This window comes from Salmonella bongori NCTC 12419 (assembly GCF_000252995.1).
Lineage (GTDB): Bacteria > Pseudomonadota > Gammaproteobacteria > Enterobacterales > Enterobacteriaceae > Salmonella > Salmonella bongori.
Window position 1 is genome coordinate 3859636 of sequence record NC_015761.1, and the last position, 57671, is coordinate 3917306.

51 protein-coding genes, 2 tRNA genes and 3 rRNA genes (2 of these 56 only partly in view) are annotated in these 57671 nt (G+C 52.1%); 33 read left to right on the top strand and 23 right to left on the bottom strand.

Annotated elements, in window-relative coordinates; genetic code table 11:
• The 7 genes from ubiE to tatD all read left to right on the top strand — a co-directional run.
• On the top strand, nucleotides 1–244 hold the 3' end of the coding sequence (gene ubiE, locus SBG_RS18250; protein WP_000229011.1) for a bifunctional demethylmenaquinone methyltransferase/2-methoxy-6-polyprenyl-1,4-benzoquinol methylase UbiE. Its footprint begins 512 nt before the window's first position; only the last 244 of its 756 coding nucleotides appear in the window; its start codon lies off the left edge, out of view; its stop codon occupies nucleotides 242–244.
• Between the two features lie 9 nt (nucleotides 245–253).
• Nucleotides 254–859 (top strand): ubiquinone biosynthesis protein UbiJ, encoded by a 606-nt coding sequence (gene ubiJ, locus SBG_RS18255; RefSeq protein WP_001116101.1) that lies wholly within the window; start codon nucleotides 254–256, stop codon nucleotides 857–859.
• Complete coding sequence (gene ubiB / locus SBG_RS18260; protein WP_000187564.1) at nucleotides 856–2496, top strand: ubiquinone biosynthesis regulatory protein kinase UbiB; 1641 nt, start codon at nucleotides 856–858, stop codon at nucleotides 2494–2496. The genes ubiJ and ubiB overlap by 4 nt, the downstream gene beginning before the upstream one ends.
• A 204-nt stretch (nucleotides 2497–2700) precedes the next feature.
• The gene (gene tatA / locus SBG_RS18265; RefSeq protein ID WP_000508972.1) at nucleotides 2701–2955 is read left to right on the top strand and encodes a Sec-independent protein translocase subunit TatA; all 255 of its coding nucleotides are present in this window, start codon (nucleotides 2701–2703) and stop codon (nucleotides 2953–2955) included.
• 3 nt (nucleotides 2956–2958) lie between these two features.
• Nucleotides 2959–3507 carry a Sec-independent protein translocase protein TatB gene (gene tatB / locus SBG_RS18270; protein WP_000459609.1) on the top strand — a complete coding sequence of 183 codons (549 nt, stop codon included), beginning with the start codon at nucleotides 2959–2961 and terminating at the stop codon, nucleotides 3505–3507.
• A 2-nt stretch (nucleotides 3508–3509) separates the two neighbouring features.
• Nucleotides 3510–4289 (top strand): Sec-independent protein translocase subunit TatC, encoded by a 780-nt coding sequence (gene tatC, locus SBG_RS18275; protein WP_000257559.1) that lies wholly within the window; start codon nucleotides 3510–3512, stop codon nucleotides 4287–4289.
• Between the two features lie 41 nt (nucleotides 4290–4330).
• Complete coding sequence (tatD, locus tag SBG_RS18280; RefSeq protein ID WP_000459629.1) at nucleotides 4331–5113, top strand: 3'-5' ssDNA/RNA exonuclease TatD; 783 nt, start codon at nucleotides 4331–4333, stop codon at nucleotides 5111–5113.
• A gap of 7 nt (nucleotides 5114–5120) precedes the next feature.
• On the opposite strand, the gene rfaH is transcribed toward tatD, so the two are convergent.
• Nucleotides 5121–5609, bottom strand: a complete 489-nt coding sequence (gene rfaH / locus SBG_RS18285) for a transcription/translation regulatory transformer protein RfaH (RefSeq protein WP_001149537.1) — start codon at nucleotides 5607–5609, stop codon at nucleotides 5121–5123.
• 182 nt (nucleotides 5610–5791) lie between these two features.
• Here rfaH and ubiD point away from each other — a divergent pair, with 182 nt between their 5' ends.
• Together ubiD and fre are read left to right on the top strand one after the other, a co-directional pair.
• Nucleotides 5792–7270, top strand: a complete 1479-nt coding sequence (gene ubiD, locus SBG_RS18290; protein WP_000339769.1) for a 4-hydroxy-3-polyprenylbenzoate decarboxylase — start codon at nucleotides 5792–5794, stop codon at nucleotides 7268–7270.
• Nucleotides 7271–7355: 85 nt separating this feature from the next.
• Nucleotides 7356–8057, top strand: a complete 702-nt coding sequence (gene fre, locus SBG_RS18295; protein WP_000209835.1) for an NAD(P)H-flavin reductase — start codon at nucleotides 7356–7358, stop codon at nucleotides 8055–8057.
• Between the two features lie 176 nt (nucleotides 8058–8233).
• Here fre and fadA read toward each other — a convergent pair whose 3' ends face one another.
• Nucleotides 8234–9397: an acetyl-CoA C-acyltransferase FadA gene (gene fadA, locus SBG_RS18300; protein ID WP_000438718.1), complete on the bottom strand. Its 1164-nt coding sequence runs from the start codon at nucleotides 9395–9397 to the stop codon at nucleotides 8234–8236.
• A gap of 9 nt (nucleotides 9398–9406) precedes the next feature.
• A complete protein-coding gene (fadB, locus tag SBG_RS18305) occupies nucleotides 9407–11596 on the bottom strand; it encodes a fatty acid oxidation complex subunit alpha FadB (protein WP_000965988.1) in 2190 nt (729 codons plus the stop codon).
• A gap of 189 nt (nucleotides 11597–11785) precedes the next feature.
• On the opposite strand from fadB, the gene pepQ reads away from it, so the two are divergent.
• The 9 genes from pepQ (at nucleotide 11786) to rrf (ending at nucleotide 21422) form a co-directional block, all read left to right on the top strand.
• Nucleotides 11786–13117: a Xaa-Pro dipeptidase gene (gene pepQ, locus SBG_RS18310; RefSeq protein WP_000444531.1), complete on the top strand. Its 1332-nt coding sequence runs from the start codon at nucleotides 11786–11788 to the stop codon at nucleotides 13115–13117.
• Nucleotides 13117–13731, top strand: a complete 615-nt coding sequence (locus SBG_RS18315; protein ID WP_000378892.1) for an IMPACT family protein — start codon at nucleotides 13117–13119, stop codon at nucleotides 13729–13731. Before pepQ ends, SBG_RS18315 begins: the two co-directional genes overlap by 1 nt.
• A 38-nt stretch (nucleotides 13732–13769) precedes the next feature.
• Complete coding sequence (gene trkH / locus SBG_RS18320) at nucleotides 13770–15221, top strand: Trk system potassium transporter TrkH (RefSeq protein WP_000545687.1); 1452 nt, start codon at nucleotides 13770–13772, stop codon at nucleotides 15219–15221.
• 11 nt (nucleotides 15222–15232) lie between these two features.
• Complete coding sequence (gene hemG / locus SBG_RS18325; protein WP_000853978.1) at nucleotides 15233–15778, top strand: menaquinone-dependent protoporphyrinogen IX dehydrogenase; 546 nt, start codon at nucleotides 15233–15235, stop codon at nucleotides 15776–15778.
• Between the two features lie 375 nt (nucleotides 15779–16153).
• Nucleotides 16154–17695: ribosomal RNA gene (locus tag SBG_RS18330) — 16S ribosomal RNA — on the top strand.
• A 69-nt stretch (nucleotides 17696–17764) separates the two neighbouring features.
• Nucleotides 17765–17841, top strand: a tRNA-Ile gene (locus tag SBG_RS18335).
• 111 nt (nucleotides 17842–17952) lie between these two features.
• Nucleotides 17953–18028 (top strand) — tRNA-Ala (locus SBG_RS18340).
• Between the two features lie 171 nt (nucleotides 18029–18199).
• Nucleotides 18200–21104 (top strand): 23S ribosomal RNA (locus tag SBG_RS18345).
• 202 nt (nucleotides 21105–21306) lie between these two features.
• Nucleotides 21307–21422, top strand: a 5S ribosomal RNA gene (rrf, locus tag SBG_RS18350).
• The 16S, 23S and 5S rRNA genes sit together here with 2 tRNA genes alongside, the layout of an rRNA operon.
• A gap of 69 nt (nucleotides 21423–21491) precedes the next feature.
• Here rrf and mobB read toward each other — a convergent pair.
• Both mobB and mobA read right to left on the bottom strand, forming a co-directional pair.
• Nucleotides 21492–21998 carry a molybdopterin-guanine dinucleotide biosynthesis protein MobB gene (mobB, locus tag SBG_RS18355; RefSeq protein WP_077909629.1) on the bottom strand — a complete coding sequence of 169 codons (507 nt, stop codon included), beginning with the start codon at nucleotides 21996–21998 and terminating at the stop codon, nucleotides 21492–21494.
• Nucleotides 21998–22579 carry a molybdenum cofactor guanylyltransferase MobA gene (gene mobA, locus SBG_RS18360; RefSeq protein WP_001067609.1) on the bottom strand — a complete coding sequence of 194 codons (582 nt, stop codon included), beginning with the start codon at nucleotides 22577–22579 and terminating at the stop codon, nucleotides 21998–22000. Before mobA ends, mobB begins: the two co-directional genes overlap by 1 nt.
• Before the next feature lie 69 nt (nucleotides 22580–22648).
• Between mobA and SBG_RS18365 the strand changes: the two genes are divergently transcribed.
• The 3 genes from SBG_RS18365 to dsbA all read left to right on the top strand — a co-directional run bounded on the left by SBG_RS18365 (nucleotide 22649) and on the right by dsbA (nucleotide 24621).
• Nucleotides 22649–22918, top strand: coding sequence for a YihD family protein (locus SBG_RS18365; RefSeq protein WP_000649857.1), 270 nt, complete (start codon nucleotides 22649–22651; stop codon nucleotides 22916–22918).
• Between the two features lie 76 nt (nucleotides 22919–22994).
• The gene (locus SBG_RS18370) at nucleotides 22995–23981 is read left to right on the top strand and encodes a serine/threonine protein kinase (RefSeq protein ID WP_000999269.1); all 987 of its coding nucleotides are present in this window, start codon (nucleotides 22995–22997) and stop codon (nucleotides 23979–23981) included.
• Nucleotides 23982–23997: 16 nt separating this feature from the next.
• Complete coding sequence (dsbA, locus tag SBG_RS18375) at nucleotides 23998–24621, top strand: thiol:disulfide interchange protein DsbA (protein ID WP_000725357.1); 624 nt, start codon at nucleotides 23998–24000, stop codon at nucleotides 24619–24621.
• A gap of 12 nt (nucleotides 24622–24633) precedes the next feature.
• Here the strand turns inward: dsbA and SBG_RS18380 are convergent, their stop codons facing one another.
• Nucleotides 24634–25542, bottom strand: a complete 909-nt coding sequence (locus SBG_RS18380; protein WP_000197496.1) for an acyltransferase — start codon at nucleotides 25540–25542, stop codon at nucleotides 24634–24636.
• A 388-nt stretch (nucleotides 25543–25930) separates the two neighbouring features.
• Here SBG_RS18380 and polA point away from each other — a divergent pair, with 388 nt between their 5' ends.
• Both polA and SBG_RS23585 read left to right on the top strand, forming a co-directional pair.
• Nucleotides 25931–28717, top strand: coding sequence for a DNA polymerase I (gene polA / locus SBG_RS18385; protein WP_000249957.1), 2787 nt, complete (start codon nucleotides 25931–25933; stop codon nucleotides 28715–28717).
• A 166-nt stretch (nucleotides 28718–28883) separates the two neighbouring features.
• Entirely contained in the window at nucleotides 28884–28931 is a 48-nt protein-coding gene (locus tag SBG_RS23585; RefSeq protein WP_071892919.1) for a spot 42 RNA, inhibition of DNA synthesis, read from the top strand.
• Nucleotides 28932–29148: 217 nt separating this feature from the next.
• Here the strand turns inward: SBG_RS23585 and yihA are convergent, their stop codons facing one another.
• Nucleotides 29149–29781, bottom strand: a complete 633-nt coding sequence (yihA, locus tag SBG_RS18390) for a ribosome biogenesis GTP-binding protein YihA/YsxC (RefSeq protein WP_000183334.1) — start codon at nucleotides 29779–29781, stop codon at nucleotides 29149–29151.
• Between the two features lie 230 nt (nucleotides 29782–30011).
• Here yihA and SBG_RS18395 point away from each other — a divergent pair, with 230 nt between their 5' ends.
• The 3 genes from SBG_RS18395 (at nucleotide 30012) to hemN (ending at nucleotide 32441) form a co-directional block, all read left to right on the top strand.
• Nucleotides 30012–30245, top strand: a complete 234-nt coding sequence (locus SBG_RS18395) for a hypothetical protein (RefSeq protein WP_077909630.1) — start codon at nucleotides 30012–30014, stop codon at nucleotides 30243–30245.
• A gap of 118 nt (nucleotides 30246–30363) precedes the next feature.
• Complete coding sequence (gene yihI / locus SBG_RS18400) at nucleotides 30364–30879, top strand: Der GTPase-activating protein YihI (RefSeq protein ID WP_000743286.1); 516 nt, start codon at nucleotides 30364–30366, stop codon at nucleotides 30877–30879.
• Nucleotides 30880–31067: 188 nt separating this feature from the next.
• Nucleotides 31068–32441: an oxygen-independent coproporphyrinogen III oxidase gene (gene hemN, locus SBG_RS18405; protein ID WP_000003514.1), complete on the top strand. Its 1374-nt coding sequence runs from the start codon at nucleotides 31068–31070 to the stop codon at nucleotides 32439–32441.
• Between the two features lie 88 nt (nucleotides 32442–32529).
• On the opposite strand, the gene SBG_RS22235 is transcribed toward hemN, so the two are convergent.
• From SBG_RS22235 to glnA, 4 genes are all read right to left on the bottom strand, one after another.
• Complete coding sequence (locus tag SBG_RS22235) at nucleotides 32530–32640, bottom strand: YshB family small membrane protein (RefSeq protein WP_000893995.1); 111 nt, start codon at nucleotides 32638–32640, stop codon at nucleotides 32530–32532.
• Between the two features lie 112 nt (nucleotides 32641–32752).
• Nucleotides 32753–34162 carry a nitrogen regulation protein NR(I) gene (gene glnG / locus SBG_RS18410; protein ID WP_001188772.1) on the bottom strand — a complete coding sequence of 470 codons (1410 nt, stop codon included), beginning with the start codon at nucleotides 34160–34162 and terminating at the stop codon, nucleotides 32753–32755.
• Between the two features lie 8 nt (nucleotides 34163–34170).
• Nucleotides 34171–35220, bottom strand: coding sequence for a nitrogen regulation protein NR(II) (gene glnL / locus SBG_RS18415; protein WP_000146198.1), 1050 nt, complete (start codon nucleotides 35218–35220; stop codon nucleotides 34171–34173).
• Nucleotides 35221–35494: 274 nt separating this feature from the next.
• The gene (gene glnA / locus SBG_RS18420) at nucleotides 35495–36904 is read right to left on the bottom strand and encodes a glutamate--ammonia ligase (protein ID WP_001271701.1); all 1410 of its coding nucleotides are present in this window, start codon (nucleotides 36902–36904) and stop codon (nucleotides 35495–35497) included.
• A 375-nt stretch (nucleotides 36905–37279) separates the two neighbouring features.
• Between glnA and typA the strand changes: the two genes are divergently transcribed.
• Nucleotides 37280–39103, top strand: coding sequence for a ribosome-dependent GTPase TypA (gene typA, locus SBG_RS18425; RefSeq protein WP_000572068.1), 1824 nt, complete (start codon nucleotides 37280–37282; stop codon nucleotides 39101–39103).
• Nucleotides 39104–39182: 79 nt separating this feature from the next.
• On the opposite strand, the gene ompL is transcribed toward typA, so the two are convergent.
• From ompL to yihU, 8 genes are all read right to left on the bottom strand, one after another.
• Nucleotides 39183–39875, bottom strand: coding sequence for a porin OmpL (ompL, locus tag SBG_RS18430; RefSeq protein WP_000838820.1), 693 nt, complete (start codon nucleotides 39873–39875; stop codon nucleotides 39183–39185).
• 67 nt (nucleotides 39876–39942) lie between these two features.
• The gene (locus SBG_RS18435) at nucleotides 39943–41364 is read right to left on the bottom strand and encodes an MFS transporter (RefSeq protein ID WP_000064880.1); all 1422 of its coding nucleotides are present in this window, start codon (nucleotides 41362–41364) and stop codon (nucleotides 39943–39945) included.
• Between the two features lie 45 nt (nucleotides 41365–41409).
• On the bottom strand, nucleotides 41410–42792 hold the full coding sequence (locus SBG_RS18440) for an MFS transporter (RefSeq protein WP_000084254.1): 1383 nt from the start codon (nucleotides 42790–42792) through the stop codon (nucleotides 41410–41412).
• A gap of 45 nt (nucleotides 42793–42837) precedes the next feature.
• Nucleotides 42838–44874, bottom strand: a complete 2037-nt coding sequence (locus SBG_RS18445) for an alpha-glucosidase (protein ID WP_001086850.1) — start codon at nucleotides 44872–44874, stop codon at nucleotides 42838–42840.
• Nucleotides 44875–44917: 43 nt separating this feature from the next.
• On the bottom strand, nucleotides 44918–45775 hold the full coding sequence (locus SBG_RS18450; RefSeq protein ID WP_015703083.1) for an aldose-1-epimerase: 858 nt from the start codon (nucleotides 45773–45775) through the stop codon (nucleotides 44918–44920).
• Between the two features lie 3 nt (nucleotides 45776–45778).
• The gene (yihS, locus tag SBG_RS18455) at nucleotides 45779–47020 is read right to left on the bottom strand and encodes a sulfoquinovose isomerase (protein ID WP_000870929.1); all 1242 of its coding nucleotides are present in this window, start codon (nucleotides 47018–47020) and stop codon (nucleotides 45779–45781) included.
• 15 nt (nucleotides 47021–47035) lie between these two features.
• A complete protein-coding gene (gene yihT / locus SBG_RS18460) occupies nucleotides 47036–47914 on the bottom strand; it encodes a sulfofructosephosphate aldolase (protein WP_001067406.1) in 879 nt (292 codons plus the stop codon).
• 22 nt (nucleotides 47915–47936) lie between these two features.
• Nucleotides 47937–48833 carry a sulfolactaldehyde 3-reductase gene (gene yihU / locus SBG_RS18465; protein ID WP_000268256.1) on the bottom strand — a complete coding sequence of 299 codons (897 nt, stop codon included), beginning with the start codon at nucleotides 48831–48833 and terminating at the stop codon, nucleotides 47937–47939.
• Nucleotides 48834–48999: 166 nt separating this feature from the next.
• Here yihU and SBG_RS18470 point away from each other — a divergent pair, with 166 nt between their 5' ends.
• The 6 genes from SBG_RS18470 (at nucleotide 49000) to fabY (ending at nucleotide 53797) form a co-directional block, all read left to right on the top strand.
• On the top strand, nucleotides 49000–49896 hold the full coding sequence (locus SBG_RS18470; RefSeq protein WP_015703084.1) for a sugar kinase: 897 nt from the start codon (nucleotides 49000–49002) through the stop codon (nucleotides 49894–49896).
• Between the two features lie 33 nt (nucleotides 49897–49929).
• Nucleotides 49930–50733, top strand: a complete 804-nt coding sequence (locus SBG_RS18475; RefSeq protein ID WP_000059686.1) for a DeoR/GlpR family DNA-binding transcription regulator — start codon at nucleotides 49930–49932, stop codon at nucleotides 50731–50733.
• A 178-nt stretch (nucleotides 50734–50911) separates the two neighbouring features.
• On the top strand, nucleotides 50912–51511 hold the full coding sequence (gene yihX, locus SBG_RS18480) for a glucose-1-phosphatase (RefSeq protein WP_000965694.1): 600 nt from the start codon (nucleotides 50912–50914) through the stop codon (nucleotides 51509–51511).
• A complete protein-coding gene (locus SBG_RS18485) occupies nucleotides 51505–52377 on the top strand; it encodes a virulence factor BrkB family protein (protein WP_000913130.1) in 873 nt (290 codons plus the stop codon). The genes yihX and SBG_RS18485 overlap by 7 nt, the downstream gene beginning before the upstream one ends.
• Nucleotides 52374–52811 (top strand): D-aminoacyl-tRNA deacylase, encoded by a 438-nt coding sequence (dtd, locus tag SBG_RS18490; RefSeq protein ID WP_000560989.1) that lies wholly within the window; start codon nucleotides 52374–52376, stop codon nucleotides 52809–52811. Before SBG_RS18485 ends, dtd begins: the two co-directional genes overlap by 4 nt.
• A 44-nt stretch (nucleotides 52812–52855) precedes the next feature.
• On the top strand, nucleotides 52856–53797 hold the full coding sequence (gene fabY / locus SBG_RS18495) for a fatty acid biosynthesis protein FabY (RefSeq protein ID WP_024135158.1): 942 nt from the start codon (nucleotides 52856–52858) through the stop codon (nucleotides 53795–53797).
• Between the two features lie 164 nt (nucleotides 53798–53961).
• Here fabY and fdhE read toward each other — a convergent pair whose 3' ends face one another.
• The 4 genes in view from fdhE to fdnG are tightly spaced (at most 12 nt apart) and all read right to left on the bottom strand, a layout consistent with a single transcriptional unit that may run on beyond the window.
• The gene (gene fdhE / locus SBG_RS18500) at nucleotides 53962–54891 is read right to left on the bottom strand and encodes a formate dehydrogenase accessory protein FdhE (protein ID WP_000027692.1); all 930 of its coding nucleotides are present in this window, start codon (nucleotides 54889–54891) and stop codon (nucleotides 53962–53964) included.
• A complete protein-coding gene (gene fdoI, locus SBG_RS18505; protein WP_000829030.1) occupies nucleotides 54888–55523 on the bottom strand; it encodes a formate dehydrogenase cytochrome b556 subunit in 636 nt (211 codons plus the stop codon). The genes fdhE and fdoI overlap by 4 nt, the downstream gene beginning before the upstream one ends.
• Nucleotides 55520–56422, bottom strand: a complete 903-nt coding sequence (gene fdxH, locus SBG_RS18510) for a formate dehydrogenase subunit beta (protein WP_000331357.1) — start codon at nucleotides 56420–56422, stop codon at nucleotides 55520–55522. Before fdxH ends, fdoI begins: the two co-directional genes overlap by 4 nt.
• 12 nt (nucleotides 56423–56434) lie before the next feature.
• Nucleotides 56435–57671, bottom strand: the 3' end of a protein-coding gene (fdnG, locus tag SBG_RS18515) for a formate dehydrogenase-N subunit alpha (protein ID WP_077909600.1). 1814 nt of this gene lie beyond the right edge of the window; only the last 1237 of its 3051 coding nucleotides appear in the window; the start codon falls outside the window, past its right edge; its stop codon occupies nucleotides 56435–56437.

The window sequence follows — 57671 nt, forward strand, 5'->3', positions numbered from 1 at the left end:
TTCCAAACCTATTATTGAGCCGCTGAGTAAAGCGTATGACGCCTACTCTTTCCATATTTTACCACGTATTGGTTCAATGGTCGCTAACGATGCGGATAGTTACCGTTATCTCGCCGAATCCATTCGTATGCATCCCGATCAGGATACTTTAAAGGCCATGATGCAGGATGCCGGTTTTGAGAGTGTAGATTATTACAATCTGACGGCGGGTGTTGTGGCATTGCACCGCGGTTATAAATTCTAGGAGGGCGAAATGCCTTTTAAACCCTTAGTGACCGCGGGAATTGAACATCTCCTCAATACTTTTTTATACCGTTCTCCGGCGCTGAAATCAGCCAGAACGCGATTACAGGGAAAAGTACTGTGTGTGGAGCTAAAGGGATTTTCAACGCCATTAGTCCTGGTATTTAGCGAGCGCCAGGTTGATGTGCTGGGGGCATGGGAAGGCGAAGCGGACTGTACGGTAATCACACAAGCTGGCGTTCTGCCAAAACTACGCGATCGTCAGCAGTTGGCTGCGCTTATTCGCAGTGGCGAACTGGAAGTGCAGGGCGATATTCAGGTCGTACAAAATTTTGTGGCGCTTGCCGATCTCGCAGAATTCGATCCAGCCGAGCTATTGGCGCCATACACCGGTGATATTGCAGCGGAAAGTATTGGTAAGGTGGTACGGGGTGGAGCTAATTTCCTGCGCTACAGATTTCAACGCCAGCAACGTTATGCCGCTGAAGCGATCACTGAGGAGTGGCGCATGGCGCCTGGCCCGCTGGAAGTCGCCTGGTTTGCAGAAGAAACGGCTGCCATTGAGCGCGCCGTAGGTGATCTAACTGTACGGCTGGAAAAACTGGAGGCCCAATGACGCCAGGTGAAGTACGGCGCCTATATTTCATCATTCGCACGTTTTTAAGTTACGGCCTTGATGAACTCATTCCCAGAATGCGTCTTACGTTGCCGCTCCGGTTATGGCGCTATTCATTGTTCTGGATGCCGAACCGGCATAAAGATAAATTGTTGGGTGAGCGGTTAAGGCTGGCGTTGCAAGAACTGGGGCCCGTGTGGATCAAATTTGGTCAGATGCTCTCTACGCGCCGTGACCTGTTCCCGCCGCAAATCGCCGATCAGCTTGCTTTGCTACAGGATAAAGTCGCGCCGTTCGATGGTCGACTGGCGAAAGCCCAGATCGAAGAAGCGATGGGGGGATTGCCTGTCGAAGCCTGGTTTGACGACTTTGACATTCAGCCTTTAGCGTCGGCGTCAATCGCCCAGGTCCATACCGCGCGATTGAAATCGAACGGTAAAGAGGTGGTCATAAAGGTTATTCGCCCGGATATTTTGCCGGTGATTCAGGCTGATCTGAAATTGATTTACCGTCTTGCCCGCTGGGTGCCGCGCTTGTTGCCGGATGGGCGTCGTCTGCGACCGACTGAAGTCGTGCGCGAGTATGAGAAAACGCTAATCGATGAGTTGAATCTGCTGCGGGAGTCGGCCAACGCTATTCAACTGCGCCGCAATTTTGAAAATAGCCCCATGCTGTATATTCCGGAAGTATATTCCGATTACTGTAGCCAGAACATGATGGTAATGGAACGGATATACGGTATACCGGTTTCAGATGTCGCAGCGCTGGAAAAAAACGGCACCAACATGAAACTGTTGGCTGAACGCGGGGTAAAGGTTTTCTTCACCCAGGTTTTCCGTGACAGCTTTTTCCATGCAGATATGCATCCTGGAAACATTTTTGTTAGCTATGAACACCCTGAAAATCCGCAATATATTGGCATTGACTGCGGTATTGTCGGGTCGTTAAACAAAGAAGATAAGCGTTACCTGGCGGAGAACTTTATCGCTTTCTTTAATCGCGATTACCGTAAAGTGGCGGAGCTTCATGTGGATTCAGGTTGGGTTCCACCAGATACCAACGTTGAAGAGTTTGAGTTTGCCATCCGTACCGTCTGCGAACCTATTTTTGAAAAGCCACTCGCGGAAATCTCGTTTGGCCATGTGTTGTTAAACCTTTTCAATACGGCGCGAAGATTTAATATGGAAGTCCAGCCGCAACTGGTGTTGTTGCAGAAGACATTATTGTATGTTGAAGGGGTTGGACGACAACTTTATCCTCAACTTGATTTGTGGAAAACGGCGAAGCCGTTTCTTGAGTCCTGGATCAAAGATCAGGTGGGTATTCCGGCTCTCACCCGAGCTCTTAAAGAAAAAGCGCCGTTTTGGGTCGAAAAAATACCAGAAATACCTGAACTGGTGTACGACAGTTTGCGCCAGGGCAAATATTTACAGCACAGTGTTGATAAGATTGCGCGCGAGTTACAGTTAAATCATGTGCGCCAAAGCCAGTCTCGTTATTTCCTGGGTATTGGCGCAACGCTGTTGCTGAGCGGGTCATTCTTACTCGTCAACCGCCCTGAATGGGGATTGATGCCTGGCTGGCTTATGGCCGGCGGCGTGGTTGTCTGGCTGATTGGCTGGCGCAAAACGCGTTGAGACTTTTATCGCTCAACACTGGTGGTGCCACGCAGGTACACATTATCGCTCAATGCAGCGCTCAGGCCGTAAGCCAGTGTCATCCTGGTCGTATGTAAAAGTATGTGAATAGGACGGGTGAAAGCGGCTAACAAAGAGGCAGCGCGCAGGATAATGTGTATAATGCGGCCCTAATAATTCATCATCTATCACAGAGGAACATGTATGGGTGGTATCAGTATTTGGCAGTTATTGATCGTTGCCGTTATCGTCGTACTGCTGTTTGGCACCAAAAAACTCGGTTCCATCGGTTCCGATCTTGGCGCGTCTATCAAAGGCTTTAAAAAGGCCATGAGTGATGATGATGCCAAACAGGATAAAACCAGTCAGGATGCTGATTTTACTGCTAAATCTATCGCGGATAAGCAAGGCGAAGCGAAAAAGGAAGACGCTAAAAGCCAAGATAAAGAGCAGGTATAATCCGTGTTTGATATCGGTTTTAGCGAACTGCTGTTAGTGTTCGTTATTGGCCTCATTGTGTTGGGGCCACAACGATTGCCAGTAGCGGTAAAAACGGTAGCGGGCTGGATTCGCGCGTTGCGATCCCTTGCGACAACGGTCCAGAATGAACTGACTCAGGAACTCAAACTTCAGGAGTTTCAGGACAGCCTGAAAAAGGTTGAAAAGGCGAGTCTGGAAAATCTGACTCCCGAACTGAAAGCCTCTATGGATGAACTGCGTCAGGCCGCGGAGTCGATGAAACGTTCCTACAGCGTTAACGATCCTGAACAAGCGAGCGATGAAGCACATACCATCCATAATCCGGTGGTAAAAGGGAACGAGACGCAGCATGAAGGCGTCACCCCTGCCGCCGCTGAAACACAGGCGAGCGCGCCGGAGCAAAAACCGGAGTCCGTTAAGGCTAACGCGCCTGAACCGACGGAAATCGCTTCTGTAGCTGCGATAGACTCTGAGAAGAAATCCGCCGCGCCTGTTGCCGCATCTTCCCCCTCGTCGAGTGATAAACCGTAAACATGGCTGTAGAAGATACTCAACCGCTTATCACGCATCTGATCGAGTTGCGTAAGCGCCTGCTAAACTGCATTGTCGCAGTGCTCCTGATTTTTCTGGCGTTGGTTTATTTTGCCAATGATATTTACCATTTAGTGGCCGCACCGCTGATTAAACAGATGCCGCAAGGGGCGACAATGATTGCGACGGATGTGGCGTCGCCATTTTTTACGCCCATCAAGCTTACCTTTATGGTGTCCTTGATCTTATCCGCGCCTGTCATATTGTACCAGGTGTGGGCTTTCATCGCCCCGGCGCTGTATAAGCACGAGCGTCGTCTGGTCGTACCGCTGCTGGTATCCAGCTCGCTGTTGTTCTACATTGGTATGGCCTTCGCCTATTTTGTCGTATTCCCTTTAGCCTTTGGTTTCCTGACGCATACGGCGCCGGAAGGGGTACAGGTTTCGACGGATATTTCCAGCTATCTTAGCTTTGTCATGGCGCTATTTATGGCCTTTGGCGTCGCGTTTGAAGTTCCGGTAGCGATTGTGCTGCTATGCTGGATGGGTATCACCACGCCGGAGGATTTGCGTAAAAAACGCCCCTATATCCTGGTTGGTGCGTTCATTGTGGGAATGCTGCTTACGCCGCCGGATGTTTTCTCACAAACGTTGCTGGCGATACCGATGTACTGCTTATTTGAAGTTGGCGTCTTCTGCTCACGTTTTTATGTTGGTAAGCGACGGACGCGTGACGAAGATAACGAGGCTGAGACTGAAAAGGCCGAGCACACTGAAGAATAAACACAACCGCCCGTCAGGGCGGTTGTCATATGAGGGCAAGCATGTTTGATATTGGTGTTAATTTAACCAGTCGCCAGTTTGCAAACGATCGTGATGATGTGGTCGCCCGTGCGTTTGCGGCGGGAGTCAAAGGGATGCTGCTGACTGGAACAAACATTCATGAAAGCCAGCAGGCACTGGAACTGGCGCAGTGCTATCCTCACTGTTGGTCGACAGCAGGCGTCCATCCCCATGACAGCAGTCAGTGGTCCGCCGTGTCTGAAGATGCCATTATTGCGCTGGCGAATCAGCCGGAGGTCGTCGCTATCGGCGAATGCGGGTTGGATTTCAATCGTAATTTCTCCACCCCGCAGGAGCAGGAACGTGCCTTTCAGGCGCAGCTACAAATTGCCGCCGAATTGCAGATGCCGATCTTTATGCACTGCCGGGACGCGCATGAACGATTTCTGACGCTGCTTGACCCCTGGCTCGATAGCCTTCCTGGCGCAGTACTACACTGTTTTACCGGTACTCGCCAGCAAATGCAGGCTTGTGTGGACAGAGGGATTTATATCGGTATTACCGGGTGGGTCTGCGACGAACGACGCGGGCTTGAACTACGTGAACTCTTACCATTTATTCCAGCGGAAAAGCTACTGATAGAAACCGACGCGCCGTATCTGTTGCCTCGTGATCTTACGCCTAAACCGACGTCACGACGCAACGAGCCGGCTTATCTGCCTCACATCCTGGAGCGCATTGCGCGATGGCGTGGGGAGGATCCGCAGTGGTTAGCGGCGATGACGGATGCCAACGCCAGAACTTTATTTGAAGTGGTCTTCTGAACGATCGCTAAATCTTACGAAACCCCGTATTTTTTACGCTTTGCTTCACTTCTTTATTCAACAAATTAAGCAGTAACATTGAACGCGTTTCGCCATCCGGTTCGGTAAAAATAGCTTTCAGCCCTTCAAATGCGCCTTCCGTAATGATGACGCTATCGCCGGGATAGGGAGTGTCGGGATCGACAATCCCTTCGGGTTTATAGATCGAAAGCTGGTGAATAACGCTGGAAGGTACAATCGCGGGTTGCGCGCCAAAGCGCACAAAGTGGCTGACACCACGCGTGGCGTTGACGGTGGTGGTGTGGATCACTTCCGGGTCAAATTCCACAAACAGATAGTTAGGAAAGAGAGGTTCGCTGACCGCGGTACGTTTTCCGCGCACCATCTTTTCCAGGATAATCATAGGCGTCAGGCAATTCACCGCCTGTCTTTCGAGGTGTTCCTGAGCGCGCTGAAGTTGCCCGCGTTTGCAGTACAGTAAATACCAGGCTTGCATAATAACTCTTATCCGCTTGTCCGGGGCGCAAGCATAGCAAAAGCGATGCGCGAAGTTAATTATACACTTCATCCTTCAAGCCGCCGCATCGGTGTTGGCTGCCCGAGTTCACGCTAATTTAACAAAAATACAGCATCCAGATGATGAACGCCGTATAATGAGGCGCTTACAAAGAGGCTACGATGGACGCCATGAAATATCACGATTTACGCGACTTCCTGACGCTACTTGAGCAGCAGGGAGAACTCAAACGCATTACCCTGCCGGTGGATCCTCATCTGGAAATCACAGAGATTGCTGATCGCACGCTGCGTGCTGGCGGGCCTGCGCTGCTGTTTGAAAATCCTAAAGGTTATTCAATGCCAGTGTTGTGCAACCTTTTTGGCACGCCAAAACGCGTGGCAATGGGTATGGGGCAGGATGATGTTTCTGCGCTGCGGGAAGTCGGTAAATTATTAGCGTTTCTGAAAGAACCAGAGCCGCCGAAAGGCTTTCGTGACCTGTTTGACAAGTTGCCGCAGTTTAAACAAGTGCTGAATATGCCGACGAAGCGGTTACGCGGCGCACCTTGCCAGCAGAAGATCTCCTCTGGCGATGATGTTGATTTAACGCGTCTCCCTGTCATGACCTGCTGGCCGGACGATGCCGCGCCGCTGATTACCTGGGGACTAACGGTAACACGCGGACCGCATAAAGAACGACAAAATCTGGGTATTTATCGTCAGCAATTGATAGGTAAAAATAAACTGATTATGCGCTGGTTGTCCCATCGCGGCGGCGCGCTGGATTTCCAGGAGTGGTTAGCTGCGCATCCGGGCGAACGTTTCCCGGTTTCTGTCGCGCTCGGTGCCGATCCTGCGACAATTCTTGGCGCTGTGACGCCGGTTCCCGATACTCTATCGGAATATGCGTTTGCGGGGTTACTGCGCGGCACGAAGACCGAAGTGGTTAAATGCCTTTCTAACGATCTGGAAGTTCCTGCCAGCGCCGAGATTATCCTTGAAGGTTACATTGAGCCGGGAGAGATGGCGCCAGAAGGACCGTATGGCGATCATACAGGCTATTATAATGAGGTGGATAACTTCCCGGTCTTTACCGTCACGCACATTACGCAGCGTGAAGATGCTATTTATCACTCCACCTATACCGGTCGTCCTCCCGATGAGCCTGCAGTACTGGGGGTGGCGCTAAATGAAGTTTTTGTGCCTATTCTGCAAAAGCAGTTTCCGGAAATCGTTGATTTTTATCTACCGCCGGAAGGATGCTCTTATCGGCTGGCGGTTGTGACGATGAAAAAGCAGTACGCCGGTCATGCGAAACGCGTCATGATGGGGGTCTGGTCGTTTTTACGCCAGTTTATGTACACGAAGTTTGTTATCGTTTGTGACGATGACGTTAACGCGCGCGACTGGAATGATGTGATTTGGGCGATTACCACTCGTATGGACCCTGCTCGGGATACGGTGCTGGTTGATAACACGCCGATTGATTACCTGGATTTTGCCTCGCCGGTTTCCGGGCTGGGTTCAAAAATGGGGCTGGACGCCACAAATAAATGGCCGGGCGAAACCCAACGCGAGTGGGGGCGTCCTATTGTTAAAGATCCTGAAGTGACCGCGCGTATTGATGCGATTTGGGATGAGCTGGCTATCTTTAAATAACTGAAAGCGGACGCCGACATTTCAGGCTGTGGCGACGCGGCCTGCAAAAGGTCGGTATTGACCCGACACCCGACAGAGGGAGCGCATGACAACCTTAAGCTGTAAAGTGACCTCGGTAGAAGCTATCACCGATACCGTATATCGGGTTCGTTTAGTGCCGGACGCGGCGTTTTCATTCCGCGCTGGTCAGTATTTGATGGTCGTAATGGATGAGCGTGACAAACGTCCGTTTTCGATGGCCTCAACGCCGGATGAGAAAGGGTTTATTGAATTACATATTGGTGCTTCCGAGCTCAATTTGTATGCCATGGCAGTAATGGATCGCATTCTGAAAGATCGGCAAATTATGGTCGATATTCCGCACGGCGATGCCTGGCTGCGTGATGACGAAGATCGTCCGCTGATTCTGATCGCGGGTGGTACTGGCTTTTCTTATGCGCGCTCCATTCTCTTGACGGCACTGGCGCGTAACCCGGCTCGCGATGTTACCATTTACTGGGGTGGCCGCGAAGAAAAGCACCTTTATGATCTCTCTGAACTGGAAGCGCTCTCTGTTAACCATCCGAATTTGCGTATTGAACCTGTTGTCGAGCAGCCAGAAGAAGGCTGGCGTGGACGTACAGGAACGGTGCTGACGGCGGTGTTACAGGATCATGGGACGTTGGCAGAGCATGATATCTACATTGCTGGTCGCTTTGAAATGGCGAAGATTGCGCGGGATCTGTTCTGTCATGAACGTCAGGCGCGGGAAGACCGTCTGTTTGGCGACGCGTTCGCATTTATTTAAGCCATAAAAAACCCGCCCCTGACAGGCGGGAAGAACGGCAACTAAACGGTTTTTCGCCAATAACATTCTGATGGCGAATGACTTTATAGGCCGGACAAGCGAAGCGCCTCCGGCATTCCGTATTGCGGCGGTCAATGCCGGATGGCGGCGAGAACGCGTTTTCCGGCTTACGATATTTACACTCTCTCAAACACCGTCGCGATCCCCTGACCCAGCCCGATACACATCGTTGCCAGCCCAAATTGTGCGTCTTTACGCTCCATCAGATTGATAAGCGTGGTGCTGATACGTGCGCCGGAGCAGCCCAGCGGGTGACCGAGTGCGATCGCGCCGCCATTGAGATTGATCTTCTCGTCTATTTGCTCCATCAGACCCAGATCTTTGATGCACGGCAGGATCTGCGCGGCAAACGCTTCATTCATCTCAAAAACGTTAATATCGTTGACGGTCAGTCCCGCTTTTTCCAATGCCAGTTTCGACGCGGGGACCGGACCATAACCCATAATCGACGGATCGCAGCCGACCACCGCCATTGAGCGGATGCGGGCACGGGGCGTCAGACCCAGCTCCCGGGCGCGGCTTTCGCTCATTACCAGCATTGCGGCAGCGCCATCGGAAAGCGCGGAAGAGGTACCGGCGGTGACGGTGCCGCTGACCGGATCAAATGCCGGGCGCAGCGTTGCCAGCGCTTCAACCGTGGTTTCCGGGCGAATCACCTCATCGTAATTAAACTGCTTCAGTACGCCATCGGCATCATGACCGCCGGTCGGGATGATTTCGTTTTTAAATGCGCCGGATTGGGTGGCAGCCCAGGCGCGGGCGTGTGAACGGGCGGCGAAAGCATCCTGCATTTCACGGCTGATGCCGTGCATTCGGGACAGCATTTCCGCCGTTAGCCCCATCATTCCCGCCGCTTTGGCCACGTTACGGCTTAAGCCCGGATGAAAATCAACGCCGTGGCTCATCGGCACGTGGCCCATATGTTCCACCCCACCGACCAGGCAAGCCTGCGCGTCACCGGTCATAATCATGCGGGCGGCATCGTGTAGCGCCTGCATTGATGAACCGCACAGACGGTTGACGGTGACTGCGGGTACAGAATGCGGGATTTCTGCCAGCAACGCCGCGTTACGCGCAATGTTGAAGCCTTGCTCCAGCGTCTGCTGCACGCAGCCCCAATAAATATCATCCAGTGCGCTAGCGTCCAGAGCGGGGTTGCGCGCCAGCAGGCTACGCATTAAATGGGCGGAGAGATCTTCCGCCCGCACGTTGCGAAACGCGCCGCCTTTTGAACGGCCCATCGGGGTGCGAATTGCATCGACAATGACAACCTGTTCCATTGTGACTCCTTAAGCCGTTTTCAGACCGCCAACCGGACGGGCTGGCTCAACCTGGGGGTAGTAGGGTTCGTTATGGCGCGCTTTGTGATGCAATCCTTCCGGCACGTCATACAGCGGGCCGAGGTGCTGATACTGCTGTGCCATATCGAGATATTTAGCGCTGCCAAGCGTATCCAGCCAGCGGAAGGCACCGCCGTGGAACGGAGGGAAACCCAGACCATAAACCAGCGCCATATCGGCCTCTGCCGGACTGGCGATAACGCCTTCTTCCAGACAACGTACCACTTCGTTGACCATCGGGATCATCATGCGGGCGATAATCTCTTCGTCGCTGAAGTCACGCTTCGACTGGCTAACCTCAGCCAGCAGGCTATCTACAGTGGCGTCTTCTTCTTTCTTCGGCTTGCCTTTGCTGTCTTCTTTATAACGCCAGAAGCCAAGGCCGTTTTTCTGACCGTAGCGGTTAGCATCGAACAGCGCGTCAATCGCGTCGCGATACTCTTTCTGCATCCGTTGCGGGAAGCCTGCCGCCATTACCGCCTGCGCGTGATGCGCGGTATCAATGCCGACAACATCCAGCAAATAGGCCGGGCCCATCGGCCAGCCGAACTGTTTTTCCATCACTTTATCGACCTTGCGGAAATCCGCGCCGTCGCGCAGCAGTTGACTGAAACCGGCAAAATAGGGGAATAGCACGCGGTTAACAAAGAAACCGGGACAGTCATTGACCACGATCGGCGTCTTACCCATTTTGCTCGCCCAGGCCACCACTTTGGCGATAGTCTCATCCGAGCTTTTTTCGCCACGAATGATTTCAACCAGCGGCATCCGGTGCACCGGGTTAAAGAAGTGCATCCCGCAGAAGTTTTCCGGACGCTTCAATGCGCCAGCCAACTCGCTAATGGGAATGGTTGAGGTGTTAGAGGCCAGGACGGTATCCGGGCGCACTTTGTCTTCGGTTTCCGCCAGCACCGCTTTTTTCACTTTTGGATTTTCGACCACTGCTTCGACCACGACATCCACGCGATCGAAACCGGCATAATCGAGAGTCGGGTGGATAGTCGAAATGACGCCCGCCAGCTTCAGACCGTCGATCTTGCCGCGCTCCAGTTGTTTGTTCAGCAGCTTGGCGGCTTCCGTCATGCCGAGGGTCAACGATTTGTCGTTGATATCCTTCATAATGACCGGTACGCCTTTCCATGCAGATTGGTAAGCGATGCCGCCGCCCATGATGCCCGCGCCGAGGACTGCGGCCTGCTTCGGCGTCTCAACGTCTTTGGTCAGCTTTTTAGCTTTGCCTTTCACGTACTGATCGTTAAGGAAGATTCCAACCAGCGCGCGGGCTTCGTTGGTATGCGCCAGCGGAACAAAGCTTTTATTTTCCAGGTTCAGCGCTTCTTCACGGCCAAAACGCGCAGCCGCTTCAATGGTTTTCACTGCGGTTATTGGCGCCGGATAATGTTTTCCGGCCGTTTGTGCGACCATGCCTTTGGCGATGGTGAAGCTCATCGCCGCTTCAATTTTGCTTAAGTGTAGTGGTTCCAGCTTCGGTTGGCGTTTGGCTTTCCAGTCCAGATCGCCGGCAATTGCCTGGCGTAGTACCGCCATCGCGCCGTCAATCAGCTTCTCCTGTTTGACCACGCCATCAACCAGCCCCATTTTTAATGCCTGTTCGGCACCCACATCTTTACCTGCGGCAATGATTTCCAGCGCGCTGTCGGCACCCAGCATACGTGGCATACGCACGGAGCCGCCAAAGCCCGGCATGATACCCAGTTTGGTTTCCGGTAGACCGATGCGCAGATCCGGCGTTGCCAGACGATAGTCGGTGGCCAGTACGCATTCGCAGCCGCCGCCCAACGCATAGCCGTTGACGGCTGAGAGGGTGGGTACCGGCAGGTCTTCCAGGCGATTGAAGACGCTATTGGCAAAATACAGCCACTGGCTTAATTGCTCTTCAGGCACAAGGAACAGAGAGAGAAATTCGGTGATATCCGCACCGACAATAAAGGCTGCTTTGTTGGAACGCAGCAGCAGCCCTTTTAAATCGTGTTGCTTTTCCAGCACGTCAAGCGCCTGGCCGAGGCTGGCAACGGTCGCCGTGTCGAGTTTATTAACCGAGCCTGGGGCATCGAACACCAGTTCGGCGATGCCATCTTCCAGCCAGTCGAGGTACAGGGTGTCGCCTTTGTAAAGCATGTCAGTCTCCTGAATCCGCAAGGTGATCTGGTCGTACCAGATGAGACGAAGTGTGTGTTTTGTGTTAAAAAAATGCAAATGAATGATTAAAGAAATGCCGATGTGATCACGCTCGGCAGAGATCACGCTCTCCCGAAGCGATGTGCTAAGATGCGGCAACTTAAGGTCAAAAAAACAGAAGGGTAAAAAATGGAATCACTGGCCGCGCTTTATAAAAATCATATCGTTACCTTACAAGAACGGACGCGTGATGTTCTGGCGCGCTTTAAGCTGGATGCATTACTTATTCATTCCGGCGAGCTCTTCAATGTCTTTCTCGACGATCACCCCTATCCGTTTAAGGTCAACCCGCAGTTTAAAGCGTGGGTGCCGGTGACTCAGGTGCCCAATTGCTGGTTGCTGGTCGATGGCGTAAACAAACCCAAATTGTGGTTTTATCTGCCGGTCGATTACTGGCATAACGTTGAACCGCTGCCAACGTCCTTCTGGACGGAAGAAGTCGAGGTCGTCGCCCTGCCGAAAGCGGATGGCATTGGCAGTCAATTACCTGCCGCGCGGGGCAATATTGGCTATATCGGTCCGGTACCGGAGCGTGCGCTACAGCTGGATATCGTGGCCAGTAACATCAACCCGAAAGGGGTGATCGACTATCTACACTATTATCGCGCGTATAAAACCGATTATGAGCTGGCCTGTATGCGCGAAGCGCAGAAAATGGCGGTAAGTGGTCATCGTGCGGCGGAAGAAGCCTTCCGTTCTGGTATGAGCGAGTTTGACATTAACCTGGCGTACCTCACCGCCACGGGTCATCGCGATACCGATGTGCCGTACAGCAACATCGTGGCGCTGAACGAACACGCCGCCGTATTGCATTACACCAAACTGGATCATCAGGCACCGTCAGAAATGCGCAGCTTCCTGCTGGACGCCGGTGCGGAATATAATGGCTACGCGGCGGACTTGACGCGGACCTGGTCGGCGAAAAGCGACAATGACTATGCTCAGCTGGTTAAAGACGTCAATGATGAACAACTGGCGCTTATTGCGACCATGAAAGCGGGCGTCAGCTATGTTGATTATCATATTCAGTTCCATCAGCGCATCGCGAAGCTGTTGCGTAAACATCAAATCATCACTGATATGAGTGAAGAGGCGATGGTGGAAAACGATCTCACCGGGCCGTTTATGCCGCACGGTATTGGTCATCCGCTGGGGCTGCAGGTGCATGATGTCGCAGGCTTTATGCAGGATGATACTGGCACGCATCTCGCCGCGCCGTCTAAATATCCTTATCTGCGCTGCACTCGCGTGCTTCAGCCGCGTATGGTGTTGACCATTGAACCGGGGATCTACTTTATTGAATCTCTGCTGGCGCCGTGGCGCGAAGGCCAGTTCAGTAAGCACTTCAACTGGCAGAAAATTGAGGCCATGAAACCGTTTGGCGGTATTCGTATTGAAGATAACGTGGTTATTCACGAAAACGGCGTGGAAAACATGACGCGGGATTTGAAACTGGCTTAATGGACAGTTGGTTAATCCCGGCCGCACCGGTCACGGTTGTTGAAGAGATCAAGAAAAGCCGCTTTATTACGCTACTGGCGCATACCGATGGCGTAGACGCGGCAAAAGCTTTTGTAGACTCTATCCGGGCGGCACATCCGGATGCCCGTCACCACTGCGTGGCGTGGGTAGCAGGCGCACCGGATGACTCTCAACAGCTTGGTTTCTCAGATGACGGTGAACCGGCGGGTACGGCAGGCAAGCCGATGCTCGCGCAATTAATGGGAAGCGGCGTCGGAGAAATTACCGCCGTAGTAGTGCGCTACTATGGCGGTATCCTGCTGGGCACGGGCGGACTGGTAAAAGCGTATGGCGGCGGTGTGAACCAGGCCTTGCGGCAGTTAACCACCCAACGCAAGACGCCATTAACCGAATATACTTTGCAGTGTGAGTACGGTCAGTTAGCTGGAATCGAAGCATTATTAGGGCAGTTTGCCGGAAAGATCGTCACCAGCGATTATCAGGCATCTGTGCGGCTCAGGGTGGCGCTTCCTTTTGCTCATGTGGACGAATTTTCTGCAAAACTGGCGGATTTTAGCCGTGGTTCATTGCAATTGTTAGCAATTGAAGAATAATCCCCACCTCATTTTGAAGAATAAAGGAAGCGGCAGAGATGCATTTTCGCGCCATAACCCGAATTGTTGGACTACTGGTTATCTTATTTTCGGGAACAATGATACTCCCGGGACTGGTAGCGCTAATTTATCGTGATGGCGCGGGACGGGCATTCACGCAGACCTTCTTTGTCGCGCTGGCGATCGGCTCCATTTTGTGGTGGCCGAACCGCCGGGAAAAGGGTGAACTGAAATCCCGCGAAGGATTTCTGATCGTGGTGCTGTTCTGGACCGTGCTGGGCAGCGTCGGGGCGCTGCCGTTTATCTTCTCGGAAAGCCCTAATCTCACTATTACTGATGCGTTTTTTGAATCGTTTTCCGGGTTAACTACCACTGGCGCCACCACGCTGGTGGGACTGGATTCCTTGCCGCACGCCATTCTCTTTTATCGCCAGATGTTGCAGTGGTTTGGCGGTATGGGAATCATTGTGCTGGCGGTGGCGATTCTCCCTATCCTCGGCGTGGGGGGGATGCAGCTCTATCGGGCGGAAATGCCGGGGCCGCTGAAAGATAATAAAATGCGGCCGCGTATTGCGGAGACGGCGAAAACCCTGTGGCTTATCTATGTCTTGCTGACGGTGGCCTGTGCATTGGCGCTGTGGTTTGCCGGGATGCCCGCCTTTGACGCTATCGGACACAGTTTTGCCACTATCGCCATCGGCGGCTTTTCAACGCACGACGCCAGCATAGGCTATTTTGACAGTCCGACAATTAATACTATTATCGCCATTTTCCTGCTGATTTCTGGTTGTAACTATGGCCTACACTTCTCTTTATTAAGTGGGCGCAGCCTGAAAGTCTACTGGCGCGATCCGGAATTCCGCATGTTCATCGGCGTACAGTTGACGCTGGTGGTGATTTGCACGCTGGTATTGTGGTTTCATAACGTCTACGACTCGGCGCTAACGACGCTTAACCAGGCATTTTTTCAGGTGGTATCAATGGCGACCACTGCAGGGTTTACTACGGACAGTATTGCGCGCTGGCCGCTGTTTTTGCCGGTCTTGTTGCTATGCTCCGCGTTTATTGGCGGTTGTGCCGGATCGACCGGCGGGGGCTTAAAGGTTATTCGTATTCTGTTGTTGTTTAAACAGGGGAACCGGGAGCTCAAACGTCTGGTGCATCCTAATGCTGTTTACAGCATTAAGCTGGGGAATCGGGCGCTGCCAGAACGCATTCTGGAAGCGGTGTGGGGGTTTTTCTCCGCCTACGCACTGGTATTTATTGTCAGTATGTTAGCTATTATTGCGACAGGTGTAGATGATTTCTCGGCTTTCGCGTCGGTAGTCGCTACGCTTAATAACCTGGGACCGGGGCTGGGGGTTGTCGCTGACAACTTCGCCAGTATGAATCCGGTTGCGAAATGGATACTCATTGCCAACATGCTATTTGGTCGTCTGGAAGTATTCACTTTGTTAGTACTTTTTACCCCGACCTTCTGGCGTGAATAATGGAGTAACACGTGAAAACATTGATTCTTTTCTCTACCCGGGACGGACAAACGCGCGAAATAGCTTCTTATCTGGCTTCTGAACTCAAAGAAATGGGGATATGGGCCGATGTCGTTAATCTACATCGCGCCGAAGAGCCGGACTGGGATAAGTATGATCGTGTCGTGATTGGCGCGTCTATTCGTTATGGTCATTATCACAGCGCCTTTCAGGAGTTCGTTAAGAAATACGCCACGCGGCTGAACGGAATGCCGAGTGCCTTTTATTCCGTTAATCTGGTAGCGCGTAAGCCGGAAAAACGTACGCCGCAGACCAACAGCTACGCGCGCAAGTTTTTAATGAGCTCTCCGTGGCGGCCTGATCACTGCGCTGTTATTGCAGGCGCGCTTCGCTATCCTTGCTACCGCTGGTACGACCGTCTGATGATCAAACTTATTATGAAAATGTCAGGCGGCGAAACGGATACCAGTAAAGAGGTGGTGTACACCGACTGGGATCAAGTGGCGAAGTTTGCCCGGGAAATAGCGCATTTAACCAACAAACCGTCGTCAAAATAAACGCAAAGAATAAAAAGTGCGCACTCAGAAAATTATTTTAAAATTCCTCTTGTCAGGCGGAAATAACTCCCTATAATGCGCCACCACTGACACGGAACAACGGCATACAGGCCGCCGGGTCAGCGGGGTTCAGACCAGAACCTCACGGAGAAAAGCGAAAACAAACGCTTGACTCTGAAGCGGGAAAGCGTAATATGCACACCCCGCGCCGCTGAGAAAAGCGCAGCGGCACTGCTCTTTAACAATTTATCAGACAATCTGTGTGGGCACTCGAAGATACGGATTCTTAACGTCCTCGGACGAAAAATGAATACTCAAGTCTCTGAGTGAACACGTAATTCATTACGAAGTTTAATTCACGAGCATCAAACTTTTAAATTGAAGAGTTTGATCATGGCTCAGATTGAACGCTGGCGGCAGGCCTAACACATGCAAGTCGAACGGTAACAGGAAGCAGCTTGCTGCTTCGCTGACGAGTGGCGGACGGGTGAGTAATGTCTGGGAAACTGCCTGGTGGAGGGGGATAACTACTGGAAACGGTGGCTAATACCGCATAACGTCGCAAGACCAAAGAGGGGGACCTTCGGGCCTCTTGCCATCAGATGTGCCCAGATGGGATTAGCTTGTTGGTGGGGTAACGGCCCACCAAGGCGACGATCCCTAGCTGGTCTGAGAGGATGACCAGCCACACTGGAACTGAGACACGGTCCAGACTCCTACGGGAGGCAGCAGTGGGGAATATTGCACAATGGGCGCAAGCCTGATGCAGCCATGCCGCGTGTATGAAGAAGGCCTTCGGGTTGTAAAGTACTTTCAGCGGGGAGGAAGGCGACAAGGTTAATAACCTTGTTGATTGACGTTACCCGCAGAAGAAGCACCGGCTAACTCCGTGCCAGCAGCCGCGGTAATACGGAGGGTGCAAGCGTTAATCGGAATTACTGGGCGTAAAGCGCACGCAGGCGGTCTGTCAAGTCGGATGTGAAATCCCCGGGCTCAACCTGGGAACTGCATCCGAAACTGGCAGGCTTGAGTCTCGTAGAGGGGGGTAGAATTCCAGGTGTAGCGGTGAAATGCGTAGAGATCTGGAGGAATACCGGTGGCGAAGGCGGCCCCCTGGACGAAGACTGACGCTCAGGTGCGAAAGCGTGGGGAGCAAACAGGATTAGATACCCTGGTAGTCCACGCCGTAAACGATGTCGACTTGGAGGTTGTGCCCTTGAGGCGTGGCTTCCGGAGCTAACGCGTTAAGTCGACCGCCTGGGGAGTACGGCCGCAAGGTTAAAACTCAAATGAATTGACGGGGGCCCGCACAAGCGGTGGAGCATGTGGTTTAATTCGATGCAACGCGAAGAACCTTACCTGGTCTTGACATCCACAGAACCTTGTAGAGATACGAGGGTGCCTTCGGGAACTGTGAGACAGGTGCTGCATGGCTGTCGTCAGCTCGTGTTGTGAAATGTTGGGTTAAGTCCCGCAACGAGCGCAACCCTTATCCTTTGTTGCCAGCGATTAGGTCGGGAACTCAAAGGAGACTGCCAGTGATAAACTGGAGGAAGGTGGGGATGACGTCAAGTCATCATGGCCCTTACGACCAGGGCTACACACGTGCTACAATGGCGCATACAAAGAGAAGCGACCTCGCGAGAGCAAGCGGACCTCATAAAGTGCGTCGTAGTCCGGATTGGAGTCTGCAACTCGACTCCATGAAGTCGGAATCGCTAGTAATCGTGGATCAGAATGCCACGGTGAATACGTTCCCGGGCCTTGTACACACCGCCCGTCACACCATGGGAGTGGGTTGCAAAAGAAGTAGGTAGCTTAACCTCCGGGAGGGCGCTTACCACTTTGTGATTCATGACTGGGGTGAAGTCGTAACAAGGTAACCGTAGGGGAACCTGCGGTTGGATCACCTCCTTACCTGAAAGAAACGGTCTTTGCAGTGCTCACACAGATTGTCTGATGAAAAACGGGCAGTAAAACCTCTACAGGCTTGTAGCTCAGGTGGTTAGAGCGCACCCCTGATAAGGGTGAGGTCGGTGGTTCAAGTCCACTCAGGCCTACCAGATTTTCCCTGAATACTGCGTTGTGAAATAACTCACATACTGATGTATGCTTCGTTATTCCACGCCTTGTCTCAGGAAAAATTATCGGTAAAGAGGTTCTGACTACACGATGGGGCTATAGCTCAGCTGGGAGAGCGCCTGCTTTGCACGCAGGAGGTCTGCGGTTCGATCCCGCATAGCTCCACCATCTTGTGAGTGTTTACGAAAAAATACTTCAGAGTGTACCTGAAAAGGTTCACTGCGAAGTTTTGCTCTTTAAAAATCTGGATCAAGCTGAAAATTGAAACACAGAACAACGAAAGTTGTTCGTGAGTCTCTCAATTATCGCAACACGAAGAGAAACATCTTCGGGTTGTGAGGTTAAGCGACCAAGCGTACACGGTGGATGCCCTGGCAGTCAGAGGCGATGAAGGACGTGCTAATCTGCGAAAAGCGCCGGCGAGGTGATATGAACCCTTGACCCGGCGATGTCCGAATGGGGAAACCCAGTGTGACTCGTCACACTATCATTAACTGAATCCATAGGTTAATGAGGCGAACCGGGGGAACTGAAACATCTAAGTACCCCGAGGAAAAGAAATCAACCGAGATTCCCCCAGTAGCGGCGAGCGAACGGGGAGGAGCCCAGAGCCTGAATCAGCAGGTGTGTTAGTGGAAGCGTCTGGAAAGGCACGCGATACAGGGTGAGAGCCCCGTACACGAAAATGCACCTGCTGTGAGCTCGATGAGTAGGGCGGGACACGTGGTATCCTGTCTGAATATGGGGGGACCATCCTCCAAGGCTAAATACTCCTGACTGACCGATAGTGAACCAGTACCGTGAGGGAAAGGCGAAAAGAACCCCGGCGAGGGGAGTGAAAAAGAACCTGAAACCGTGTACGTACAAGCAGTGGGAGCACAGGTTTACCTGTGTGACTGCGTACCTTTTGTATAATGGGTCAGCGACTTATATTCTGTAGCAAGGTTAACCGAATAGGGGAGCCGGAGGGAAACCGAGTCTTAACCGGGCGTTAAGTTGCAGGGTATAGACCCGAAACCCGGTGATCTAGCCATGGGCAGGTTGAAGGTTGGGTAACACTAACTGGAGGACCGAACCGACTAATGTTGAAAAATTAGCGGATGACCTGTGGCTGGGGGTGAAAGGCCAATCAAACCGGGAGATAGCTGGTTCTCCCCGAAAGCTATTTAGGTAGCGCCTCGTGAACTCATCTCCGGGGGTAGAGCACTGTTTCGGCTAGGGGGCCATCCCGGCTTACCAACCCGATGCAAACTGCGAATACCGGAGAATGTTATCACGGGAGACACACGGCGGGTGCTAACGTCCGTCGTGAAGAGGGAAACAACCCAGACCGCCAGCTAAGGTCCCAAAGTCATGGTTAAGTGGGAAACGATGTGGGAAGGCCCAGACAGCCAGGATGTTGGCTTAGAAGCAGCCATCATTTAAAGAAAGCGTAATAGCTCACTGGTCGAGTCGGCCTGCGCGGAAGATGTAACGGGGCTAAACCATGCACCGAAGCTGCGGCAGCGGCACGCAAGTGTTGTTGGGTAGGGGAGCGTTCTGTAAGCCGTTGAAGGTGTGCTGTGAGGCATGCTGGAGGTATCAGAAGTGCGAATGCTGACATAAGTAACGATAAAGCGGGTGAAAAGCCCGCTCGCCGGAAGACCAAGGGTTCCTGTCCAACGTTAATCGGGGCAGGGTGAGTCGACCCCTAAGGCGAGGCCGAAAGGCGTAGTCGATGGGAAACGGGTTAATATTCCCGTACTTGGTGTTACTGCGAAGGGGGGACGGAGAAGGCTATGTTGGCCGGGCGACGGTTGTCCCGGTTTAAGCGTGTAGGCTGGTTTTCCAGGCAAATCCGGAAAATCAAGGCTGAGGCGTGACGACGAGGCACCACGGTGCTGAAGCAACAAATGCCCTGCTTCCAGGAAAAGCCTCTAAGCGTCAGGTAACATCAAATCGTACCCCAAACCGACACAGGTGGTCAGGTAGAGAATACCAAGGCGCTTGAGAGAACTCGGGTGAAGGAACTAGGCAAAATGGTGCCGTAACTTCGGGAGAAGGCACGCTGACATGTAGGTGAAGCGGTTTACCCGTGGAGCTGAAGTCAGTCGAAGATACCAGCTGGCTGCAACTGTTTATTAAAAACACAGCACTGTGCAAACACGAAAGTGGACGTATACGGTGTGACGCCTGCCCGGTGCCGGAAGGTTAATTGATGGGGTCAGCGCAAGCGAAGCTCCTGATCGAAGCCCCGGTAAACGGCGGCCGTAACTATAACGGTCCTAAGGTAGCGAAATTCCTTGTCGGGTAAGTTCCGACCTGCACGAATGGCGTAATGATGGCCAGGCTGTCTCCACCCGAGACTCAGTGAAATTGAACTCGCTGTGAAGATGCAGTGTACCCGCGGCAAGACGGAAAGACCCCGTGAACCTTTACTATAGCTTGACACTGAACACTGGTCCTTGATGTGCAGGATAGGTGGGAGGCTTTGAAGCGTGGACGCCAGTCTGCGTGGAGCCGTCCTTGAAATACCACCCTTTAATGGCTGGTGTTCTAACGTGGGCCCCTGACCGGGGTTGCGGACAGTGTCTGGTGGGTAGTTTGACTGGGGCGGTCTCCTCCCAAAGAGTAACGGAGGAGCACGAAGGTTGGCTAATCCTGGTCGGACATCAGGAGGTTAGTGCAATGGCATAAGCCAGCTTGACTGCGAGCGTGACGGCGCGAGCAGGTGCGAAAGCAGGTCATAGTGATCCGGTGGTTCTGAATGGAAGGGCCATCGCTCAACGGATAAAAGGTACTCCGGGGATAACAGGCTGATACCGCCCAAGAGTTCATATCGACGGCGGTGTTTGGCACCTCGATGTCGGCTCATCACATCCTGGGGCTGAAGTAGGTCCCAAGGGTATGGCTGTTCGCCATTTAAAGTGGTACGCGAGCTGGGTTTAGAACGTCGTGAGACAGTTCGGTCCCTATCTGCCGTGGGCGCTGGAAGATTGAGGGGGGCTGCTCCTAGTACGAGAGGACCGGAGTGGACGCATCACTGGTGTTCGGGTTGTCATGCCAATGGCACTGCCCGGTAGCTAAATGCGGAAGAGATAAGTGCTGAAAGCATCTAAGCACGAAACTTGCCCCGAGATGAATCTTCCCTGAGACTTTAAGTCTCCTGAAGGAACGTTGAAGACGACGACGTTGATAGGCCGGGTGTGTAAGCGCAGCGATGCGTTGAGCTAACCGGTACTAATGAACCGTGAGGCTTAACCTTACAACGCCGAAGATGTTTTGGCGGATTGAGAAGACGAACAATTTTCAGCTCAGATTCCGGATTGTAGTACGCAATAATTTGCGCAGCAGCAAGGCGGCAAGCGAAGGAAAGGAAGGAGCATACTGAAGTATGTGACTGGCTTTACGAGTGCAGCCAACGCCGCTGATGCGATAAAGTATTGCGTACCGAGCACAAGAATTTGCCTGGCGGCACTAGCGCGGTGGTCCCACCTGACCCCATGCCGAACTCAGAAGTGAAACGCCGTAGCGCCGATGGTAGTGTGGGGTCTCCCCATGCGAGAGTAGGGAACTGCCAGGCATCATACAAGAAGAAGCCCATCCTGACGGATGGGCTTTTTTGCGTCTGTGGCCTGACAGGACAGCGCCATCAGTGACGCTTTAACCACTGCTCAACAAACGTTGCGATCCGGGAAATATCATTGATATCAAGAACGGGCACATCTACCGCGACGGGAACATCGCTGGCAACCGCAATAACATGTTCATCTATCGTTAGCTCCGCCAGCGAATGACCGCAATCCTGCCGAAACAGTAAGATCTTAGCGACAGCCTCATGCTTAAAACCTTCGACCAATACTATATCTAAGGTGGACGCATCCATACGGCTTACCAGCCAGAACAGGTCTAATTCCTTTTCTTCCGGTGTTTCCGTCATTAATGCCCAACGTTGCTGGCTGGCAACCAGCGTCTGCGCTGCGCCAGCTTTCCGCAGCTCATAGCTATCTTTACCGGGTTTATCGATATCCATATTATGATGAGTGTGTTTAATCAGTCCTGGCCTGATGCCTTTGACGCAAAGTTCAGGAATGAGTTTTTTCAGCAGAGTGGTTTTTCCCGTACCGCTCCAGGCGGCAATTGCCAGTAAAGGAATGATCATTTTTTCCGCCATTTGGCAAGCTCCTCTGGCGTGTTGACGTTGACAAATGCCTCCTTACAATCACTGAAATCGACGGCATGCCCACCTACTTGATTCATAAAAACCATGACCCGCCGCTCTCCTGCTCGCAAATACGCCTCCAGCTCTGGCTGAACGTTACGATTTATCAGGGCTATTGTTGGATGATCGCGTTCTCCATCATGAACCCAAACCACGGGTGCACCGTGACGCTGGGTCGCTAAGCGCTCAACAACATGAGAGGGGATATAGGGATTATCGCAGGGGCAAAATAGAAACCAGTCGCCTTCTGCTTGTTGAAAAACAGAAAGCATACCCGCCAGCGGACCAGGAAAATCAGCGATTGAATCCTCGATTACTTTCAGGCCGCTAGACTGGTAAATATCCAGATGACGATTAGCGTTTATGATGACTGTAGCGAGTTGTGGCGCGAGCGCATCGGCAACATGCCGCCATAGTGGTTTACCGTCCAGTTCAAGCAGACCTTTATCCACCCCTCCCATTCGCCGGGCCTTACCACCTGCCAGCACTACGCCGATTATCGCATCCTCCGGATTCACTGATATCGCCTCTTTTATTGTGGTATTGACCCTGCTACCGTATCTGTATCAAGAATAAGGAGCACAGCTATGAAATGTAAACGTCTGAATGAAGTCATTGAACTCCTCCAGCCAGCCTGGCAGAAAGAGCCCGATCTTAATCTAACGCAATTTTTGCAGAAACTGGCGAAAGAGTCAGGTTTTGATGGCGAGCTCGTAGATTTAACTGACGATAGCCTGATCTACCACCTGAAAATGCGCGATTCTGCCAAAGATGCGGTCATTCCAGGTATTCAAAAAGACTACGAAGAAGATTTTAAGACAGCGCTTTTACGCGCCCGCGGCGTCATTAAAGAGTAAAACCTTGTAAGCGGAGCCACCGAAATCGTCACGAAATGATATCCTGAATCATTCGTTGTATTCTCCGGATAATGGCATGAACGATAACGCTTTTACTTTCCAGACGCTACGCCCGGAAACCATCATGGATGCGCTGTTTGAACAGGGGATCAGGGTGGATTCCGGGCTGACTCCGCTAAATAGTTATGAAAACCGCGTTTATCAGTTTCAGGATGAAGAGCGTCGACGTTTTGTCGTTAAGTTTTATCGTCCTGAACGCTGGTCTGTCGATCAAATTCAGGAAGAGCATCAGTTCGCGCTTGAGTTGAATAACGATGAGGTTCCGGTTGCCGCTCCGTTGTCTTTTAATGGGCAGACGCTGTTAGCGCATCAGGGCTATCATTATGCCATTTTCCCGAGCGTAGGCGGTCGCCAGTTTGAAGCCGACAATATTGATCAGATGGAAGCGGTAGCGCGTTATTTGGGTCGGTTGCATCAGACGGGGCGAAAGCGTCCTTTTATTTTCCGACCCGATATTGGGCTTGCTGAGTATCTCTTTGAACCGCGGCAGGTATTCGAAGATGCTGAGCTTATTCCCTCCGGCCAAAAAGCGGCTTTCCTGAAAGCCACTGATATTCTACTTTCTACTGTTACCGAATGCTGGCGTACCGATTTCACCGCGCTGCGGTTGCACGGCGATTGTCATGCCGGCAACATTCTGTGGCGAGATGGGCCGCTGTTTGTCGATTTAGATGATGCTCGTAACGGCCCGGCAGTACAGGATTTATGGATGCTACTGAATGGCGATAAAGCGGAACAGCGAATGCAGCTTGAAACAATTATTGAAGCTTATGAAGACGTTAGTGACTTTGATACGTCTGAAATTGAACTCATTGAACCTTTACGCGCTATGCGATTAGTTTATTATCTTGCCTGGTTGATTCGTCGTTGGGGCGATCCTGCGTTTCCGAAAAACTTTCCCTGGTTAACGGGAGAAGATTACTGGCAGCGACAGACGACGACTTTTATTGAACAGACTAAAATTTTGCACGAACCCCCTTTACAATTAACGCCAATGTATTAATCGGAGAGAGTTGATCATGAAAAAGATTTGGCTGGCGCTGGCTGGTATGGTTTTAGCTTTTAGCGCCTCGGCAGCACAGATCAGCGACGGTAAACAGTATATCACGCTGGATAAACCGGTCGCTGGTGAACCTCAGGTGCTGGAGTTCTTCTCATTCTACTGCCCACATTGTTATCAGTTTGAAGAAGTCCTTCATGTGTCTGACAATGTGGAGAAAAAACTGCCGGAAGGCACCAAAATGACTAAGTACCACGTCGAGTTTCTCGGGCCGTTGGGCAAGGATCTCACCCAGGCATGGGCGGTGGCGATGGCGTTAGGCGTAGAAGATAAAGTCACGGTTCCGTTGTTTGAAGCTGTACAGAAAACGCAGACCGTACAATCTGCCGCGGATATCCGTAAAGTGTTCGTTGATGCGGGCGTCAAAGGCGAAGATTACGATGCGGCATGGAACAGCTTCGTGGTGAAATCTCTGGTTGCACAACAGGAGAAAGCTGCGTCTGACCTGCAACTGCAGGGCGTTCCGGCGATGTTTGTAAACGGCAAATACCAGATTAACCCACAGGGCATGGATACCAGCAGCATGGATGTCTTTGTCCAGCAGTATGCTGATACTGTGAAATATTTGGTTGATAAAAAATAAAAAGAACGCCGGTCACTGACCGGCGTTTTTACAAGATGCTTTAATCCTTTCTATTTCTCTATCTTTCTTATCCCAGAGCGTATTAAGCCAACGCTGAAAACGGCGTTTGAATAGTTTGTCGTTAATATAATCGCCGTGTAGCTCTTTATGTATGGGCTCCAGTTGTACCCGTACGACAATACGCGTCAGCCTGCCGCTTAGCATATCGTAAAAGGGACGACGATCGTTATCCGGGTAACACAACGTAATGTTAAGCAGCTTATCGAATTGCGATCCTAAGACGTTAAGCGCCATCGCAATGCCTGCCGCCTTTGGCGGCAACAGATACTGATAGGGTGAATGCGTTTGCCGGCGTTTTTCGTTCGTAAAACGGGAGCCTTCTACAAAATTAACGATGGTGGTGGGATAGCGACGAAACTTTTCGCAAGAGCGACGAGTCGTTTCGACGTCTTTGCCGCGTTGCTCAGGATGGCGGAGCAGATAGCTACGGGAGTAGCGCTTCATAAATGGCATATCTAATGCCCAGCACGCCAGGCCGATGAATGGTACCCAGGCTAATTGCTGTTTAAGAAAATATTTATTCATCGGGATATGCTTGCGAAACAGCACGCACAGTACAACGATATCCGCCCAACTACGATGGTTACAAATCAGTAAATACCAATTTTTCTTGCTCAGACCTTCTAATCCTTCGACATCCCACTGCAAGTGCGGATTAAGGCGCAGTAGCATTGCAAGGCTCGCACACCAGCAATACATCATGAAATTGCAGAAAATAGAGACCTTACGCCAGACGCCGGGAACAGGCAAAAGAAGCTTTACCATTCCGGCAATGATGATCGGTACTGAGCAAACTATGGTGACCAGAATGGTCAATACGATACTCAGTGAGAGCGTGATCGCTGCGAGTAGTCTCGTCATAATTAATTATTCAAAAGTTAGCCATAAACGGAGCGCTAAAAGGGCGCAAGGGGCTGATTCTATCAGAAAATAGCCTTAATGATGGGGACCGAGTGAAATAGAAACATTCGTAACAACTATCCACAATATGATAACGGCACGAATCAGATAATAAGGAAAGTGGAGGCTTATCAATCTATTGAAATAAAAGGATTATTATAAATAAATCAATACTATCGCGCTGATTTTAAAGCAATGGCAATAATTTATGCACAAAGTTATCCACAGGTTTTTTTGCGAGCGTTCCTGAAGAACTACAAAACTTTTCTGCAAATGTGGCGAAAAACTCAAGTTTTCCTCCTGTATGTGGCATCCTTTAACCATAATCTGATAAACAGGCACGGACATTATGGTTCAGATCCCAGAAAACCCACTTATTCTCGTAGATGGCTCATCCTATCTCTATCGCGCATATCATGCGTTTCCGCCGTTAACTAACAGCGCGGGAGAACCTACGGGCGCAATGTATGGTGTCCTCAATATGTTGCGCAGCCTGATCATGCAGTATCAGCCGACGCATGCTGCGGTGGTGTTTGACGCTAAAGGAAAAACCTTCCGTGATGAACTCTTTGAACATTACAAATCGCATCGTCCTCCAATGCCAGATGATTTACGGGCGCAAATAGAGCCGTTACATGCCATGGTTAAAGCGATGGGTCTGCCGCTGTTGGCGGTTTCTGGCGTAGAGGCGGACGATGTCATCGGCACTCTGGCGCGCGAAGCGGAAAAAGCAGGCCGCCCGGTATTAATCAGTACCGGCGATAAAGATATGGCGCAACTGGTGACGCCGAATATCACGCTGATCAACACGATGACCAACACTATTCTTGGCCCGGATGAAGTCGTCAATAAGTACGGCGTGCCACCGGAACTGATTATCGACTTTCTGGCGCTGATGGGGGACTCTTCTGATAATATCCCTGGTGTCCCGGGGGTGGGGGAGAAGACGGCGCAAGCTTTGCTTCAGGGATTAGGCGGCCTGGATAGGCTGTACGCCGAGCCGGAAAAAATTGCTGGTCTTACTTTCCGCGGCGCCAAAACGATGGCAGGTAAATTAGCGCAGCATAAAGAAGTGGCGTACCTGTCTTATCAACTGGCCACCATTAAAACAGATGTTGAGCTGGAGCTGACCTGCGAACAGCTTGAAGTCCAACAGCCAGTGGCGGATGTACTACTGGATCTGTTTAAAAAATATGAGTTTAAGCGCTGGACGGTGGACGTTGAGTCCGGCAAGTGGCTACAGGCAAAAGGCGCGAAACCAGCGGCCAAACCCCAGGAAACGATCGTTATTGATGAATCGTCCAGCGAGCCTGCGGCAACGCTCTCTTATGAAAACTATGTCACTATTCTTGACGAGGCCACGCTGGAGAGCTGGATTGAAAAGCTACAAAAGGCGCCGGTTTTTGCTTTCGATACCGAAACCGACAGCCTGGATAATATCGCCGCCAATTTGGTGGGGCTCTCTTTTGCCATTGAACCCGGCGTTGCCGCGTATATACCTGTCGCGCATGATTATCTGGATGCTCCGGATCAAATCCCCCGTGAGCGTGCGCTGGAGTTGCTGAAGCCGCTACTGGAAGATGAAAATGCGCGGAAGGTGGGGCAAAACCTCAAATACGATCGCGGTATCTTGCAGAACTATGGCATTGAGCTGCGCGGTATCGCCTTCGATACCATGCTGGAGTCTTACATTCTGAACAGTGTCGCCGGACGTCACGATATGGATAGCCTGTCCGATCGTTGGCTGAAGCACAAAACGATCACCTTTGAAGAAATTGCTGGTAAAGGTAAAAACCAGCTGACCTTTAATCAGATTGCACTGGAGGAAGCAGGGCGTTATGCGGCAGAAGATGCGGATGTCACGCTACAACTGCATCTTAAAATGTGGCCTGAACTCCAGCAGCATAAAGGGCCGCTGAATGTTTTCGAAAACATCGAAATGCCACTGGTGCCAGTACTGTCGCGCGTTGAGCGCAACGGCGTGAAAATCGATCCTGCTGTCCTGCACAAACATTCGGAAGAAATTACGCTACGTCTGGCGGAACTGGAGAAGAAAGCGCATGACATTGCGGGTGAGGCATTTAACCTCTCCTCGACGAAGCAGCTACAGACCATCCTGTTTGAAAAACAGGGCATCAAGCCGCTGAAGAAAACGCCAGGCGGCGCGCCGTCAACGTCGGAAGAGGTACTGGAAGAGCTGGCGCTGGACTATCCATTGCCGAAAGTGATTCTGGAGTATCGTGGGCTGGCGAAGCTAAAATCCACCTATACCGATAAGCTACCGTTGATGATTAACCCGGAAACCGGGCGCGTCCACACGTCCTATCATCAGGCTGTGACGGCAACGGGACGTTTATCGTCCACCGACCCGAACCTGCAAAATATTCCAGTGCGTAATGATGAAGGCCGCCGTATTCGTCAGGCATTTATCGCGCCTGAAGATTATCTCATTGTGTCGGCGGACTATTCACAGATTGAGCTGCGTATTATGGCGCATCTTTCCCGTGATAAAGGACTGCTTACGGCGTTCGCCGAAGGGAAAGATATTCACCGCGCAACGGCGGCGGAAGTCTTTGGCCTACCGCTGGATAGCGTGACCGGTGAACAGCGCCGAAGTGCGAAAGCCATTAACTTTGGCCTGATTTACGGTATGAGCGCCTTTGGTCTTTCTCGCCAGCTTAATATCCCGCGTAAAGAGGCGCAGAAGTACATGGATCTCTACTTCGAACGCTACCCTGGCGTGCTGGAATATATGGAACGCACCCGCGCCCAGGCAAAAGAGCAGGGCTACGTTGAAACACTGGAAGGGCGCCGCCTTTACTTGCCGGATATCAAATCCAGCAATGCGGCGCGGCGCGCTGGCGCCGAGCGCGCAGCAATCAACGCCCCGATGCAGGGAACCGCCGCAGACATTATTAAACGCGCAATGATCGCCGTGGATGAATGGCTGCAAAAGGAACAACCACGCGTGCGTATGATCATGCAGGTACACGATGAACTGGTGTTTGAAGTACATAAAGACTCCCTGGACGCGGTATCAAAACGTATCCATCAATTGATGGAAAACTGTACGCGTATTGATGTGCCGTTGCTGGTGGAAGTCGGAAGCGGAGAAAACTGGGATCAAGCGCACTAAACGTTTATCGAATAACGCGCTTTTTTCGTAATTAAGCAACATAAGAGAGGGGATTTTGTGATGGGTATTAGAATTCCCTATGTAAAGAATGAAAAAAAATTACGAAAAGGTCTTTCTGTGTTGCGCAAAAAAGAGTAAAGTTATTCACGTAGGGTACAGAGGTAAGATGTTCTATCTTTCAGACCTTTTACTTCACGTAATCGGATTTGGCTGAATATTTTAGCCGCCCCAGTCAGTTTATGACTGGGGCGTTTTTTATTGGGCGCAAGAAAATGTTTGAGGCTGGAACAGCTGTATTGAAATTGCCTCATTGCCGGATATCGCTACGCTTATCCGGACTGTGACTACTGAAATTCGAAAGGTATAAAGTAAAACAACGGGTTTGCCGCCGGATAAGGCGTACCACGTCGCCATCCGGCAATCAATAGGGATTACTCTGCGTCCTGTGTCTCTTCAACCGGGGTCAGACCACTAAACCAACTGTCCAGTTTCTGCCGTAACTTATCCACGCCCTGCTTCTTCAGCGACGAAAATGCCTCAACCTGCACATCGCCATTAAAAGCCAGTACTGCTTCACGTACCCTATTCAACTGTGCCTTGCGTGCGCCGCTGGCCAGTTTGTCCGCTTTGGTCAGCAACACCAGAACCTGAATATTGCTCTCCACGGCCCACTGGATCATCTGTTGGTCGAGATCTTTTAACGGATGGCGGATATCCATCAGAACGACCAACCCTTGCAGGCTTTGACGTTTCTCCAGATATTCCCCCAGCGCGCGTTGCCACTTACGTTTCATCTCCTCCGGGACTTCCGCGTAGCCATAGCCTGGCAGGTCGACCAGCCGTTTGCCATCTACCACTTCAAACAGGTTAATCAGTTGGGTACGGCCCGGCGTTTTAGAGGTACGCGCCAGGCTCTTTTGGTTGGTCAGAGTGTTCAGAGCGCTGGATTTACCTGCATTGGAACGGCCAGCAAAAGCCACTTCAATTCCGCTATCGGAAGGTAAATGGCGAATATCAGGCGCACTCATCACAAAATGCGTCTGTTGATAATTCAGGTTAGTCAATGTGGTCGTCTCCGTCAGTCAAAGCGTTGCCGCGATTATACCTGAACGCCAGCAAAAGGCGGATTTTTCGGCGCGCAGGCGCTGTAAGCAAAAGCCATGTACTTTGTGAGACATTGCCCATTGTATCTATGCGAGATGACAAGGTCGTGGCGACATGAGAAGTGAGTTAATACAGTTAAATCAGAAATTTATAGAAAGGTAATTGTCTGAAAAAGCGAAGTTTGCCGTGTCTGAGTCTTGTACGTTTACCCCAAAAGAGTAAAGTAGCGCATACAGCGAGGACGCTAACAGGATCAACGACTCAGGATGAGGGTCAGGAGCGCCAGGAGGCGAGGACACAGGATTGTCAGGAAGACGAACGTCCGGAGACGTTAGTAGAAGGAAATGGAAACAACATGGAATGTTTCAGGCTAAGGGAAAAACAGGGCATGTTGATAGCCAACAGGGATGGTGGAACCCGTTAAGGGTTGTGGGTCAAGAAAAAAGGCGGCAGATTACTCTGTCGCCTTTTTTCTTTGCTTGCTTTCTGCTAGATTCCGCCTCAATTCTATACTGAATAAAACGGCTTAAAAGACAGACATCATGAAAAAACCAACCCCTGCATCGCGCAGTAAAGCGTCCGGTAAACCACGCCGTAAAACGCGTGAAGAGTTAAATCAGGAAGCGCGCGACCGCAAACGCCAGAAAAAGCACCGCGGTCATGCGCCGGGAAGTCGCGCGACGGGCGGCAATACCGCCTCTGGCAGCGGTAATCAGAAACAACAAAAAGATCCACGTATTGGTAGTAAAACGCCCATTCCATTGGACGTGACGGAAAGAGTAACCCAACAGCATAAACCGAAAAGTGAGAAACCTATGCTTTCACCGCAGGCGGAGTTGGATTTATTGGAAACGGATGAGCGCCTGGATGCGCTGTTAGAACGTCTGGAAGCGGGCGAAACCCTGAGTACGGAAGAGCAATCCTGGGTGGATGCCAAACTGGATCGCATTGATGAACTGATGCAGAAACTGGGTCTTTCTTACGATGATGAGGAAGACGACGAAGAAGAGGATGAGAAGCAGGAAGATATGATGCGCCTGCTACGAGGCGGCCATTAACGGGTTTACGCTGTGGGGGTTCCCATCCTGCTTATAACCCTTCCGGTTATATGTTATCTGGCGTGGTTATTCGTTAAACTACAGCGATTGTCGCGGCGACAGAAATGGCTGCGCAGCCGGCTTTCCGTCCGTCATGGCGTAACGCTGGCACGCCGTACCCGCCAGAGACGCCATCGGAAGGAGTGAGCATGTCTGAACAGCAAATAGACTGGGATCTGGCCCTGATCCAGAAATATAACTATTCCGGGCCACGCTATACCTCGTACCCGACCGCGCTGGAATTTTCTGAAGACTTCGACGAAGTGGCCTTCCAGCAGGCGGTAGCGCGGTATCCTGACCGTCCGCTCTCGCTGTATGTGCATATCCCGTTTTGCCATAAGCTCTGCTACTTTTGTGGTTGCAATAAGATTGTCACCCGCCAGCAGCACAAAGCGGATCAGTATCTGGATGCGCTGGAAGAAGAAATCCGCCATCGCGCGCCGCTGTTTGCAGGGCGTCTTGTTAGCCAGCTTCACTGGGGCGGCGGTACGCCAACCTACCTGAATAAAGCGCAAATCAGCCGCTTAATGACACTGCTGCGCGATAATTTTCATTTTGCCGCAGACGCCGAGATCTCGATCGAGGTTGATCCGCGCGAGATTGAGTTGGATGTCCTCGATCATTTACGGGCTGAAGGTTTTAATCGCCTGAGTATGGGCGTGCAGGACTTTAACAAAGAAGTTCAGCGGCTGGTGAACCGCGAGCAGGACGAGGAATTTATTTTTGCGCTGCTCAATCATGCTCGTGAGATTGGTTTTACCTCGACCAATATCGATTTAATTTATGGCCTGCCAAAACAGACGCCGGAAAGCTTTGCTTTTACGCTGAAGCGTGTAACGGAGCTTAACCCCGACCGTTTGAGCGTCTTTAACTATGCGCATCTGCCGACGCTTTTTGCCGCTCAGCGCAAAATTAAAGATGCTGATTTACCCAGCGCGCAGCAAAAGCTGGATATCCTCCAGCAGACCATCGCCTCGCTCACCGAAGCGGGTTATCAGTTTATTGGGATGGATCACTTCGCTCGTCCGGATGATGAACTGGCCGTGGCGCAGCGTAAAGGGGTGCTACACCGTAATTTCCAGGGATATACCACTCAAGGGGATACCGATCTGCTGGGAATGGGCGTTTCCGCCATTAGCATGATTGGCGATTGTTATGCGCAGAACCAGAAAGCGCTGAAGCAGTATTATCAGCAGGTTGATGAGCAAGGAAACGCGTTGTGGCGTGGTATTGCGTTGACCCGCGACGACGGTATCCGCCGGGATGTCATTAAGTCGCTCATTTGTAACTTTCGTCTTGATTATACCGCCGTTGAGCGCCAGTGGGATTTACATTTCGCCGAGTATTTTGCCGAAGATTTGCAACTACTGTCGCCGTTAGAGAAAGACGGGCTGGTGGATGTGAACGAACAAGGAATACAAGTCACGGCGAAAGGACGATTGTTGATTCGTAATATCTGCATGTGCTTTGACGCTTACCTACGCCAGAAAGCACGAATGCAGCAGTTCTCGCGGGTGATTTAGTCATGTTGCCGTGGCGCTATCGCTTACCGGGCCTACAAATCATGGTAATCCGTAGGCCGGATAAGCGGTAGCGCCATCCGGCACACATTTAGCTGAACAGTCCAACCAGCGCCGCGCACAGTACGGCGGCGACCGCCGTTTGCGGCGTGTGGCTGTCGGCCGCTCCGCTTGAGAGCAAAGTAATAATGGATTCCAGCATAATGAAGCCCCCCGTTTGCCGGGCATGATCATACTCAACTCATCGGAACAGTAAAGCGTAAAATAGCAGCGATTTGCGCTCAATTATTAATCTTTACATAAACGGCTAAGGCTTACTCCATTCCCAACTCTTTCAGCTTTCGCGTTAGGGTATTTCGCCCCCAACCGAGCAGCCTGGCAGCTTCCTGTTTATGGCCCTGTGTATGGCGTAGCGCCGTAGTCAGCAGCGTTCTTTCCAGTTCAGACTGCACTTCAGAAAGCAGATTTTGATGACCGGATCGCAAAGCGTGGTCCGCCCATTGCGCCAGTAATGTAGCCCAACTCTCCGGCGGCAGGTGGGGCAAACTCTCCGGCGCCGAGGTTTCAAACAGTTCGCCCGGTAAATCCTGAATCAATACTTCTTGTCCGGCGGCCATCACGGTAAGCCAGCGGCAGGTATTCTCCAGTTGCCGCACATTGCCCGGCCAGGCCAGACGCGCTAACGCCGCTTCGGTTTCCGGATGTAATAATTTGGCTTCCACACCTAATTCATGGGCGGCGACCTGTAAAAAATGGCGCGCCAGGCGCGGAATATCTTCCCGACGCTCACGCAGCGGCGGGAGATGGATACGAATCACATTCAGGCGGTGGAACAAGTCTTCGCGGAATTTCCCTTCCTGAACTCGTCGTTCGAGATTCTGGTGGGTGGCGGCGATAATACGTACATCCACTTTTACCGGCGCGTAGCCGCCCACGCGGTAGAATTGCCCATCGGCCAGCACCCGTAGTAAACGTGTCTGGACATCCAGCGGCATATCGCCAATTTCGTCCAGAAACAGCGTACCGCCGTCAGCCTGCTCAAAACGCCCCTGTCGAATGGTGTTCGCCCCGGTAAAAGCGCCTTTTTCATGACCAAACAGTTCGGATTCGATCAAATCTTTTGGAATAGCCGCCATATTGAGCGCGATAAACGGCGCTGTGGCGCGTGGACTATGGCGATGTAGCGCATGGGCCACCAACTCTTTGCCGGTACCGGATTCGCCATTAATCAGGACGCTGATAGAAGAGCGGGATAAGCGGCCAATAATGCGAAAGACATCCTGCATGGCGGGCGCTTCGCCTATCATGTCAGTTGTCGGACCGTTAATTTCAATATTACGTGGTTGCTGTTGCTCCTGATAGTGGCTAATCGCGCGCTCGACCAGGGCGACGGCTTCATCAATATCAAACGGTTTAGGCAGATAATCAAACGCCCCCTGCTGATAGGCGTTCACCGCGGCATCCAGATCGGAATGTGCGGTCATAATGATGACCGGCAGCATCGGATGGCGCTGTTTAATTTGTTTTAGCAACGCCAGCCCATCCATACCCGGCATCCGAATATCCGACAGCAAAACGTCCGGCGTTTTACTGGCCAGCGCAGACAGTGCCTCACTACCATTCTCAAAGGTGGTACAGGTCAATCCAGCTCCGGCAAAGGCTCGTTCTAGCACCCAACGGATGGAGCTATCGTCATCGACGACCCAGACTATTCCTCGTTGCATAAGTACCTCTATTTCCGAATCGGCAGGTAAACCGAAAACGCGGTATGCCCCGGCCAACTGGTAAATTCAATTTTGCCGGCGTGTTGATCGATAAGATTGCGGGCGATAGATAATCCAAGGCCGGTACCACCTTCGCGGCCACTGACCATCGGATAGAACAGCGTATCCTGCAGATGAGGGGGAATACCCGGCCCGTTGTCTTCAATGTCTATACGCGCCGCCAGGCGATAGCGCTCGCCGTGCAACGTTAACTGGAAGGCAGTACGCGTTCGTAGCGTAATTTCGCCGCCTTCCGGCCCCAGAGCCTGTAAGGCGTTGCGAACAATATTGAGTAGCACCTGCTCAATTTGGTCCGGATCGTGCGGTAGCTCCGGCAGGCTGGGGTCATAATCGCGAATCAATGTCACATTATCGGGCAGTTCCATAGATACCAGCGCGACCACGCGCTCCGCGACTTTATGTATGCTCTCGGTAATGCGCATTCCCGGGTGCTGTGGCCCTAACAAACGATCGACAAGGTTACGTAGCCTGTCGGCCTGTTCAATGATGACTTTGGTATATTCCGTTAGCGCCGGGTCGGGCAGCGCCTTGCTGAGCAACTGCGCCGCACCGCGCAGGCCACCGAGCGGATTTTTGATTTCGTGCGCCAGACCGCGCACCAGATCGCGGGCGGCGATTTGCTGCGCGTGCTGCAACTGCTCCTGACTCAGACGACGCTGGTTATCCATCGGCGCCATTTCGAGCAGGATCAAATCGTCGGGCAGACGTTGGGCGGTCAAAGAAAGAATATGCGAGCGACTATCAATCACCAGCGTCACTTCGTTATCGGTAAAGCCCTGTCCTGCCGCTAAACTTTCGCGCATCAGGTCAATGTTTAACGAAAAATAGCTCAACAGTTCAGGTAACGGCGTTCCAAACAGTTTGCGTGAGCTTTGCGCGAGCAACTGCTGCGCGGCAGGGTTGGCGTAATGGATTGCCAGCGCGTCGTCGACCACCAGCACGCTGTTGATTAACGAATTAAGGATCTGCCCAGCATCGGGCTGTATGCCGCTTGCCATCCAGCAGTCTCCAGGAAAAGGTTGCACCATTTTAGTGCATTATAGCTTTTTACCACTAAAAAGCGCGTGAGATCAGATTGTTGGTGGAGAAAAAAGCCCATCCTGGGATGGGCTGAAAGTTTCCACGGCAACTCAAAAACTCCTGACGCCTTTCACGCTGCAGCTGCGTTGGCTGCCTTCGCTTACCCCAGTCACATAGCTATCTATGCTCCTGGGGATGTGCTCAGTTGCCGCCTTGCAGCAACGCGAAATTCGTCGGATTTTTAATATACGATTAAACGCTGTAGTACAGCTCAAACTCTACCGGGTGCGGCGTCATGCGAACGCGGTCATCTTCTTCGCGACGCAGCGCGATGTAAGCGTCGATCGCTTCATCCGTGAATACACCGCCGGCTTTCAGGAACTCGCGGTCCAGATCCAGCTCGTTCAGCGCCTCTTCCAGAGAACCGGCTACCTGCGGGATCTCTTTCGCTTCTTCTGGTGGCAGGTCATACAGGTTTTTGTCCATGGCTTCGCCCGGGTGGATCTTGTTTTTAATCCCGTCAAGTCCGGCCATCAGCAACGCGGCAAAGCACAGGTACGGGTTAGCCGCCGGGTCCGGGAAACGCACTTCGATACGACGCGCTTTCGGAGAGGCAACAACCGGAATACGGATAGAGGCAGAACGGTTACGGGCGGAGTAGGCCAGCATTACCGGTGCTTCGTAACCCGGGACCAGACGCTTATAGGAGTTGGTGGTCGGGTTTGCCAGGGCGTTAATCGCTTTCGCGTGTTTGATGACGCCGCCGATGTAGTACAGCGCTTGTTCAGACAGACCAGCATATTTATCGCCGGAGAACAGGTTTACGCCATTTTTGGACAAGGACATGTGGCAGTGCATACCGGAACCGTTATCGCCGAACATCGGTTTTGGCATAAAGGTTGCGGTTTTCCCGAAACGGTGAGCGACGTTGTGTACCACATATTTATAGATCTGAATTTCGTCCGCTTTTTTGGTCATGGTGTTGAAGCGGGTTGCCACTTCGTTCTGACCTGCAGTGGCGACTTCGTGGTGGTGGGCTTCTACCACCAGACCCATCTGCTCCATGACCAGACACATTTCAGAGCGGATATCTTGCGCGGAGTCAACCGGCGGAACCGGGAAATAACCCCCTTTCACTGCAGGGCGGTGACCTTTGTTACCACCTTCGTATTTAGTCGATGAGTTCCAGGCGCCTTCAATATCGTCAATGGCCACGTGAGAACCGGAAATGGAGGTGCCGAAGCGGATGTCGTCAAACAGGAAAAATTCTGGTTCTGGCCCGAACAGAACGGTATCGGCAATGCCGGTAGCACGCAGGTAATCTTCTGCGCGCTTGGCGATAGAACGCGGGTCACGATCATAACCTTGCAGGGTGCCCGGTTCGAGGATATCACAACGAATGATCAGGGTAGAGTCGGCGAAGAACGGGTCGATAACTGCCGTGGAAGCATCCGGCATCAGAACCATGTCAGACTCGTTAATGCCTTTCCAGCCGCCGATAGAGGAGCCGTCAAACATTTTGCCTTCTTCAAAGAATTCGGCATTTACCTGATGAGCAGGGATGGTGACATGCTGTTCTTTGCCTTTGGTATCGGTGAAGCGCAGATCGACAAACTTCACTTCATGTTCGTTCAGCATCGTCAAAACGTGTTCAGCGGACATACTTGTACTCTCCCGGATTGGTCATGGTCGGTCGTCGTGGTAACGAGATCTTCAATTCTGCTGGCCGTGTCGCCGTAAAAATATAAAGCGAAATTTGTGCCAACTTTCACATTGCCCCCAAAAGGCGTTATCATGCGCACCATCGTGCAAAAGGGCTGCACCACGGTGACTATGTTGCACCAAAATAGTGCCTTAATGTGAACATTAAGCACCACATTGGTGCAATAGAACGCAAGCCACCCTTTTAACGCTCCGTGAAAGCGATCACAAACAGACTCTGCAATACTTGTTTGCGGAGGATGTTTGTGATCCTGTTTTGTAGTGCGATTAATCCGTGTACAATAACGCGCTATTTCTAATGCCTGAGGCAAAGTTGTGATCGAAAATTTGCGTAACATCGCCATCATCGCGCACGTTGACCATGGTAAAACTACCCTGGTTGATAAGCTGCTGCAGCAATCCGGTACGTTCGACTCTCGTGCCGAAACTCAAGAGCGAGTGATGGACTCCAACGATTTGGAGAAAGAGCGTGGTATTACTATCCTCGCTAAAAACACCGCTATTAAATGGAATGATTACCGTATCAACATCGTTGATACTCCCGGGCACGCTGACTTCGGTGGTGAAGTAGAGCGCGTCATGTCCATGGTTGACTCTGTGCTGCTGGTGGTTGATGCATTTGACGGCCCAATGCCGCAAACGCGCTTCGTGACCAAAAAAGCCTTTGCTCATGGCCTGAAACCGATTGTGGTTATTAACAAAGTTGACCGTCCTGGCGCGCGTCCGGACTGGGTTGTCGACCAGGTATTTGACCTGTTTGTTAACCTCGACGCGACCGACGAACAGCTGGACTTCCCGATCATCTACGCTTCCGCGCTGAATGGTATCGCGGGTCTGGACCACGAAGATATGGCCGAAGACATGACCCCGCTGTATCAGGCGATTGTTGATCATGTTCCGGCACCGGACGTTGACCTCGATGGTCCGTTCCAGATGCAGATCTCTCAGCTTGACTACAACAACTACGTTGGCGTTATCGGCATTGGCCGCATCAAACGCGGTAAAGTTAAGCCGAACCAGCAGGTTACTATCATTGATAGCGAAGGGAAAACCCGTAACGCCAAAGTCGGTAAAGTACTGACGCATTTGGGCCTGGAGCGTATCGACAGCGATCTGGCGGAGGCGGGCGATATCATCGCGATCACCGGTCTGGGTGAACTGAACATCTCCGACACTATCTGCGACCCGCAGAACGTTGAAGCGCTGCCGGCGCTGTCCGTTGATGAGCCGACCGTGTCTATGTTCTTCTGCGTTAACACCTCGCCGTTCTGCGGTAAAGAAGGCAAGTTTGTGACTTCTCGTCAGATTCTTGACCGTCTGAACAAAGAGCTGGTACATAACGTTGCACTGCGCGTTGAAGAAACGGAAGATGCCGATGCGTTCCGTGTATCTGGCCGTGGTGAACTGCACCTGTCCGTATTGATTGAAAATATGCGTCGTGAAGGTTTCGAACTGGCGGTTTCCCGTCCGAAAGTTATCTTCCGCGAAATCGACGGTCGTAAACAAGAGCCGTACGAAAACGTAACGCTGGACGTTGAAGAGCAGCATCAAGGGTCTGTGATGCAGGCGCTGGGCGAGCGTAAAGGCGACCTGAAAAACATGAATCCGGACGGTAAAGGCCGCGTACGTCTCGACTACGTGATCCCAAGCCGTGGGCTTATTGGTTTCCGCTCAGAATTCATGACCATGACTTCTGGTACGGGTCTGCTGTACTCCACCTTCAGCCATTACGACGATATCCGTCCGGGCGAAGTAGGTCAGCGCCAAAATGGCGTACTGATCTCCAACGGTCAGGGTAAAGCGGTGGCGTTTGCGCTGTTCGGTCTACAGGATCGCGGTAAACTGTTCCTCGGTCATGGCGCGGAAGTTTACGAAGGCCAGATTATCGGCATTCATAGCCGTTCTAACGACCTGACGGTAAACTGCCTGACCGGTAAGAAACTGACCAACATGCGTGCATCTGGTACGGATGAAGCGGTGATTCTGGTTCCGCCAATTAAAATGAGTCTTGAGCAAGCGCTGGAGTTCATTGACGACGACGAACTGGTAGAAGTCACACCACAATCTATCCGCATTCGTAAGCGTCACCTGACGGAAAACGATCGCCGTCGCGCGAATCGTAGTGCGAAAGAAGAGTAATACGAGTTCCTCGTAGGCCGGATAAGGCATAAGCCTTCATCCGGCACATAAAAGCCGCTGATTCCCAGCGGCTTTTTTATCAGAAGAAATACTTCGCCCCGATACGGATCTGGTTTTGTTCCCGATGATAGGGTTCCACATTACGATCTAACCAGCGCAGTTCCAGGTAGGGTAACCAGTGCTCATTAATACGATAGCGAAAGGTATTAGTAATTTCCCAGTGCTGTTTAGTACCATTGCTGCTATTAAAATCATTAACGTTATAAAAATAGTGTGGTTCAAAAGTATAAGAAAATTTATCGGTAATAGTAAAATTCCAGTAATTGCCAATTTCATAACTATCGTTATTATCTAATTCACCATTTAAATCAGTAGAGCTGTAATTATTATGATTATAACGGTTACGTATCGTCAGATTAAACCACGGGGTGAATTTATAATTGACGTCCAGATATACGGCGCCGCCAGAACCGATACTTTTATCATTAATCAGGCCACCGGGCTGAATGGTTAATCGTTCTGTCGGTTTAAATAAGGGATACCAGCCCTCGATCTCATTATAACCGTGCTTTAATTCATCATCGCGCTGTAGCGTATAAGTATTCGTCAGCATAATTCCAGCTCCCATATCAGAGTTATAGCCGACACGCAGCATGAATTCCATTTGGTCGGACGCCAGGTTATAAGCCTCACGGTTTTCTACATAAGCGCCAGCAAAAACAGAAGTGGATATTACAGAGGTTAAGATCACTATCGTATTCAAAGATTTCATAATAAATCCATTTTTTAAATGTAGGGAGGCCGCCATCCATCGGGATGGATAAAGCGGCAAGTATTGTTTAATTATTTACAGTAGAAATACTTTGTTTATTATTAGTCGCGACAGTCTGGTTTCCTGTTTTTTTTCTTTGAGTAATTTCCTCGATAATAAAAGCGAAACGTTGTTCATTGAGCTTATAAAAAAAGCCCATCGTTAGTGCTGCGATAATGGCAAGACCGCAAGGCCATAAAAAAATCAGCTGACGCAAACCAAGCAACGTGGCGTTACTTTGCGCTATGTTGGGGATATAACCGATTTGCGTCAGCATAATACCTGGCAGGAAGCCAGCAAGTGCAGCGGAAATTTTGCGGGAAAAAGTATAGCCGGTATAAACCGAACCTTCAGCACGGACGCCCGTTTTCCATTCGCCGTAATCCACTGTGTCCGGTACCAGCGCCCAGTTCAGACTGTTGACGAAGGCGGTACCGAAAAAGGCCATACAGGAGAAAATAACAAACAGAAATGACGTTCCACCCCAGATAAAATTCAGGATATCGCCTATCGCCCATAGCATCAGACCGCCGAGATAAACCTGCTTTTTGCCAAAACGCTTTACGGCGGCAGGTACTAATAAGACGCCAATCAGAATACACCCCATACTGAAAAAACCCATCCATGACAGCAAATGAATATCGTTGAGCACGTACTGGGTGTAATAAACCTGAATAGCCAGCTTGATATTAAAAGCGGCCAGCGTACACAGGTTGGCGACGCAGAGCACCAGCAAGGGCGGATTACGAAAAATGGCGTAGAATGATTTTAATATGCTGGGTTTATGCGTATCTGGCACGATATCAATATAACGTTCCTTCACGCCACTAAAGCACCACCACATGCTGAATAGCCCGCACACTGAGAAAATCACGGCGGCGATAAGATAGCCTGTCGCAGGAGATTGCGCGAACAGCGCCTGAATCGGCATAAAACCCACGGTGCAAAGCAGCAGGCCAATAGTGGCGCCGCCTTGACGCCATGCGGCAAGTTGCGCCCGCTCATGCGGGTTTTTAGTTATGGCGGGCACCATGGCGCCGTATGAGCAGTTCATCAGGCTGTAGAACAGGCCAAACAGCATAAACAAGACCGTCGCGAATGCGGTTTTAACGGGTAAGGTAAAATGAGTAGCAAAAAATTGTGCCGTCGCCACCAGGGCTACCGGAAATGACGCATACAGAATAAAAGGACGGAATTTCCCCTTTGCGCCAATATGGCGACGGGAATCGAGCAATACGCCGGTCAGCATATCGGTAAAGGCGGTGAAGAACTTCGCCACCAGAAAGATTATCCCGCCATAGTACGCAGGCATTCCTAATTCATCGGTATAAAACTTAAGTAGATACAGTGTACCGATACACAGCATCAGGTTTGAGCCAAAGTCGCCCATGCCATAGGCACATTTTTCCCGCAGGCTTAGCTTTAGCATTAGCGGATCATGATTAGACATAATCGCCTCTCAAAACGCCCCGCAGGGCGTTGTATTTGATTGGTGTTAAACCGTATGTTTTCGGGCCTCAATCTCTTCCACAATTCGCACGTACATTTTCTCGTTGAGATTGTAGAAACAGCCCATCGCAATAATGGTGATGACCGCCAAAGCGCACGGATAGATGAAGATCAGCTGGCGTAGGCCTTCGACGGTGTCCGCCGATTGCACCACATTTGGCACGTAGCCAATTTGCGTCAGCATCCAGCCTGGGAAGAACCCTGCCAGCGCCTGGGAGACCTTACGGAAGAAGGTGAAGCCCGTATAAACGGTTCCTTCCGAGCGGACGCCGGTACGCCATTCGCCATATTCCACCGTGTCGGAGACCAGCGCCCAGTTCAGGCTGTTGACGAAGGCGGAACCGAAGAACGCCAGGCAGGAGAAGGCGACAAAACTGACCGAGCCGCCACCGAAGAAGTAGTTGAGCAGATCGCCCGCTACCCATATTAACAGTCCGCCGATGTAGACTTTTTTCTTGCCGAAACGTCTTACTGCGCCGGGCATCAGGAACACGCCGATAAAAATGCAGCCCATGCTGAAGAAACCCATCCACGAGAGCAGGATCGGGTCGTTCAGTACGTACTGGGTGTAGTAAACCTGAATTGCCAGTTTGACGTTAAACGCGCCTAGCGTGCAAAGGTTAGCGACACAGAGAATAAACAGCGGACGGTTACCGGCGATAGCGCGGAATGACTGTAATAATCCGGGCTTTTGCGCGTTATTGACAGGTTTTACTTCGACATAGCGTTCTTTTACCCCGGCATAGCACAGCCACATAAACAGCAGGCCAAACAGTGAAAACAGCGTAGCGGCGAAGATATAGCTGAGTTGCGCGTTGCCTTCGATCAGGTTCATCACTGGCACAAAACCGACGGTACACAGCAGCAGGCCGAGGGTGGCGCCGCCCTGACGCCAGGCGGCAAGCGAGGCGCGTTCGTCCGGATTTTTGGTAATGGCAGGCACCATCGCGCCGTATGAGCAGTTCATCATGCTGAAGAACAGGCCGTACAGCATAAACAGGACAGTTGCCATCACCGTTTTGCCGGTAATTTCAAACGGTGTACCGACGAAGTTAGCGATGGCAAGCAACGTTACCGGGAAGGCGGCATAAAGAACAAAAGGTCGGAATTTACCTTTTGGACCAATTTTGCGCCGCGAGTCGAGCATAATACCGGTCCCCATATCGGTAAATGCGGTGAAAAATTTGGCGATAAGGAAAATGATCCCACCGTAGGTGCCCGGTAAACCAAGCACATCGGTATAAAATTTGAGTAAATAGAGGGTTCCGATATCTAACAGGATATTGGAACCTAAATCTCCCATCCCATAGGCAAGCTTTTCTTTAAACGGCAAGCGTAGGGTTGCCGGATTCGATGATGTTTGACTCATTATTCTTCTCCATCTGCCCGCAGGTTTCCCTGCGGGCGAGCCGTATTAGATATTCCGTAAAGAAGCAAAAAGTGCAGCCCACTCGCTTTGTGCGCGATAGAAGACGGGGGGGTTGCCAATCGGCGCATCTATCGTTATTTCGCCGCCGCGACAGGTTTCGCCGGTCCAGATGTTGATCCAGCTATCCTCTGGCAGATAGAGCGTCCAGTCGTGGCGTCCTTGTTCGTGAACCGGGGCGACCAGCAGGTCACGCCCCAGCAGATATTGATATTTCAGGGAGTAGGTTGCGGCATCGTTCTCGTAGTGCAGGAATAGCGGACGCATGACCGGCAGACCGGTAGCCGCGTTTTGCGCCACCGCCTGCTTGAGATACGGTTTCAGGGTGGTAAAGACGGTGGTCATGCGGGCAAAGTGAGCGATGGTTTCCGCGTCGCCGTCGAACTGCCAGTTATCCCCGGGGCGGTTACCTTCATGGGTGCGCATCATCGGCGTAAAGGCGCTAAAATCGCACCAGCGCAGCAGCAACTCCTTGCTGCGTTTCATGTCAAACAGGGTGGTGTAGCCGCCGATATCGCTGTGATGCAGACCATGGCCGGTCATCGCCAGCGACAATGCCGCCGGGACGACGGAGGCCAGTCCATCGTCGAGGCTCCAGTCCACGTTCTGGTCACCCGCCCACATCATGGTGGAGTATTTCTGGCTACCGGTGTAACCGGCGCGCATAAAGAACAGGAGTTCCCCGAGTTTGCCCGTTTCCTGGAGCGCCTCGTAGTTGCATTTGGCCCACAGCGCAGGCCAGGCGTTATGCATGATTTCGGCGCTGACGCCGTTGTGCAGGTACGTATCGGTCGGCAGATATTCGCCAAAGTCAGCCATCCAGCCGCCGCAGCCAAGCTCAATCATGTTTTTCTTGATAACGTCTTTGAACCAGTCGTAGGCTTCGGGATTAGTCAGATCAACCACGCCGCCATAGAATTCGCCAAACTCGACCAAATAGTCGCCACCCGAGGCGTCTTTTGCCAGATAGCCACGCGCCGCCGCCTCGGCGCAGAGGTCTTTATCACTGGCGACGTATGGGTTGATATAAGAGAGGAACTGTACGCCTTCTTCTTTCCATTGTTTGATACGGCTATCCAGTTGCGGATAGTTGTCGCTATTCCACTTCCAGTTCCACATCACGCGCTTACCAAAGGAGGTCATGCGAATGCCGGACCAGTCCTGCGCCCAGATGCCGTTGACCTTCACGCCTGCCTTGCGCATGGTATCCAGTTTTTGCTGGCACACCTCAGTACCGCCCTGAATTCCCAGCGTGACGCCGTCGTAAACCCAGTCCGGCAGTTCCGGCTGGCGACCTAACAGCGCCGTCAGTTTTTCCAGCAGGGCGATGTAGGTGTCGGCACACTCAAAACGCAGCGTAGTTTTATCTTCCCACAGCGCCAGTTCGTGATACTCCGGCGCGCTGAAGTCGAAATTCATATAGCAGCTATTATCGACGTGGCAGTAATATTTTTGCGTACTGACAAACGTTGGCTGCGGGAAGAAAGTCCAGTAATAGTCGCCGCCGGCGTTCTCTTTACAGTCGGCCTGCCAGGTGACATAGCTGTTTTTGTTACGACCCACGCCCTGTTCGCTGGTCCACAGTGGGAATGGCTTGCCGCGCAAATCGAAATACGAGAACTGTTCACCGCAGCCATAGATATGGTCGTCTGGATTAGCCGCCAGGCGTAACCAGATACGGTTGTGGTGCAGGTCGTCGTTTTGCAGATCCAGCGTCAGGCGTCCCGTCTCATCGGCGGAGATGCGAAGGGTGGCGCTAATTGTTGCGCCACGGCTGAATTGTACCAGCCAGCCGTCGGGCAACTCGCTGACCGTCGCCTCCGTTAACGCAATCTTCTCGTTAAGTTTATCTTTGATACTGAAGTTGCCGCGGAACATATCAATGTCGGCAACGCCTGCGCCAATCCACAGACAAGGGGTCTCGGCGCTGTGGCGTAAAATCAGACGTTGTTGATATGTTAGCGAAAAACCATCCTGACATGGCGTTAGCGCAAAATCGGTTGGCCGTTGTAGTAGAGAATTCATTCTGGTCTCCGTGAATGTAGGGTAAGTCGGTAATTCGTTCGGACTATTCACTGCCGATGGAAAAATGCATTTGATGGGTATCTCCGGGGGCAAGGTGAATGAGATCGATGCCGGAATTAAAAGCATCGGGCGGGCAACTCATGGGTTCTACTGCGAGACCTTTTCGGCTGAGTTTTTCGCCGGTATAGATCTGCAACCATGGCTGGTTGCTACGTAAAAATGTGGACATGTTTTGTGTCGGGCTGGCCAGCCTGACTTCCCACTCAGCCGGGATAGTCGGGGTCTTAACCGCATGATCAAGCCGCGTTTCGCCAATTGAGCATGATGTGGAAAAGTCCAGCCCTGCGGGCAATTCTTCGCTTGCCGGCAGCGTTAATACGCAGCTATCGATGCTTTGCAGATTGCAAGTCAAATAAGGATGCGCGCCCGCGCCATAAGGGGCTGATTCATCGCCAATGTTTTGCGTACGAATCACTATATGCAGCCCACTGGCGGCATCTAACCGATAAATCACTTCCGATATCAACGCAAAGGGATAACCGTAAGAGGGCGGCAGAAAAATCGTTAGCGACGCTTCCGTCGCCGACTGATAACGAATCTGCCAGTCTCGCCAGGCTAACAGACCGTGAATGGCGGTCTGCGAAACCGGGTCGTTAATGGCAAGCTGGAAAACCTTGCCGTTATAGGCGTAGCAGCCATTTGTCACGCGATTGGGCCAGGGAATCAATACTTTTCCCAGATGCGCCATGGGTATTTCTTCCGGTTTATGCGGGATGACCACATGACGCCCATGATGGGTCAGTTCCGCCAGACCTGCGCCAACCGTGACAATTTTCGCCTGGTAATGGCCTGCATTAAGCTGAATCGTTTTTCCACCGCTGTGCATGGCTGCCATCCTCATGATCTATTTCGCGTTGATATCCAGAAGACCCGCCGCGACCGCTGGAGCCAGGCCAGGCGCCAGTGGCAGACGAGGAATGACCAGACAGTGCAGCAAGTGATAAATATCTTGCTTGCCGTCCCACACTTTGGTGGTCACTTTGTTATCGGCGTCCAGCTCTTGCCACCAGGAACCATTTTCATAGTCCATCAGGTATTTAATGCAGTAGTTCCACCATCTTTGGTACCACTCCTCATACTGGCTATCGCCCGTCAGGGTGTAGAGGGCGTAGGCTGTACCCATCGCTTCTACAATCGGCCAGCGTACGCGTTCACGCACGATAGGTTTACCGTCCCAGCCGACCGAGTAGACAAAGCCGTCTGCGCCATCCGGCGCCCAGGCGTCGCGAAGGGTGGCGTGGAACAGACCTTTCGCGTCCTCCAACAGCCAGGCGGGCGGCGTTTCGAAACGTGCTTCGAGAGCAGCATGGAGATGAAGCATCAGACGGCCCCACTCGATCCAGTGTCCCGGCGTGCCGCCATAGGCGCGGAAACGATGGGCCGGGTTGTCTTTGTTGTAATCGCGGACAGGATTCCACTGTGAATCGAAATGTTCGTTGACACGGTAATCACCGCTACGCGCCACATCATGAATAATCACTGATGTGATACGCAGCGCGCGGTCAAGCCATTTACGGTCATGGGTGACGTCATAAACGATCAGAAATGCTTCGACGGCGTGCATATTGGCGTTGCCGCCGCGGTAGTCTTCGGTTTTGCTGAACGCTTCATCCCAGGACTCCAGGCACATTTGCTCTTCTTCGCTCCAGAAGTATTTCTCAATCACTTCTATGGTGTAATCGAGCAGTTTTCTGGCTTCCGGATGGCCGGTAGTGACGGCGCTGGCCGCGCCCAGCAGGGCGAAGAAATGTTGGTAACCCTGTTTAGAGGCGTCCACAACGCCCTGATCGCTAACGCAGGCATACCAGCCACCGTATTTTTTATCGCGCAGTGCGCCGTTCATGGCTTTGATGCCGTGATCAACCAGGTCGTAAGCGCCTGGGCGACCCATATTGGCTGCGACAGAATAGACGTGCAGCATACGGGCCGTGATCCATAGATGGGTACCCATCTCTTCTTTAATCTGCCCTTTATTCCCCAGCCAGCCAAAGCCGGTTGGTACAACAGCACCCTTGCCAAAATTGAAAATGCGGTCGGTTTCCTGCTCCAGCCAACGGTTGTGGCTCAACGTGTTAAACCATTTCATTTTTCTGCCCTCGTATTAACGACGTTTCGCCATCATTTCATCGACAATCTCGCCCAGACGCTGCAGCTTAGGCGCGGAAACGTCGCGCAGCATCAGTTCGGTATCAGGTAGCCCCACCACAGATGACCAGACTGCTCGCCCGGCCAGGAAGCCAGATGCTCCTGCTGTCATTGCTACCTGAACGGCGCGTGGGAACAGCTTTTCGTCAACGCCGGAAGAGAGAATGACCCACGGCATATTGATATGTGCATTCAGGCGCTGTGAGGCGGTAAGAAGATCAGACTGCGTGCCTTTACCGTAGAGCGGCATTTCAACTTTGTAGAGGTCGGCGCCGCTGTCGCCCAGCTCTTTGGCCGCATTGATAATCGCCTGCTCGCGATCGAACTTGTCGCCCCGGCGTGGCGGACGTACAACCGGTTCGATAATGCTCAGCAAACCATTGGAGTGGCATAATTCATTGAATTCTTTAACCATATCCAGACGCTGCTGCGCGTCTTCGTCGCAGCGCCACAGTACCAACAGTTTTAAGGCCTTCGCACCATCCTGTTTTACCGCCTGTGCATTAATTTTTTTATCGATGACCACGCTATCGACAGGAATACCGTTGCCCGGAATGAAATCATCGGCTGCGACGATCATGGCGCAGCTTTTGGCAACCGCGTTTTGCTCCACGGCCTGGTGATAACAGAACTGCTGATCCAGCAAAATGGCAGAAGCATACGGAGAGAGAATTTTCGCCGCATTCACTTTGAAATCCGTTAGCACACTATCGGCAACGGGTGTTTTCGCACCAGCAGCAGCAAACATTAAACGCATTGCCTCACGCTGATCGACAGCCAGCATGGCAAATCCGCCAGACGCTCGCGTAATGTCTTTGATGGTGTAGTTGTTCATTCAATTTTCCTTTATAAAGTAGTTACTTTTTTACGTTGGCGTTCAGCCCGGCGCTGATGCGCACCTGCTCCAGAATGGCGCTCCAGTCCTCATGGCCACGTCCTGCGGCTCGCGCCTGGTTATAAACTTCCCGGGAGGCGGCACCGAGCGGCATCGGTACGTGCAGTTGATTGGCGACATCCAACGCGATACCAAGATCTTTGTGCGCCAGATCGATCATGAAGGCGGGAGAAAGATCCCCTTTCAGCACTTTGTTTGGCCAGGAGGTGGTGAAATGGCCCTTTCCGGCAGGGGTGCCGTTCATTACTTTTAGTGCCACATCAAAAGAGAGGCCGAGTGCTTCACATAACACGGCGGCCTCTGCGGAGAGCGCATTGAGCGCAATACTCATGTAGTTATTAATTAACTTCACGCGGATGCCCATCCCTGGTCCACCGGTGTTAATCAGTTCATTGCCCATCGCCATCAGTATTGGCGTCGCCCGTTCCACCTGTTCAGCGGTACCGCCCGCCAGCAGCAAAAGCGTGCCTGAAACGGCGTGATCGGAGGTACGCCCGACTGGCACATCCATCATGCTGAACCCTTTGCTCTGCATGTCGGCAATCAGCTTGTCGGTTTGCAGCGGATGAATAGTGGACATGTCAATGACCAGTGCTTCACGGGACAGAGTTTCGCAAACGCCTTGCTCACCAAAGAGAACGGTGTGTACCAAATCGCCATTCGGGAGCATGGTGATAACAAATTCAGCGCCGATGGTTGCCTGAGCCGGGCTGCCCGCAGGTTGCGCGCCTTTGTCCGCCAGATGCTGTACGGCGTTGGGATTAACATCGAAGACACTGAGTTGATGGCCCTGCTTTAGCAAGTTGCTCGCCATAGGTGAGCCCATCTGCCCCAATCCGATAAATGCTATAACTGCCATATCGTTCTCCTGAACACAGTAGTGTCATTTTTTGTCATTGGTGAGCGTTATTTTTGTCTGTTTGTGATCGTATTTGTAATTTATAGTCAAAAAATTGACAGCCGTCACTTTTTAAACATTTCGTGAAATTAAAATGATCCCATCCAAAGATGCTTAAGGAATGACCATGATTCGTGTTGCTTGTGTAGGTATTACCGTGATGGATCGCATTTATTACGTTGATGGATTACCGACGGAAGGAGGGAAATATGTGGCGAAGCGCTATACGGAAGTGGGCGGTGGGCCTGCGGCGACCGCTGCCGTGGCTGCGGCGAAATTGGGCGCGCAGGTGGACTTTATTGGCCGTGTGGGCGATGACGACACCGGAAACAGCCTGCTGGCGGAGCTGGAATCCCTGGGGGTAAATACCCGCTATACCCGCCGCTATACGCAGGCGATGTCGTCACAGTCAGCGATTATGGTAGATGCCAAAGGAGAGCGGATTATCGTTAATTATCCCAGTCCGGATTTGTTACCTGACGCTGACTGGCTTAACGACATCGATTTTTTGCAGTGGGATGTGGTGTTGGCGGATGTACGCTGGCATGACGGCGCGAAACAGGCCTTTACGCTGGCACGGCAGGCGGGAGTCATGACCGTTCTGGATGGTGATATTACGCCGCAGGATATTAGCGAGCTGGTGGCCTTAAGTGACCACGCCGCCTTCTCCGAACCGGGACTGGCACGTCTGACGGGGAGCAGCGAAACCCTTGATGCGCTAAAAAAAGCACAAACGCTCACAAATGGACATGTCTATGTCACGCGAGGCAGTGAAGGCTGCAACTGGTTGGAAAAAACGACGGTACGCCACCAACCGGGTTTTACCGTGGACGTGGTGGATACGACCGGTGCAGGCGATGTTTTTCACGGCGCACTGGCATTTGGGCTGGCAAGTGGATACGCCATTGAGAAGGCGGTCAGATTTGCCAGCGGCGTTGCCGCGTTGAAGTGTACGCGCCCGGGTGGCCGGGCGGGTATCCCTGATTGTGAGCAAACCCGATCTTTCCTGTCGCTTTTTGTATAATATGAGCAGTAAGAAGCTTTTAGAGGAATGCTCATGAGTCTTACCGAACTGACCGGTAACCCGCGACACGATCGGCTGTTAATGCTTATTGATGAGCGCGGCTATATGAATATCGATGAGTTAGCCTGTCTGTTGGAGGTTTCTACCCAGACGGTTCGCCGCGATATTCGTAAATTAAGCGAGCAGGGGCTGATTACGCGTCATCACGGCGGTGCCGGTAGGGCGTCCAGTGTCGTCAATACCGCTTTTGAGCAGCGGGAGGTCTCCTGGACGCAAGAGAAAAAAGCCATTGCGGAAGCCGTGGCTGACTATATTCCGGACGGCTCCACGATATTCATCACGATTGGAACGACGGTTGAGCAGGTTGCACGCGCGTTGCTCAACCATAACCATCTGCGCATTATCACCAATAGTTTGCGCGTCGCGCACATTCTTTATAATAACCCTCGCTTTGAAGTTATGGTGCCGGGCGGCACGTTACGCCCACATAACAGCGGCATTATCGGGCCATCCGCGACGGCATTTGTCGCGGGGTTTCGGGCGGATTATCTTGTGACCAGCGTAGGCGCGATAGAGAGCGATGGCGCATTACTGGAGTTTGATGTTAATGAAGCCAGCGTAGTGAAAACCATGATGGCCCATTCCCGGCATATCCTGCTTGCCGCCGATCATACGAAATACCATGCTTCGGCAGCCGTTGAGATCGGCAATGTGTCACAGGTTACCGCTCTGTTTACTGATGAGTATCCCGGTTCGGCATTGCAGAATTTACTTCAATCCCAGCAAATCGAAGTGGTTCAGGTGAATCCGTCGCTGGACGAGGCCGCTTCAGTGTGACGACGATTTTGTACAGGATGGCGGCGCCAGCGCCTTATCAGGTCAATAAAAATGATGATGCGGCCCGGGACGATGCCGGACCCATTGTCTTTTTGTTAATTGATTTATAAAGGGATACATAGTCAAACTTCTCCTTTCCCGCTACAGTTATTCCTCCCCGGTTAGCAAGGAGAATGGCATGCTCTATATCTTTGATTTAGGTAATGTGATTGTCGACATCGACTTTAACCGTGTATTAGGTGTATGGAGCGACCTGAGTCGCGTACCGCTGGCTTCGCTGAAGCAAAAATTTACGATGGGAGAGGCTTTTCACCAGCATGAGCGCGGTGAGATAACTGACGAAGCTTTTGCTGAAGCCTTCTGTCATGAGATGGCATTACCTCTAAGCTATGAACAATTCTCGCACGGCTGGCAGGCGGTCTTTGTCGGATTACGGCCCGAAGTGATTGCCATCATGCATAAACTGCGTGAGCAAGGGCATCGGGTGGTGGTGTTATCGAACACTAACCGGCTGCATACCCATTTCTGGCCGGAGGAGTATCCCGAGGTTCGCGCTGCCGCTGACCATATCTATTTATCCCAGCATTTGGGGATGCGTAAGCCGGAAGCGCGCATTTATCAGCACGTTCTGCAAAAAGAAGGATTTTCCGCCACCGATGCGGTCTTTTTCGACGACAACGCCGATAATATAGAAGGGGCCAGCCAGTTGGGGATCACCAGCATTCTGGTGAAGGATAAAACCACCGTTCCTGACTATTTCGCGAAGCTGTTATGCTAAAAATCGTTCACCAAAAAGCTGGACGCCATACACGCCCTGTACGGGCCTGGTTAAAGCTATTATGGCAGCGTATTGATGAGGATAATATGACGACACTGGCGGGTAACCTCGCCTATGTCTCACTACTTTCCTTAGTACCGCTTATTGCCGTCGTTTTTGCCCTTTTCGCTGCCTTTCCGATGTTTTCTGATGTCAGCATTCAGTTACGCCATTTTATTTTCGCGAACTTTATGCCAGCCACCGGGGATGTGATTCAGCGCTATATTGAACAGTTTGTCGCCAATTCCAACAAAATGACGGCGGTAGGCGCCTGTGGACTGATTGTGACGGCATTGCTTTTGATGTATGCCATTGATAGCGCGTTAAATACTATCTGGCGCAGCAAACGTACACGGCCAAAAGTGTACTCTTTTGCAGTATACTGGATGATTCTTACCCTCGGTCCGCTCCTCGCTGGTGCCAGCCTGGCGATCAGTTCCTACCTGCTTTCTTTACGTTGGGCCAGCGACCTGAATACGGTCATCGATAATGTATTGCGCATCCTTCCTCTGCTGCTGTCGTGGATTTCATTCTGGCTACTTTACAGTATAGTCCCCACGACTCGCGTGCCGAACCGTGACGCGGTTGTCGGCGCATTTGTCGCAGCTTTACTGTTCGAGGCAGGAAAGAAAGGTTTCGCGCTTTATATCACCATGTTCCCATCATATCAGCTTATTTATGGTGTACTGGCAGTGATTCCCATCTTGTTTGTCTGGGTATACTGGACCTGGTGTATTGTCTTGCTAGGCGCGGAAATAACTGTCACTCTCGGGGAATACCGCAAACTTAAATTAGCCGCAGAACAACAAGAAGCAGACCAACCATGATTGCATTAATTCAGCGCGTAACCCGTGCCAGCGTCACCGTGGAGGGAGAGGTGACGGGTGAAATCGGCCCAGGACTTTTGGTGCTATTAGGTGTCGAAAAGGATGACGACGAACAAAAGGCAAATCGTTTGTGCGAGCGCGTGCTGGGATATCGTATTTTCAGTGATGCTGACGGCAAGATGAACCTGAACGTACAACAGGCAGGCGGTAGTGTGCTGGTGGTGTCCCAGTTTACGCTGGCGGCGGATACGGAGCGCGGCATGCGTCCGGGCTTCTCAAAAGGCGCCGCGCCGGATCATGCAGAAGCGTTATATGAATATTTCGTTGATCGCTGCCGCCAACAGGATATGCACACGCAAACCGGGCGCTTCGCCGCCGATATGCAGGTTTCACTGGTCAATGACGGCCCCGTGACGTTCTGGCTCCAGGTATGAGCCAGCTTCCTGCGTGGCCGCGGATAACAAGAGAGAGTACTGCTATGTATCACCTTCGGGTACCGCAAACAGAAGAAGAATTAGAACGTTACTACCAGTTTCGCTGGGAGATGTTGCGTAAACCGCTGCACCAGCCGAAAGGGTCTGAACGGGATGGCTGGGATGCGTTGGCACACCATCAAATGGTGGTGGACGAAGAAGGAAACTTAGTGGCTGTAGGTCGCCTGTATATTAATGCCGATAACGAGGCGTCAATTCGTTTTATGGCTGTACACCCCTCGGTACAGGATAAAGGACTGGGAACGTTAATGGCGATGACCCTGGAGTCGGTCGCCCGGCAGGAAGGCGTTAAACGCGTCACCTGTAGCGCACGTGAAGACGCGGTTGAGTTTTTTGCCAAGCTTGGATTTGTCAACCAGGGGGAGATCACCACGCCCACGACCACGCCAATCCGTCATTTTCTGATGATTAAGCCGGTCGCATCGCTGGATGCTATTCTGCATCGCGGCGACTGGTGCGGGCAACTGCAGCAAGCGTGGTATGAGCATATCCCCTTGAGTGAAAAGATGGGGGTACGCATTCAGCAATACACCGGACAAAAGTTTATTACCACAATGCCGGAAACCGGCAACCAAAATCCGCACCATACCCTGTTTGCCGGTAGCCTGTTTTCGCTGGCGACGCTGACCGGATGGGGACTTATCTGGCTGATGCTGCGCGAGCGCCACCTCGGAGGAACCATCATTCTGGCAGATGCGCATATTCGCTACAGTAAGCCGATACAAGGTAAACCCAGCGCGGTGGCGGATTTAGGCTCGTTGAGCGGCGATCTGGACAGGCTGGCGCGGGGCCGCAAAGCACGTGTACAGCTACTGGTGGAGTTATCTGGCGACGATCATCCGGGTGCCGTTTTTGACGGAACGTTTATCGTTCTGCCTGCTAAACCCTATGGCGCATACGTCGAGGGTGGTAACGAGGAAGAGTAGGGCAACCAAAGCACCGGATTTTCGCCATGTACACGTATAAATCGAACCGATATCAGCCGCTGCCAGGTTTGAAAGCTTATACCTTTAAGCGGTGTTTCTTCCTTGTTGCAATATTTTCTGTACGTCTTTGAAAAACGCCGGGCAAGCGCTACCCGACGTGTTAGTTACTCCCCTTCGCCCGGGAACAGGAACGGGTTGATGGAACTGCGGGCAAAACCTTCTTGCTCCATTTTGGCGTCCAGAATCAGCGAGGCGAGATCGTCGGCTACTGCTTCAACTTTTGGGTCTTTTTCCTGATACAGAATCTTCAGGTAAGTGCCGCAGTCGCCGCAGCTTTCGGCTTTTACTGCTGCCTGTTCATTGTCGAGCGACCAGTAATGTAAATCACGGCTCTGTTCGCAATTGCTGCATTTCACACGTACGACATGCCACTCGGTTTCACACAGGTTGCAGTGCAGATAGCGCAAACCCTGAGTCGTACCGATTTGCACGATGCTTGATACCGGCATCGAACCGCATACCGGGCAATACTGACGTTGTTCGCCGTATTCGGCGCGTGCTTTGCCAGGGATCAGGCTCGCCATTTGTGCCCAGTACAGCGATAGCGCCGCCCAGATAAACGGCGCTTTATCGCTGCTTACTGAAGAAAAATCAGACGCAAATAGCGCGCTTGCCATCTGTTCCAGCTCCTGCTCCGAAGCCTTCTCCAGATTCTCGATCACCGCCAGCGCGGGGCCGCTCATCTCGGGCTTTAGCTCAGCAATCAGCGAGTGCAGCAACTTTTGCCAGTGCTTATCACGCGGCAATACGTGAATATCCAGTGGTGGCTTGCCTTGCTCGTTCGCTTCTTTAATGCGTGCGGTCAGATCCATCTCCAGCGGATGGTCGTACAGCACCACTTCCTGCGCGTGGGCTATCAGCGCAGCAAAGCGCAGATAATCGCCCAGCGGGTTACTTTCAGCCAGCTCGCGCAGTCGTTCGGCGCGGCGGTTGTAGACGTTTTTGAGTCGGGGGAACAATAACGGCGGAATCATATCCGCCGTACATTTCTCGCTCGAACCCAGCTCATCTTGCGGGATTATGCGAATACTCATTCAGTTTCTTTTTCCGTTGTCTTGCGGACTTCTCGGTACCAGCGCGGGTGATGTTTCTTCGCCCACGATCGGGTTACCCAGCCTTCCACCATCGCGGTAATGGTGCCTTTCACCCAAAGGGCGGCGTAGATATGCACCATGATAACCACAATTAACGCGACTGCGGCAAATGAATGCAACATTAACGCGAATCGGATCACCGGGATTGAGAAAGCAGGCGCAAAATATGGACGCCAGATGATCACTCCACTCACTAACAGCAGGACCAGGAAGATAATCGCCGCCCAGAATACGCATTTCTGGCCGAAGTTATAACGTCCTGTATCACCCACTTCCTCGTTGACGACGATCTTACGAATATTCTTCGCCCAAAAGATATCATCCCGATTGATTAGATTGTGGTGCCAGTAACGGAAAAACATGATGATGAACGAGGCAAACATAACCACGCCCACGAACGGGTGCACAATACGCGCCAGTTGGGGAGTGCCCATAATGTGCATCAGCCAGTTAAAGGAAGGGAATAAAAATCCCAGCCCGCTCACCGCCGCCAGCACGAAGCAGAAGGCGACGATCCAGTGGTTGATGCGTTCCGGCGCGGTATAGCGCACGATGGTGTCACGTCTTTTCATTTGCGCACCTCGTCTTTCTCTTCATGCAGGTTGTCATCTTCCTCATCCGCGCGGTTCGGACCGACCCCGACATAGTGGAAGACGCTGGCGGCAAAGGTCGCGGCGAAACCGAACGCGGCGAGCGGTTTCCAGACGCCTTTCCAGAATTTAACGGTTTCGCTGATCTCCGGGTTTTCAGGCAGACCGTGGTACAGATTCGGCTTGTCGGCGTGGTGTAACACGTACATGACGTGCGTACCGCCGACGCCAGCGGGATCGTACAGGCCCGCATTGTCATAGCCACGGGTTTTCAGTTCCGCCACGCGCTCGCCCGCCAGCGTTTTCATATCCTCTTTGGAACCAAAGTGGATAGCGCCGGTTGGACAGGTCTTCACGCAGGCCGGTTCCTGGCCGACCACCACGCGGTCAACGCACAGCGTACATTTGTAGACGCGGTTGTCTTCCGGGTTAAGACGCGGCACGTTGAACGGACAGCCGGCGATGCAGTAACCGCAACCGATGCACTGCTCAGACTGGAAATCGACAATGCCGTTAGCGTACTGAATGATTGCTCCTTCTGCCGGGCACGCCTTCAGGCAGCCCGGATCGGCACAGTGCATACAGCCATCCTTGCGGATCAGCCATTCCAGTTTGTCGTTCTGCTCCACTTCCGAGAAACGCATCACCGTCCATGATTTGGCGGTCAAATCCGCCGGGTTGTCGTACACCCCAACGTTGCTACCGATTTCATCACGGATGTCGTTCCATTCCGAACACGCCACCTGACAGGCTTTGCAACCGATACAGGTGGTGACGTCGATGAGTTTCGCCACTTCTTCCTGATGGTCCCGCGCCTGAGGCGCGGGGGTGAAACCGTTAGTCGCGGAACGACGAATGATGTCTTGAGATTGATAAGCCATATGTCGTCTCCGTTATACCTTTTCCACGTTCACGAGGAAGGACTTAAACTCTGGCGTCTGCGTGTTCGCGTCACCGACGAATGGGGTGAGCGTATTGGCAATAAAGCCTTTTTTCGCCACACCTTCGTAGCCCCAGTGAATAGGAATACCGATAGTATCGATATCCTTGCCGTCCGCTTTCAGCGTGCGAATACGCTTGGTCACCACCGCTTTGGCTTTGATATAGCCTCGGTTCGAGGAGACCTTCACGGTATCGCCATGCGCGATGCCGAGCTTATTCGCCAGCTTCTCGCCAATTTCCACAAACTGTTCCGGCTGGGCGATAGCGTTAAGCAGTGCATGCTTGGTCCAGTAGTGGAAATGCTCGGTCAGACGGTAAGTGGTGCCGACGTACGGGAACTTATCGGCCTTACCCAGCGCTTCGGCATCGTCTTTAAAGATACGGGCGGCAGGGTTAGAAATGACGTTCGGATGCAGTGGGTTGGTACCCAACGGCGTTTCAAACGGCTCGTAGTGCTCCGGGAACGGCCCTTCCGCCATTTTATCGATAGCGAACAGGCGGCCCATTCCTTCCGGCTGCATGATGAATGGCCCGACATCGCTACCCGGCGCGGCAGCGCTGTAGTCCGGGATATCCATCCCGCTCCATTTTGCGCCATCCCATTTCAGGATTTGACGCTTCGGATCCCACGGGTTGCCCTGCGGGTCGGCGGAGGCGCGGTTATACAGAATGCGACGGTTCAGCGGCCACGCCCAGGCCCAGCCCAGCGTATTGCCGAGGCCGGATGGATCCGCGTTATCACGACGCGCCATCATGTTGCCTTCTGGCGTCCAGCTCCCGGCAAAGATCCAGCAGCCGCTGGAGGTCGTGCCGTCATCGCGCAACTGGGCAAACGAGCTGAGCTGTTGGCCTTTCTTGACGATCACCGCACCGGTTGCCGGGTCGATAATATCGGCCAGCGCTTTCCCGTTACTCTCCATGGCCACTTCTTCAGAGGCAGGTTCATCCGGCGTGGTGTAGTTCCACGTCATGTTCAGCACCTGTTCTGGATTAGCGCCACCCTGTTCGGCATACATCTTACGCAGGCGTAAGAAGATACCCGCAAGGATTTCGCCATCGGTACGGGCGATCCCCGGGGCGTCGGCACCTTTCCAGTGCCACTGCAGCCAGCGACCGGAGTTAACAATAGAACCGTTCTCTTCGGCAAAGCAGGTTGATGGCAGGCGGAACACTTCAGTCTGGATTTTT

Coding starts and splice junctions, on each gene's coding strand:
- SBG_RS18485 (WP_000913130.1), top strand. CDS start 51,505: ATGCTAAAAATCGTTCACCAAAAAGCTGGACGCCATACACGCCCTGTA.
- dsbA (WP_000725357.1), top strand. CDS start 23,998: ATGAAAAAGATTTGGCTGGCGCTGGCTGGTATGGTTTTAGCTTTTAGC.
- glnA (WP_001271701.1), bottom strand. CDS start 36,904: ATGTCCGCTGAACACGTTTTGACGATGCTGAACGAACATGAAGTGAAG.
- fabY (WP_024135158.1), top strand. CDS start 52,856: ATGTATCACCTTCGGGTACCGCAAACAGAAGAAGAATTAGAACGTTAC.
- SBG_RS18445 (WP_001086850.1), bottom strand. CDS start 44,874: ATGAATTCTCTACTACAACGGCCAACCGATTTTGCGCTAACGCCATGT.
- fadA (WP_000438718.1), bottom strand. CDS start 9,397: ATGGAACAGGTTGTCATTGTCGATGCAATTCGCACCCCGATGGGCCGT.
- glnL (WP_000146198.1), bottom strand. CDS start 35,220: ATGGCAAGCGGCATACAGCCCGATGCTGGGCAGATCCTTAATTCGTTA.
- SBG_RS18435 (WP_000064880.1), bottom strand. CDS start 41,364: ATGTCTAATCATGATCCGCTAATGCTAAAGCTAAGCCTGCGGGAAAAA.
- SBG_RS18440 (WP_000084254.1), bottom strand. CDS start 42,792: ATGAGTCAAACATCATCGAATCCGGCAACCCTACGCTTGCCGTTTAAA.
- SBG_RS22235 (WP_000893995.1), bottom strand. CDS start 32,640: ATGCTGGAATCCATTATTACTTTGCTCTCAAGCGGAGCGGCCGACAGC.
- yihI (WP_000743286.1), top strand. CDS start 30,364: ATGAAAAAACCAACCCCTGCATCGCGCAGTAAAGCGTCCGGTAAACCA.
- fdhE (WP_000027692.1), bottom strand. CDS start 54,891: ATGAGTATTCGCATAATCCCGCAAGATGAGCTGGGTTCGAGCGAGAAA.
- tatA (WP_000508972.1), top strand. CDS start 2,701: ATGGGTGGTATCAGTATTTGGCAGTTATTGATCGTTGCCGTTATCGTC.
- yihS (WP_000870929.1), bottom strand. CDS start 47,020: ATGAAATGGTTTAACACGTTGAGCCACAACCGTTGGCTGGAGCAGGAA.
- pepQ (WP_000444531.1), top strand. CDS start 11,786: ATGGAATCACTGGCCGCGCTTTATAAAAATCATATCGTTACCTTACAA.
- yihX (WP_000965694.1), top strand. CDS start 50,912: ATGCTCTATATCTTTGATTTAGGTAATGTGATTGTCGACATCGACTTT.
- dtd (WP_000560989.1), top strand. CDS start 52,374: ATGATTGCATTAATTCAGCGCGTAACCCGTGCCAGCGTCACCGTGGAG.
- ubiB (WP_000187564.1), top strand. CDS start 856: ATGACGCCAGGTGAAGTACGGCGCCTATATTTCATCATTCGCACGTTT.
- SBG_RS18370 (WP_000999269.1), top strand. CDS start 22,995: ATGAACGATAACGCTTTTACTTTCCAGACGCTACGCCCGGAAACCATC.
- SBG_RS18470 (WP_015703084.1), top strand. CDS start 49,000: ATGATTCGTGTTGCTTGTGTAGGTATTACCGTGATGGATCGCATTTAT.
- hemN (WP_000003514.1), top strand. CDS start 31,068: ATGTCTGAACAGCAAATAGACTGGGATCTGGCCCTGATCCAGAAATAT.
- SBG_RS18380 (WP_000197496.1), bottom strand. CDS start 25,542: ATGACGAGACTACTCGCAGCGATCACGCTCTCACTGAGTATCGTATTG.
- ubiJ (WP_001116101.1), top strand. CDS start 254: ATGCCTTTTAAACCCTTAGTGACCGCGGGAATTGAACATCTCCTCAAT.
- polA (WP_000249957.1), top strand. CDS start 25,931: ATGGTTCAGATCCCAGAAAACCCACTTATTCTCGTAGATGGCTCATCC.
- yihU (WP_000268256.1), bottom strand. CDS start 48,833: ATGGCAGTTATAGCATTTATCGGATTGGGGCAGATGGGCTCACCTATG.
- fdxH (WP_000331357.1), bottom strand. CDS start 56,422: ATGGCTTATCAATCTCAAGACATCATTCGTCGTTCCGCGACTAACGGT.
- tatC (WP_000257559.1), top strand. CDS start 3,510: ATGGCTGTAGAAGATACTCAACCGCTTATCACGCATCTGATCGAGTTG.
- ompL (WP_000838820.1), bottom strand. CDS start 39,875: ATGAAATCTTTGAATACGATAGTGATCTTAACCTCTGTAATATCCACT.
- trkH (WP_000545687.1), top strand. CDS start 13,770: ATGCATTTTCGCGCCATAACCCGAATTGTTGGACTACTGGTTATCTTA.
- ubiD (WP_000339769.1), top strand. CDS start 5,792: ATGGACGCCATGAAATATCACGATTTACGCGACTTCCTGACGCTACTT.
- fadB (WP_000965988.1), bottom strand. CDS start 11,596: ATGCTTTACAAAGGCGACACCCTGTACCTCGACTGGCTGGAAGATGGC.
- SBG_RS18475 (WP_000059686.1), top strand. CDS start 49,930: ATGAGTCTTACCGAACTGACCGGTAACCCGCGACACGATCGGCTGTTA.
- SBG_RS18365 (WP_000649857.1), top strand. CDS start 22,649: ATGAAATGTAAACGTCTGAATGAAGTCATTGAACTCCTCCAGCCAGCC.
- SBG_RS18315 (WP_000378892.1), top strand. CDS start 13,117: ATGGACAGTTGGTTAATCCCGGCCGCACCGGTCACGGTTGTTGAAGAG.
- SBG_RS18450 (WP_015703083.1), bottom strand. CDS start 45,775: ATGAGGATGGCAGCCATGCACAGCGGTGGAAAAACGATTCAGCTTAAT.
- rfaH (WP_001149537.1), bottom strand. CDS start 5,609: ATGCAAGCCTGGTATTTACTGTACTGCAAACGCGGGCAACTTCAGCGC.
- glnG (WP_001188772.1), bottom strand. CDS start 34,162: ATGCAACGAGGAATAGTCTGGGTCGTCGATGACGATAGCTCCATCCGT.
- fre (WP_000209835.1), top strand. CDS start 7,356: ATGACAACCTTAAGCTGTAAAGTGACCTCGGTAGAAGCTATCACCGAT.
- tatD (WP_000459629.1), top strand. CDS start 4,331: ATGTTTGATATTGGTGTTAATTTAACCAGTCGCCAGTTTGCAAACGAT.
- fdoI (WP_000829030.1), bottom strand. CDS start 55,523: ATGAAAAGACGTGACACCATCGTGCGCTATACCGCGCCGGAACGCATC.
- yihT (WP_001067406.1), bottom strand. CDS start 47,914: ATGAACAACTACACCATCAAAGACATTACGCGAGCGTCTGGCGGATTT.